This window comes from Tepidibacillus decaturensis (assembly GCF_001561915.1).
GTDB lineage: Bacteria > Bacillota > Bacilli > Tepidibacillales > Tepidibacillaceae > Tepidibacillus_B > Tepidibacillus_B infernus.
Genome location: NZ_LSKU01000001.1, coordinates 697,601 through 744,422 on the forward strand (window position 1 = coordinate 697,601; position 46,822 = coordinate 744,422).

General features: G+C 35.7%; 46 protein-coding genes, 1 other RNA gene and 5 pseudogenes (1 of these 52 only partly in view). 50 read left to right on the forward strand and 2 right to left on the reverse strand.

Annotated elements, in window-relative coordinates:
* From spoIIP to deoC, 15 genes and pseudogenes are all read left to right on the forward strand, one after another.
* On the forward strand, window positions 1-50 hold the final stretch of the coding sequence (gene spoIIP / locus U473_RS03310; protein WP_068723315.1) for a stage II sporulation protein P. The gene continues 1,096 nt to the left of window position 1, outside the view; only the last 50 of its 1,146 coding nucleotides appear in the window; its start codon lies beyond the left edge, outside the window; its stop codon occupies window positions 48-50.
* A 5-nt stretch (window positions 51-55) separates the two neighbouring features.
* Window positions 56-436 carry a DUF3679 domain-containing protein gene (locus U473_RS03315; RefSeq protein WP_068723318.1) on the forward strand — a complete coding sequence of 127 codons (381 nt, stop codon included), beginning with the start codon at window positions 56-58 and terminating at the stop codon, window positions 434-436.
* 108 nt (window positions 437-544) lie between these two features.
* On the forward strand, window positions 545-2,356 hold the full coding sequence (gene lepA / locus U473_RS03320; RefSeq protein WP_068723320.1) for a translation elongation factor 4: 1,812 nt from the start codon (window positions 545-547) through the stop codon (window positions 2,354-2,356).
* Window positions 2,357-2,471: 115 nt separating this feature from the next.
* Window positions 2,472-3,613, forward strand: a pseudogene (gene hemW, locus U473_RS03325) (radical SAM family heme chaperone HemW).
* A gap of 88 nt (window positions 3,614-3,701) precedes the next feature.
* Window positions 3,702-4,745, forward strand: coding sequence for a heat-inducible transcriptional repressor HrcA (hrcA, locus tag U473_RS03330; RefSeq protein ID WP_068727432.1), 1,044 nt, complete (start codon window positions 3,702-3,704; stop codon window positions 4,743-4,745).
* Between the two features lie 186 nt (window positions 4,746-4,931).
* Window positions 4,932-6,476: a TCP-1/cpn60 chaperonin family protein gene (locus U473_RS03335; RefSeq protein WP_068723321.1), complete on the forward strand. Its 1,545-nt coding sequence runs from the start codon at window positions 4,932-4,934 to the stop codon at window positions 6,474-6,476.
* A gap of 11 nt (window positions 6,477-6,487) precedes the next feature.
* Window positions 6,488-7,066: a nucleotide exchange factor GrpE gene (gene grpE / locus U473_RS03340; protein ID WP_235589058.1), complete on the forward strand. Its 579-nt coding sequence runs from the start codon at window positions 6,488-6,490 to the stop codon at window positions 7,064-7,066.
* A 55-nt stretch (window positions 7,067-7,121) separates the two neighbouring features.
* Window positions 7,122-8,954 (forward strand): molecular chaperone DnaK, encoded by a 1,833-nt coding sequence (dnaK, locus tag U473_RS03345; protein ID WP_068723328.1) that lies wholly within the window; start codon window positions 7,122-7,124, stop codon window positions 8,952-8,954.
* A 160-nt stretch (window positions 8,955-9,114) separates the two neighbouring features.
* Window positions 9,115-10,239 carry a molecular chaperone DnaJ gene (gene dnaJ, locus U473_RS03350; RefSeq protein WP_068723339.1) on the forward strand — a complete coding sequence of 375 codons (1,125 nt, stop codon included), beginning with the start codon at window positions 9,115-9,117 and terminating at the stop codon, window positions 10,237-10,239.
* Window positions 10,240-10,391: 152 nt separating this feature from the next.
* Window positions 10,392-11,327: a 50S ribosomal protein L11 methyltransferase gene (gene prmA / locus U473_RS03355; RefSeq protein WP_068723341.1), complete on the forward strand. Its 936-nt coding sequence runs from the start codon at window positions 10,392-10,394 to the stop codon at window positions 11,325-11,327.
* Between the two features lie 17 nt (window positions 11,328-11,344).
* A complete protein-coding gene (locus U473_RS15465; RefSeq protein WP_321164140.1) occupies window positions 11,345-11,776 on the forward strand; it encodes an RsmE family RNA methyltransferase in 432 nt (143 codons plus the stop codon).
* Window positions 11,719-12,078, forward strand: coding sequence for an RsmE family RNA methyltransferase (locus tag U473_RS15470; protein ID WP_321164141.1), 360 nt, complete (start codon window positions 11,719-11,721; stop codon window positions 12,076-12,078). Before U473_RS15465 ends, U473_RS15470 begins: the two co-directional genes overlap by 58 nt.
* A gap of 3 nt (window positions 12,079-12,081) precedes the next feature.
* Complete coding sequence (gene mtaB / locus U473_RS03365) at window positions 12,082-13,416, forward strand: tRNA (N(6)-L-threonylcarbamoyladenosine(37)-C(2))-methylthiotransferase MtaB (RefSeq protein ID WP_068723344.1); 1,335 nt, start codon at window positions 12,082-12,084, stop codon at window positions 13,414-13,416.
* A 108-nt stretch (window positions 13,417-13,524) separates the two neighbouring features.
* The gene (locus tag U473_RS03370) at window positions 13,525-13,965 is read left to right on the forward strand and encodes an NUDIX hydrolase (protein ID WP_068723346.1); all 441 of its coding nucleotides are present in this window, start codon (window positions 13,525-13,527) and stop codon (window positions 13,963-13,965) included.
* A 4-nt stretch (window positions 13,966-13,969) separates the two neighbouring features.
* Window positions 13,970-14,644 (forward strand): deoxyribose-phosphate aldolase, encoded by a 675-nt coding sequence (gene deoC, locus U473_RS03375; RefSeq protein WP_068723349.1) that lies wholly within the window; start codon window positions 13,970-13,972, stop codon window positions 14,642-14,644.
* A 110-nt stretch (window positions 14,645-14,754) separates the two neighbouring features.
* On the opposite strand, the gene U473_RS03380 is transcribed toward deoC, so the two are convergent.
* The gene (locus U473_RS03380) at window positions 14,755-15,696 is read right to left on the reverse strand and encodes a Na/Pi cotransporter family protein (RefSeq protein ID WP_068723350.1); all 942 of its coding nucleotides are present in this window, start codon (window positions 15,694-15,696) and stop codon (window positions 14,755-14,757) included.
* An 85-nt stretch (window positions 15,697-15,781) separates the two neighbouring features.
* On the reverse strand, window positions 15,782-17,005 hold the full coding sequence (locus U473_RS03385; RefSeq protein WP_068723351.1) for an MFS transporter: 1,224 nt from the start codon (window positions 17,003-17,005) through the stop codon (window positions 15,782-15,784).
* A 227-nt stretch (window positions 17,006-17,232) separates the two neighbouring features.
* Here U473_RS03385 and U473_RS03390 point away from each other — a divergent pair, with 227 nt between their 5' ends.
* The 35 genes and pseudogenes from U473_RS03390 (at window position 17,233) to U473_RS15610 (ending at window position 46,722) form a co-directional block, all read left to right on the forward strand.
* Window positions 17,233-17,871 (forward strand): hypothetical protein, encoded by a 639-nt coding sequence (locus tag U473_RS03390; RefSeq protein WP_068723352.1) that lies wholly within the window; start codon window positions 17,233-17,235, stop codon window positions 17,869-17,871.
* 229 nt (window positions 17,872-18,100) lie between these two features.
* Entirely contained in the window at window positions 18,101-19,381 is a 1,281-nt protein-coding gene (locus tag U473_RS03395; RefSeq protein ID WP_068723353.1) for an HD-GYP domain-containing protein, read from the forward strand.
* A gap of 73 nt (window positions 19,382-19,454) precedes the next feature.
* Window positions 19,455-19,790, forward strand: coding sequence for a histidine triad nucleotide-binding protein (locus U473_RS03400; RefSeq protein WP_068723354.1), 336 nt, complete (start codon window positions 19,455-19,457; stop codon window positions 19,788-19,790).
* Window positions 19,791-19,895: 105 nt separating this feature from the next.
* Window positions 19,896-20,069, forward strand: coding sequence for a 30S ribosomal protein S21 (gene rpsU / locus U473_RS03405; RefSeq protein ID WP_068723355.1), 174 nt, complete (start codon window positions 19,896-19,898; stop codon window positions 20,067-20,069).
* A gap of 17 nt (window positions 20,070-20,086) precedes the next feature.
* A complete protein-coding gene (locus U473_RS03410; protein WP_068723364.1) occupies window positions 20,087-20,530 on the forward strand; it encodes a GatB/YqeY domain-containing protein in 444 nt (147 codons plus the stop codon).
* A gap of 122 nt (window positions 20,531-20,652) precedes the next feature.
* Window positions 20,653-21,975 carry an NfeD family protein gene (locus U473_RS03415; RefSeq protein ID WP_161937275.1) on the forward strand — a complete coding sequence of 441 codons (1,323 nt, stop codon included), beginning with the start codon at window positions 20,653-20,655 and terminating at the stop codon, window positions 21,973-21,975.
* 18 nt (window positions 21,976-21,993) lie between these two features.
* Window positions 21,994-22,992, forward strand: a complete 999-nt coding sequence (gene floA, locus U473_RS03420; protein ID WP_068723375.1) for a flotillin-like protein FloA — start codon at window positions 21,994-21,996, stop codon at window positions 22,990-22,992.
* Between the two features lie 9 nt (window positions 22,993-23,001).
* Window positions 23,002-23,214 carry a hypothetical protein gene (locus U473_RS03425; protein ID WP_068723378.1) on the forward strand — a complete coding sequence of 71 codons (213 nt, stop codon included), beginning with the start codon at window positions 23,002-23,004 and terminating at the stop codon, window positions 23,212-23,214.
* 241 nt (window positions 23,215-23,455) lie between these two features.
* A complete protein-coding gene (gene yqfC / locus U473_RS03430; protein WP_068723380.1) occupies window positions 23,456-23,734 on the forward strand; it encodes a sporulation protein YqfC in 279 nt (92 codons plus the stop codon).
* Window positions 23,735-23,745: 11 nt separating this feature from the next.
* The gene (gene yqfD, locus U473_RS03435) at window positions 23,746-24,942 is read left to right on the forward strand and encodes a sporulation protein YqfD (protein ID WP_068723381.1); all 1,197 of its coding nucleotides are present in this window, start codon (window positions 23,746-23,748) and stop codon (window positions 24,940-24,942) included.
* A 48-nt stretch (window positions 24,943-24,990) separates the two neighbouring features.
* Window positions 24,991-25,919, forward strand: a pseudogene (locus U473_RS03440) (PhoH family protein).
* Between the two features lie 17 nt (window positions 25,920-25,936).
* Window positions 25,937-28,087, forward strand: a complete 2,151-nt coding sequence (locus tag U473_RS03445) for an HD family phosphohydrolase (RefSeq protein WP_068723384.1) — start codon at window positions 25,937-25,939, stop codon at window positions 28,085-28,087.
* On the forward strand, window positions 28,087-28,566 hold the full coding sequence (ybeY, locus tag U473_RS03450; RefSeq protein ID WP_068723386.1) for an rRNA maturation RNase YbeY: 480 nt from the start codon (window positions 28,087-28,089) through the stop codon (window positions 28,564-28,566). Before U473_RS03445 ends, ybeY begins: the two co-directional genes overlap by 1 nt.
* Before the next feature lie 8 nt (window positions 28,567-28,574).
* Window positions 28,575-29,261, forward strand: coding sequence for a diacylglycerol kinase family protein (locus U473_RS15605; RefSeq protein ID WP_153011986.1), 687 nt, complete (start codon window positions 28,575-28,577; stop codon window positions 29,259-29,261).
* Window positions 29,262-29,300: 39 nt separating this feature from the next.
* Window positions 29,301-29,708 (forward strand): cytidine deaminase, encoded by a 408-nt coding sequence (locus tag U473_RS03460; protein WP_068723391.1) that lies wholly within the window; start codon window positions 29,301-29,303, stop codon window positions 29,706-29,708.
* A complete protein-coding gene (gene era / locus U473_RS03465; protein ID WP_068723393.1) occupies window positions 29,692-30,612 on the forward strand; it encodes a GTPase Era in 921 nt (306 codons plus the stop codon). Before U473_RS03460 ends, era begins: the two co-directional genes overlap by 17 nt.
* Before the next feature lie 97 nt (window positions 30,613-30,709).
* Window positions 30,710-30,847, forward strand: a complete 138-nt coding sequence (locus tag U473_RS14135) for a YqzL family protein (RefSeq protein ID WP_082732348.1) — start codon at window positions 30,710-30,712, stop codon at window positions 30,845-30,847.
* 98 nt (window positions 30,848-30,945) lie between these two features.
* Window positions 30,946-31,628: pseudogene (recO, locus tag U473_RS03470) on the forward strand (DNA repair protein RecO).
* 10 nt (window positions 31,629-31,638) lie between these two features.
* Window positions 31,639-32,031: a DUF4342 domain-containing protein gene (locus U473_RS03475; protein WP_068723395.1), complete on the forward strand. Its 393-nt coding sequence runs from the start codon at window positions 31,639-31,641 to the stop codon at window positions 32,029-32,031.
* Between the two features lie 202 nt (window positions 32,032-32,233).
* Window positions 32,234-32,887: a helix-turn-helix transcriptional regulator gene (locus U473_RS03480; RefSeq protein WP_321164142.1), complete on the forward strand. Its 654-nt coding sequence runs from the start codon at window positions 32,234-32,236 to the stop codon at window positions 32,885-32,887.
* Window positions 32,888-32,901: 14 nt separating this feature from the next.
* The gene (locus tag U473_RS03485) at window positions 32,902-33,726 is read left to right on the forward strand and encodes a pyruvate, water dikinase regulatory protein (protein ID WP_068723398.1); all 825 of its coding nucleotides are present in this window, start codon (window positions 32,902-32,904) and stop codon (window positions 33,724-33,726) included.
* 1 nt (window position 33,727) lies between these two features.
* Window positions 33,728-36,378, forward strand: a pseudogene (ppdK, locus tag U473_RS03490) (pyruvate, phosphate dikinase).
* A gap of 207 nt (window positions 36,379-36,585) precedes the next feature.
* A complete protein-coding gene (locus tag U473_RS03495) occupies window positions 36,586-36,792 on the forward strand; it encodes a hypothetical protein (protein ID WP_235589059.1) in 207 nt (68 codons plus the stop codon).
* Window positions 36,793-36,854: 62 nt separating this feature from the next.
* Window positions 36,855-38,687, forward strand: coding sequence for a DNA primase (gene dnaG / locus U473_RS03500; RefSeq protein WP_068723400.1), 1,833 nt, complete (start codon window positions 36,855-36,857; stop codon window positions 38,685-38,687).
* A gap of 30 nt (window positions 38,688-38,717) precedes the next feature.
* Window positions 38,718-39,869 (forward strand): RNA polymerase sigma factor RpoD, encoded by a 1,152-nt coding sequence (gene rpoD, locus U473_RS03505; protein ID WP_068723401.1) that lies wholly within the window; start codon window positions 38,718-38,720, stop codon window positions 39,867-39,869.
* A gap of 190 nt (window positions 39,870-40,059) precedes the next feature.
* Window positions 40,060-41,097 (forward strand): gluzincin family metallopeptidase, encoded by a 1,038-nt coding sequence (locus tag U473_RS03510; protein ID WP_068723402.1) that lies wholly within the window; start codon window positions 40,060-40,062, stop codon window positions 41,095-41,097.
* The gene (locus tag U473_RS03515) at window positions 41,082-41,525 is read left to right on the forward strand and encodes a M1 family aminopeptidase (protein ID WP_068723403.1); all 444 of its coding nucleotides are present in this window, start codon (window positions 41,082-41,084) and stop codon (window positions 41,523-41,525) included. Before U473_RS03510 ends, U473_RS03515 begins: the two co-directional genes overlap by 16 nt.
* A gap of 117 nt (window positions 41,526-41,642) precedes the next feature.
* Window positions 41,643-42,395 (forward strand): tRNA (adenine(22)-N(1))-methyltransferase, encoded by a 753-nt coding sequence (locus U473_RS03520; RefSeq protein WP_068723404.1) that lies wholly within the window; start codon window positions 41,643-41,645, stop codon window positions 42,393-42,395.
* A pseudogene (locus U473_RS03525) lies at window positions 42,362-43,173 on the forward strand (Nif3-like dinuclear metal center hexameric protein). The gene U473_RS03520 and the pseudogene U473_RS03525 overlap by 34 nt, the downstream one beginning before the upstream one ends.
* Before the next feature lie 23 nt (window positions 43,174-43,196).
* A complete protein-coding gene (locus tag U473_RS03530) occupies window positions 43,197-43,697 on the forward strand; it encodes a C4-type zinc ribbon domain-containing protein (protein ID WP_068723406.1) in 501 nt (166 codons plus the stop codon).
* 104 nt (window positions 43,698-43,801) lie between these two features.
* Window positions 43,802-44,200: RNase P RNA component class A (gene rnpB, locus U473_RS03535), an RNA gene on the forward strand.
* Between the two features lie 158 nt (window positions 44,201-44,358).
* On the forward strand, window positions 44,359-45,819 hold the full coding sequence (locus tag U473_RS03540) for a nicotinate phosphoribosyltransferase (RefSeq protein ID WP_068723408.1): 1,461 nt from the start codon (window positions 44,359-44,361) through the stop codon (window positions 45,817-45,819).
* A gap of 5 nt (window positions 45,820-45,824) precedes the next feature.
* Window positions 45,825-46,307: a divergent PAP2 family protein gene (locus U473_RS03545; protein ID WP_068723410.1), complete on the forward strand. Its 483-nt coding sequence runs from the start codon at window positions 45,825-45,827 to the stop codon at window positions 46,305-46,307.
* Between the two features lie 32 nt (window positions 46,308-46,339).
* Window positions 46,340-46,546 (forward strand): hypothetical protein, encoded by a 207-nt coding sequence (locus U473_RS14915; RefSeq protein WP_068723412.1) that lies wholly within the window; start codon window positions 46,340-46,342, stop codon window positions 46,544-46,546.
* Window positions 46,447-46,722, forward strand: coding sequence for a zinc-binding metallopeptidase family protein (locus U473_RS15610; RefSeq protein ID WP_201024202.1), 276 nt, complete (start codon window positions 46,447-46,449; stop codon window positions 46,720-46,722). The genes U473_RS14915 and U473_RS15610 overlap by 100 nt, the downstream gene beginning before the upstream one ends.
* Window positions 46,723-46,822: the final 100 nt, after the last annotated feature.

Genomic DNA, 46,822 nt, shown 5'->3' on the forward strand with positions numbered 1-46,822 from the left:
AAGCTGAACAAGTGGATGCAAAACCACAAAGCAATTCAAGTAAGGAGTGAATCCATTGGTTAGATTTACGATTCGTTTTATCTCTATCGTTGTGATCTTAATGTTTGGAATATTGATCGGCATGAATATGGCTGAGAAGGGGATATACCGAGTTGCTGGTAATCCTAATCTTCCGACAGATAGTTTAAATATTGCTCAAAAAAATCAACAGGTAGAAGTAAAAGTTTTAGGAAAAACGTATACAACAACGATCCCAAAAACAACGAAAACAGAAAAAGATACTTCCCCGAAAGAAAAAGAAGAATCTACGCAAAAGGTGCCTTCCTCTAATCAAATGAGTTTATTAAGCAAGGTAGGAAATGCTTTAAGTATAACCCTGCAAAAAGGAGCAGAGAAAGGATTGGAAATATTAGCCAATTTCATTCACAATTCTTAAGAGAGCTATAATGGCTCTTTTCTTTTTTGATTCCTGATTGTTTCTATATTGGATAATTGTTATAATATTATGCAGTGTATTTGTCTACGGTTGTAGGAGGAATTTATCATGAGCGATCTTGACAGACAAAAAAGGATTCGAAACTTTTCCATTATCGCCCATATCGATCATGGAAAATCTACATTAGCTGATCGAATATTAGAATATACAGGTGCTTTAACAAAGAGGGAAATGGAAGATCAAGTTTTAGATCAAATGGAACTTGAACGGGAACGTGGAATTACCATTAAACTTCAAGCTGTACGTCTAAATTATAAAGCAAAAGATGGGGAAGAATATCTTTTGAATTTAATCGATACCCCAGGACATGTAGACTTTACTTATGAAGTTTCTAGGTCTCTAGCAGCTTGTGAAGGGGCTATCCTTGTCGTGGATGCAGCTCAAGGAATTGAAGCTCAAACATTAGCAAACGTTTATCTTGCTTTAGAAAACGATTTAGAAATTATCCCAGTGGTTAATAAAATTGATTTACCAAGTGCTGAACCGGAACGAGTAAAACAGGAGATCGAGGATGTTATTGGTTTAGATGCATCAGATGCAGTACTAGCTTCGGCAAAGGCTGGGATTGGGATTGAGGAAATTTTAGAGCAGGTCGTTCAAAAGGTTCCTGCACCTATTGGCTCGAAAGATGAGCCGTTACAAGCCCTGATCTTCGACTCTCACTATGACCCATATAAAGGAGTGATCACTTATATCCGTGTAGTCAATGGAACGATTAAACCGGGTATGAAAATAAAGATGATGGCCACAGGTAAGTCCTTTGAGGTAACAGAAGTGGGTGTCTTTAAACCAAAAATGACACAAGTTGATGAATTAACAGTTGGCGACGTAGGCTTTGTCGTTGCAGCAATCAAAAATGTAAAAGATACCCGTGTGGGAGATACGATTACAGATGCCAAAAGACCTGCAGCAGAACCATTGCCAGGTTATCGTAAAGTCAATCCAATGGTATTCTGTGGATTGTACCCTGTTGAAACACAGGATTATAATGATTTAAGAGATGCATTAGAGAAGCTTGAATTAAATGATGCAGCCTTAAAATATGAACCTGAAACGTCAACAGCATTAGGTTTTGGTTTCCGTTGTGGATTTTTAGGATTACTCCATATGGAAATCATTCAAGAACGACTTGAACGTGAATTTGGAATCAATTTAATCACAACAGCTCCAAGTGTGGTTTATCATGTAACAAAAACCAATGGAGAAAAATTGGTCATAGATAACCCATCTAATTTGCCTGAGCCAGTTCATATTGAATATATTGAAGAACCATATGTAAAAGCAGGGATCATGGTTCCAAATGACTATGTCGGAGCAGTGATGGAACTTTGTCAGGGAAAACGGGGAGAATTTGTCGATATGCAATATTTAGATACCAATCGTGTTACCTTGACATATAATATGCCTTTATCTGAAATTGTCTATGATTTCTTTGATCAATTAAAATCGGGAACCAAAGGGTACGCTTCCTTTGATTACGAGCTAATTGGATATAAAGCCTCTAACTTAGTAAGAGTAGATATTTTACTCAATGGAGAAAAAGTAGACGCACTCTCGTTTATCGTTCATAAAGACAGAGCATATCACAAAGGAAAGCAGATTGCAGAAAAACTAAAACAATTAATTCCTAGACAAATGTTCGAAGTTCCAATTCAAGCTGCCATTGGCAATAAAATTATTGCTAGAGAAACGATTAGTGCGATGAGAAAAAATGTATTAGCAAAATGTTATGGTGGAGATATTTCGAGAAAAAGAAAGCTTTTAGAAAAGCAAAAAGAGGGTAAAAAACGAATGAAGGCCGTAGGAACTGTTGAAGTTCCCCAAGAAGCCTTTATGGCTGTTCTAAAAATGGACGAATGATGAATGAATAGGAAAAATAAAAAGAATATCGAAACCTGCACTGAGGTGTAGGTTTTCCTTGTTTTTAACAGATGGAAATAGGCACTTTTGCGGGGGAATGAAGGAGGGATAAAGCGTGGCAAATGCAGTCTATATTCATATACCGTTTTGCACGAATAAATGTCATTATTGTGATTTCAACTCATATGTTGTAAGTGGTCAACCTGTCATGGAATATTTAAAAGCCCTCGACTTAGAAATGGAAAAAACGGTTGAGCTATTTCCAACTGGAGAAATCAAAACGATTTTTGTTGGCGGTGGAACGCCAACGGTTTTAACTCCAAAAGAAATGGAGGTTTTTTTGACTTCTGTTCGCAAGCATTTCCCTCATTGGAACGAGGAGATTGAATTTACGATGGAAGCTAATCCAGGAACTGTGGAATTAGATAAATTAAAAATGATGAAGGAATTCGGAGTCAATCGGATTAGTATGGGTGTTCAAGCCTTTCAAGATGATTTATTATCATTTATTGGACGAATACATTCTGAAAAAGAAGTTTATCAGAGTATAGAGAATGCTCATCACTTAGGGTTTAAAAACCTTAGCATCGATTTAATGATCGGTTTACCAAATCAAACGATTGAGATGGTTAGAGAGAGTCTGAAAAAGGCAATTCAACTTCAATTACCTCACTTCTCTGTATATAGCTTAAAAGTAGAACAAAATACATTATTTCATACATTTTATCAAAAAATAGATTACCCTTACCTCCTGAAGAAGATGAATTAAATATGTATTTAATCACCATGGAGGAAATGGAAAAACACGGATACCATCAATACGAAATTAGTAATTTTGCAAAACCAGGGTATGAAAGTAAACATAATATCACCTATTGGAAAAACGAAGATTATTTCGGATTGGGTGCTGGCGCTCATGGGTATATTCAAGGCAGAAGACATGCGAATATCAAAGGGATACGACCCTATATTGATCATCTATTAATGGAAAATCAATTACCAAGATTCGAAGAATTTGAGGTCTCACTGCAGGAGAAAAAAGAAGATATGCTGATGTTAGGTCTACGAATGCTTGAAGGGGTCAAATTTAGCGACTACGAAAAAGAGTTTAATGAAGAGATGTTGAGCCGATTTAGAGCGCAAATTGAGAAATTAGTAAATCTTGGGCTATTGATGAAGGAAAAAGACCGAATCAAACTCTCTCAAAAAGGACTGATTTATGGTAATGAAGTCTTTGCGGAATTTATTTCCGTATAGGAATTGACAAGACAGGGTAGGATTTGATATCTTTTAAATAGATTTTAGCACTCGTCAAAGGTGAGTGCTAATAATGGAGGTGGATGGTTTGCTGACAGAAAGACAGAAAAAGATATTAAAAGCTATCGTCACTCATTATATTGAATCTGCTGAGCCGGTTGGTTCTCGGTCAATTTCTAAGCGGCAAGATATTGGTTTTAGTTCTGCAACCATCCGTAATGAAATGGCTGATTTGGAAGAAATGGGTTATTTAGAACAACCACATACTTCAGCTGGTCGGGTTCCATCAAATAGAGGATATCGTTATTATGTCGATCATTTAATGAACCCAGAAGATTCGATTATTTCAAAAGATATTTTGACGAATATTAGCAAAGTATTTACAGATCAATTTAATGAATTTGAACAATTGATCGAACAAACTGCGATCATTTTGTCGCAAATTACAAATTACACAAGTATTATTTTGGGTCCAGAGATTTATCATACTAAACTGAAGAATATTCAAATCGTGCCGATTACAGATGAAAGTTTAGTTGTGATACTGGTAACCAATACAGGTAAAGTAGAACATAAGATGTTAACTATACCACAAGGGGTTTCCATCAATGAGATTGAAAAAATGGTTCGTTTTTTGAATCATAAATTATCGGGAATACCGTTGTATCAATTGAAATCAAAAATATTTATGGAAATAAACAAGGAATTTCAACGCAATTCTTATGAATTTGAGCAATCGATGAAGATGATTGATCAGATCCTTTTAAACCTTGATGAAACCACTTTAGATAATAAAATCTATATGGGTGGCACAACGAATATCCTTAATCAACCTGAATTTAGCGATATCAATACTATTAAAGATCTTCTCACTTTGTTTGAAAAAACAGATACCATTAGACAGTTAGTGAGCTCTAATCATAAAGGAATTGAAGTGAAGATCGGAACTGAAAATGAGATTGAGATTGCAAGTAACTGTAGTATTATTACTGCCACCTATGAATTCGAAGGTAAACCTTTGGGAACAATCGGTATCTTTGGTCCTACCCGTATGGATTATGGGCGTGTGATTCGTATCTTAGAATTTTTAACAAAAGATTTATCGGAATTTATTTCCCGCTTATATAAATAAAATGTTTTTTGGATAGCCACCACTTTAACAGTGGGGCTTACGCTTTTTGAATATTAAAGAAGATATAACTTTCTTTTCATTATTATAATGAGATCCCGCAAAAGTAACCGGAAATATCTTTTCAAGGAAGGCGGCACTTTTGTGGACTTTCTTAAATTGTACTTTGTGTTGAAAGGATGCTGAATGATGAATCATCACAGCAATCAATCCCATCAAGAAACCGATGATCGACTAACTGCACTACATAGTAATACAAATGCCATTAGGGCTATTGCTTCAGCAGTGGAAGGTACTTTGGGTCCTAAAGGTTTAGATACGATGTTGGTCGATACTACAGGCGAAGTTGTGATTACCAACGATGGGGTAACCATTTTAAATAAAATGGAAGTAAATCACCCTGCAGCAAAAATGCTTATACAAGTGGCTCGTTCCCAACAAAATGAGATTGGTGATGGAACAACGACAGCCACGATTCTATCAAGTGAATTATTGTCTTTAGCAGTTAACCAAGTAGATAGAGGCGTTCCCATTCCTAAGGTGATAATGGGTTTAAAACAGGGAATTCGACTTGCAATCCAATTTTTGAAACAACATGTAAGGCCTGTAGAAGATTTAAATAAGGATTGGATTCATCAAATTGCTTTAATTGCGGGTCGAGAGCATGAAGATGTTGCTGAGCTTATTGTAGAAGCTGCCAAATTAGTGGGGAAGGAAAAGTTATTAGATTCCCAGTTCAAATTTGCAGATACGATTTTGGCATATGAAGGTTCAGAAAATGAATTAGTCTCAGGCCTCATTTTGAAAAAGAAGAAAATGAATCCTGATATGCCTCAAAAGATAGAAAACGTGAAGCTACTAGTCATACAGGATGCTTTTGAACCTGAAGAGATTGATGATGAAGCATTAGGAACGGAAATAGGGTTTAGCAAGTACCTAGAATATAAAGAGATCTTTAAGCAAAATCTAGATAAAGTAGAACAATTAGGAATTAATCTGATCGCGGTTCATCGTGGGATCGATCCTATGGCAGAAGAATTTTGTGTCGACCATGGAATTATGATGATTCAGCGTCTTTCTAGTGAAGATATGAAGCTTTTAGCTGAACATACTGGTGCCAAAATGATGAAACGTTCAGGTTTAAATAAAGAGCTTGAAGAGTTAAAATCCTATTTGGGATATGCTCAACTTGTCTATGAAGATGAAAAACTTGAAAAAGTAAGAGTAGTTGGAGGAAAAGGTAAACCGACGGCTACGATTCTAGTAGGTGCATCTACTGGCGAAATTGTAGAAGAAAGAGAGAGAATTGCAAAGGATGCTGCCTCGTCAGTTCAAGCTGCCATTCGTTCAGGTTATGTACCTGGAGGAGGGGCAGTTGAAATGGCCATTTCCAAGGAAATCGAAAGAATACGGGAACAGACTCGTGGTATGGAAGGCTTTGGACTTGAAGCTGTTGCTCAAGCTTTAACAAAGCCAATGGCCCAAATCGTATTAAATGCTGGATTTAACCCATTAGAAAAATTAGATGAGGTAAAAGTGGCCCAAATCGAACAGCAAAGTGATGCCATTGGTATTAATACAGACACTGGACAATTGATGGATATGGAGCAAAATGGCATTCTTGATCCTGCCTTGGTAAAAATTCATGCATTAAAAGCTGCGGGGGAAATTTGTGAAGCGATTTTGCGTATTCATACCATTATTCGTATGAAAAAAGATGAAGACCAAGATTAGGAGGTGAATCAATGACAGATCAAATGAAGGAAAAAGAAACCACTGTCATGGAAGAAGAAAATGAGAATGTAGCAGAACAAGAAGTTTCAGCTGAAATGAACAATGAAAAGGATTCAAATGAGGTTGGGGTGCAAGAAGAACAGGATGAAGTGTCACAATTAAAGCAAACGATTGAAGAGTTACAAAATCGTCTATTACGCACCCAAGCAGATTTTGAAAACTTTAGGAAAAGAACAAGAGTTGAAAAAGAAGAATTAGCAAAATATGCAACAGCAAAGCTTGTTGAATCCCTTCTTCCTGCAATAGATAATTTTGAACGAGCTATTGACTCAAGCAAAGATTCACAAAACCTTGATTTATTTTTACAAGGGGTAGAAATGGTTTATCGTCAAATTGAACAAGTATTGACGCAAGAGGGATTAGAAAAGATCGAAGCTGTTGGACAGCCTTTTAATCCTGAAATTCATCAAGCAGTGATGCAAGTAGAAACAGATGAATTTGATTCAGGAATCGTTGTGGAAGAATTACAAAAAGGATACAAGCTAAAAGAAAAAGTAATTCGTCCTTCAATGGTTAAGGTAAATGCATAAACAAAGTGTATAAGAAATTAAAATTTAAGATAAATTTGTTGGAGGTAATGTTTTTATGGGAAAAGTTATTGGAATTGACTTAGGAACAACAAACTCTTGTGTTGCTGTATTAGAAGGTGGCGAACCTGTTGTAATACCTAATCCAGAAGGAAACCGTACAACACCATCTGTTGTTGCTTTTACAAAGGATGGAGAACGTTTGGTAGGTGAAGTTGCAAAACGTCAAGCAATTACAAATCCAAACACTGTCATCTCGATTAAACGTCATATGGGTACAAATTACAAAGTGAATATTGATGGGAAAGAATACACACCACAAGAAATCTCAGCCATTATCCTACAAAAATTAAAAGCTGATGCAGAAGCTTATCTTGGCGAACCTGTTACTCAAGCAGTTATCACTGTTCCAGCCTATTTTAACGATAGCCAACGTCAGGCTACAAAAGATGCAGGTAAAATTGCTGGTTTAGAAGTACTACGTATTGTAAACGAACCAACTGCTGCTTCTTTAGCTTATGGATTAGAAAAAGAAGAAGATCAAACAATCCTCGTTTATGACCTTGGAGGCGGTACTTTCGACGTATCCATTCTTGAATTAGGTGACGGATTTTTTGAAGTAAAAGCGACTAGTGGAGATAATAAACTTGGTGGTGACGATTTTGACCAAGTGATTATAGACTATTTAGTCGATATCTTTAAAAAAGAAAATGGAATTGATTTAAGTAAAGATAAAATGGCTTTACAACGTCTTAAAGATGCAGCTGAAAAAGCAAAAAAAGATCTATCTGGTGTTCTAACCACTACGATTTCTCTACCATTTATCACGGCAGATGCGACAGGGCCTAAGCACTTAGAAGTTACTTTAACTCGGGCAAAATTTGAAGAATTGACTGCTCATTTAGTAGAAAGAACAATGGGTCCAACTCGTCAAGCTTTAAAAGATGCTGGATTAAGCCCAAATGAGATTGATAAAGTCGTTCTTGTTGGTGGTTCTACTCGTATTCCAGCAGTGCAAGAAGCGATTAAGAAATTTATAGGGAAAGAACCTCATAAAGGAGTAAACCCTGATGAAGTGGTGGCTCTTGGGGCAGCTATTCAAGCTGGTGTGTTAACTGGTGATGTAAAAGATGTCGTATTACTTGACGTTACACCATTATCACTAGGGATTGAAACATTAGGTGGCGTATTTACAAAATTGATTGATCGCAATACTACCATTCCTACAAGTAAATCCCAAGTCTTCTCTACCGCAGCTGATAACCAAACTGCTGTTGACATTCATGTGCTTCAAGGGGAAAGAGAAATGGCCGCATATAATAAAACATTAGGCCGTTTCCAATTAACGGATATTCCACCTGCACCACGTGGTATTCCGCAAATTGAAGTAACTTTTGATATCGACGCTAACGGTATAGTAAATGTTTCTGCGAAGGATTTGGGTACAGGAAAAAGCCAAAAAATCACCATTACTTCTTCAAGCGGTTTAAGTGATGAAGAAGTTGAGAAAATGATCAAAGAAGCAGAAGCAAATGCTGAGGCAGACAAAAAACGTCGTGAAGAAATCGAAATTCGCAACCAAGCAGACTCCATGATTTATACAACAGAAAAAACATTAAAAGAGCTTGAAGGAAAAGTAGATCAAGCTGAAGTTGATAAAGCAAATCAAGCAAAAGAAGCATTGAAAAAAGCCTTAGAAGGCAACAATATTGAGGAAATTAAGTCTGCGAATGAAAAACTCACAGAAGTTGTTCAACAACTATCTGTCAAACTTTACGAACAAGCACAGGCACAAGCAGGTGCACAAGCTGAAGCAGGAGAACAAACCAATAAAAAAGAGAACGTGGTAGACGCAGATTATGAAGTTGTCGATGATGACAACAACAAATAATCTAGAGTATGTATATTACATGAGCTTCGTCATCGATGCCTTTCTACTTATTCATTGTTTAATGAAAAGAGAGATATACTTTTTTTTCCATTTAATTAAAGTCAAAGTCGATCTTCTTGGCTTTGACTTTTGCATGTTTTCTAAAGAACGGGGGGATTGAATGAGTAAACGGGATTATTATGAGGTACTTGGCGTCAGTAAAAATGCCTCAAATGAAGAAATAAAAAAAGCTTATCGGAAACTTGCTCGTCAATATCATCCTGATGTCAATAAATCACCAGATGCTGAAACCAAATTTAAAGAAGTGAAAGAAGCCTATGATGTATTAAGCGATGCACAAAAACGTTCTCGTTATGATCAGTTTGGACATGAAGATCCTACTGCAGGTTTTGGAGGATCAGGTTTTGGTGGAGCAGATTTTGGTGACTTTGGTGACATCTTTGATATGTTTTTTGGAGGCGGAGGAAGAAGAACCCGAAATCCAAATGCCCCAAGAAGAGGAGCAGACCTTCAATATAGTATGACCTTAGAATTTAAAGAGGCCGTATTCGGTAAGGAAACAGATATTACGATTCCTAGAGAGGAACAGTGCGATACCTGTCATGGAACAGGCGCAAAACCAGGTACTAAAATCGAGACTTGTTCGGTATGTAAGGGAACTGGCCAGCAAGAAGTGGTACAGAATACCCCGTTTGGTCGTATTGTCAATCGTAGGGTATGTAATGCTTGTCATGGGCAAGGTAAAATCATTACTGAGAAATGTACAGATTGCCATGGTAGTGGACGAGTGAAGAAACGAAAAACGATTCATGTCAAAGTCCCAGCAGGTGTTGATGATGGTTCTCAACTAAGGGTAAGTGGTGAAGGGGAGCCAGGAGTCAACGGTGGACCTTCAGGAGATTTGTTTATTGTTTTACATGTTAAAGCTCACGACTTTTTTGAACGTGATGGTGATGATATCTATTGTGAGGTTCCTATCACTTTTACCCAAGCAGCCTTAGGGGATGAGATTGAAGTTCCTACTTTAGATGGAAGAGTCAAGTTAAAGATTCCTGAGGGAACACAGACAGGTACAAACTTCAGATTAAGAGGAAAAGGTGTGCCTCGCTTACGTTATAGTGGTAGAGGTGACCAGCATGTGAAAGTGGTTGTTGTTACACCAACCAAATTGACCACTGAACAAAAAGATCTATTACGACAATTGGGGAATTTAAGCGGAGAGGAAACACATGAGCAACAAAAGTCATTTTTTGAAAGAATGAAAAAAGCTTTTATGGGGGAATAGGGTGTTCCCCCTTTTTATCGAAAAAGAAAGCATAACTTTCTTTTCATTATATTAAAATGAGTCCCCACAAAAGTAATCGGAATATGGTTCGAAGGAGGTCGTTACTTTTGTGGGCTATCTTGTCTTCTAATAATTTCAGGAGGAATTATAATATGAAATGGTCAGAAATTACGATTCATACAACTCAAGAGGCAATTGAGGCAGTGGCGAATATTTTACATGAATCTGGTGCAGGTGGGGTAATCATTGAGGATCCAGAAGTACTAAATCGGGAATGGGAAACTCCATATGGCGAAGTCTATCAACTTTCTCCTGAAGATTATCCTGAAGAAGGTGTATATGTAAAAGCTTATTTGCCTTTAAATAGTTATTTAATGGAAACGGTTGAACAAATTAAACAACTTATCAATAATTTGCTAACCTACAATATTAATATTGGTACGGGAAAAGTATCTATTTCAGAGGTAAATGAAGAAGATTGGGCATCTGGATGGAAAAAGTATTATAAGCCAGTTAAAGTATCTAATCGAATCCTCATCACTCCTACATGGGAGGAAGTAGAAGAAACAAATGACCAATTAATCATTGAATTAGACCCGGGAATGGCCTTTGGTACAGGCACTCACCCTACAACAGTCATGTGTATTCAAGCTTTAGAGAAAGTAATTAAAGGTAACGAAGAAATGATTGATGTAGGATGTGGAACAGGCGTATTGAGTATCGCTGCTGCAAAACTAGGTGCAAAGCACATACTTGCTCTTGATTTAGACGAAGTAGCTGTTAAAAGTGCAAAGTTAAATACAAAAATCAATCATGTAGATGACAGGGTTGAGGTGAAACAAAATAATCTACTGGATCATATTGATCAACAAGTAGATATAGTTGTCGCTAATATCCTAGCAGAAGTGATTCTAAGGTTTACCGGTGATGTAGCAAGGATACTTAAGCCAAAGGGAATCTATATTACTTCAGGTATTATTCAAAATAAGAGTGATTTGGTAAAAGAAGCCCTTAAAAGGGAAGGTTTGGTTATAGAGGAAACACTTCAACAAGAGGATTGGGTAGCGTTTATTGCAAAAAAAGTTTAGAATAGTAGGGATATCATATGCAAAGATACTTTGTTCCAAAAGAACAGTTTAACGAAGATAGAGTGACTATTTTGGGCGATGATGCTCATCATTTGATCAAAGTATTACGTTCTGAACCAGGAGATCAAATCATTTGCTCAAATGGAGGAGGATTAGATGTTTTAGCAGAAATCACTTCAATTGAAGCGAAACAAGTGGATTGTCGCATTCTTTCTAAACTTGAGGGAACCCGTGAACCAAAAGTTGAAATCATTCTTGCTCAAGGGCTACCAAAAGCTGATAAAATGGATTTGATTATCCAAAAGGGAACTGAAATTGGAGTAAAAAGTTTTATTCCCTTTACCTCTGAGAGAACGATTGTTCAATTAAATGATAAAAAAGAAAAAAAAGATTGGAACGATGGGAAAAAATTGCAAAGGAAGCTGCTGAACAAGCACAACGAAGTGTAATTCCTAACATTTTACCAGTGCATAGTTGGAAAGAATTATTACAGATTATAAAAAATGAATGGTCTCTTATTGCTTTTGAGCAAGAAAGCACGAAGACATTATACCAAGTTCTTTCAAACAATCTGGAAGTAAAACGGGTTTTACTCATCATTGGTCCTGAAGGTGGTTTTTCCAATCAGGAAGTCATCGAAGCAGAAAATCAGGGTTCTATCTCGATTTCTCTTGGTAATAGAATTCTCAGAACAGAAACAGCTGGTCTTGTCGGTGTAGCAAATATCTTATATCATCTAGAAAGGGGATAAACGTTGTCTACCGTAGCATTTCATACTTTAGGCTGTAAAGTAAATCATTATGAAACAGAAGCGATCTGGCAACTGTTTAAAAATAGTGGGTACGAACGCGTCGATTTTGAAAGAAAAGCTGACGTTTATATCATAAATACTTGCACAGTGACTAATACTGGGGATAAAAAGAGCAGACAAGTAATTAGAAGAGCGATCAAGAAAAATCCTGAAGCAGTGATCGCAGTAACAGGTTGTTATGCTCAAACCTCACCTGCAGAAATTTTGGATATTCCTGGGGTTGATATTATCGTCGGAAACCAAGGCAGGGAAAAGATTGTTGACTATGTAGAAGAATATCGCAAAACAAGAGAACCGATTAATGCGGTAAAGAATATTATGAAGACCAAGGAATTTGAAGAATTAGATGTGCCTGAGTTTTCCGATCGAACAAGGGCGTCATTAAAGATTCAAGAAGGGTGCAATAACTTCTGTACTTTCTGTATAATTCCTTGGGCAAGAGGATTGTTACGCAGCCGTAAGCCTGAGAATGTAATTAAGCAAGCAAGACAATTAGTCGCTGCTGGCTACAATGAAATTGTTCTAACAGGGATTCATACAGGAGGGTACGGAGAAGATCTAGAAGATTATAGTTTAGCCAAATTATTATGGGATCTAGATGCTGTGAAAGGTTTAAAACGAATCCGTATCAGCTCTATTGAGGCTAGCCAAATTACGGATGAAGTATTAGAGGTTTTAAATAAGTCTAATAAAGTGGTTCGTCATCTTCATATTCCATTGCAAGCAGGAGATGATGAAGTATTAAAACGAATGAAACGGAAATATACCGTTGAAGAATACAGGAATAAAATATTACAAATTAGAGAAGCTTTACCTGACGTAGCCATTACGACCGATGTCATTGTAGGATTTCCTGGAGAGACAGAAGAACAATTTATGAATGGCTATCATCTAATGGAGGAGCTGGAATTTGCTGAAATGCATGTTTTCCCTTATTCTAAACGAAGTGGAACTCCAGCAGCCAAAATGGATCATCAAGTTCCTGAAGAGGTAAAACATGAGCGTGTACAAAAATTAATTGAATTATCCACTCGTCTATTGATGAAATATGCAACCAAATTCATAGGACAGGTGCTGGAAGTCATTCCAGAGCGCTCTTACAAAGAAGATCCTGACAGTGGATTTTATACAGGTTATTCAGATAACTACCTTCAAATCGTATTTGAGGGAAATGAAGAAATGATTGGTAAAATCTGTAGAGTAAGACTAGATGGTGTAGGACCTGAATATTGTCAGGGTACCCTAATCGACATAGAAGAAAAGACAGCAGCAGTATAGCACTCTATGGTGATCAACTTTTGATCACCTTTTTTGTTTAAAAACCAGTAAAATGACAATCCTTAAAGTAGTAGATTTTAATTTAGATGAAGAAGGAGGAGATTAAACTTGAAGGAAGTATCAGCTGGTGGAGTCGTTTTTTTTGAGGCAGATCACCATATTGAATTACTTTTGATTCAAGACCGTTGTCAAAGATGGACACTCCCTAAAGGGAAACAAGAAGAAGGGGAAACTTTCGCTGAAACCGCATTAAGAGAAATAGCTGAAGAGACTGGAATTGAAGGAACCATTGTCAAACCTTTAGATAAAGTTTATTATGAGTATTATCACCCTAGCAATGGAAAGATAGAGAAGGAAGTTCACTATTATTTAGTAAAAACCACATCTAAAGAGTTGAAGGTTCAAGTTAGTGAAATCAATGCGGCGGAATGGTTTAGTTTAGAAGAGGCCTGGGAAAGACAAAAAATATCAGGTTATGACAACAACCTGCTTGTTATAAAAATGGCATTAGAAGAGCTGGGGTTTAATCAATTTAGCCAGGAGGAATAAAGAAATGGATAAAAGAAAATTAGCCAAAATGATCGATCATACGTTATTAAAACCTGAAGCCACAGAAGAGATGATTGATAAACTCTGTTTAGAAGCAAAAGAAAATGAATTTGTTTCCGTCTGTGTGAACCCTTTTTGGGTAAAACGTTCCTTTCAACAATTAAAAGATACGAATGTCAAAGTGTGTACTGTCATTGGTTTTCCTTTAGGGGCAACAACCAAAGAAGTAAAAGTCTTTGAAACAAAGAAAGCAATTGAAGATGGTGCTACAGAAGTAGATATGGTCATTAATATCGGCGCACTAAAATCAAAACAGTACGATATTGTTGAAGAAGATATAAAGGCGGTTGTTGAGGCTGCTAAAGGCAAAGCATTAGTAAAAGTTATCCTAGAAACAGGTTTGCTTACAAATGAAGAAAAAGTAAAAGTATGTGAAATCAGTAAGAAAGCCGGAGCCGATTTTGTTAAAACATCTACTGGTTTTGGCCATGGTGGAGCCACTTATGAAGACATCAAATTGATGAGGCAAACAGTTGGTCGTGAAATGGGAGTAAAAGCTTCAGGTGGGGTTAGAGATTTTGAAGGTGCCATGAAAATGATTGAAGCAGGAGCAACTAGAATTGGGGCAAGTTCAGGAATTGCCATTATCAATGGTTTAACAAGTGAGAATGATTATTAAAAATACATATTAAAGGTAAAAGGCTTGTATTTAGCAATGAAGCTAGAGCAAGCCTTTTATTATTCGTAGGACCCTGCAAAAGTTATCGGAATAAACTTCAAAGGTCGACGTTACTTTTGTGGGCTTCCCCCCTTCGGCGAGAGAAGTAATGTTAGATCGGCAAAGGGTTTAGCAAAGGGTAAAACAACTAATGAACTGATTAAATTAAAGATCAACTGAAAATGAGCAATTTGTACCGCTGGATAAGGGGTCAATACACGGACGATTTCTGAAAATTGGGGGATGAAAGGGTAAAATAGAATCACACCAAGTAGATTTAATAAAACATGAGCTATTGCTACTTGTTTTCCTTCTATACTACCTCCCATACTTGCAAGCACAGCCGTAAAGCATGTACCGATATTGGCTCCTAAAACAATAGCAAGTCCAAAATCTAACGGAATTCCATTATGATAGATCATCCCCATCGTCATGGCAATCGTCGCACTACTTGATTGAATCAAAGCCGTCATCAGAGTCCCTACTAAGATCCCGATCATGGTTTGATATTCTTGTAAAGAAACGATTGATTGTAGCCAAGATGATCGTAGAATTGGAACTGAAATCATCTGTAAGGCATCCATTCCAAGAAAAATAATAGAAAAACCACCAATAAATAAACCGGTTGCTCTTACTTTATGATTTGAAAATAGAATAAGCATTGCACCAACCAATAATGCGGGTACTGCCCATTTGCCGATATTGAAGGCGATTAACTGAACCGTGACCACCGTACCAACATTCGTCCCCAAAATAATGCCAATCGTTTGAAAAAAATCAATCAATCCTGCATTGATCAAGCCAATGGTGATTACAGTAACAGCACTACTACTTTGCAATAATAATGTGGCTATCGTTCCACTAAAAAAACCATGATAGGGTGTTTTAGTAAAACGGTACAAAAATTGTTGAAGATATTGACTAGAGATTCTTTCCAAACCCAATCTCATCATTTTCATACCAAATAAAAAAAGGGTCATTCCAGTAGCTAATGGAATAATGATTTCTCGCATAAAAATTCAACTCCTATGGTTGTCCTATATAATCCTTATGAAGTCAAGAGTTAAAATAGAACAAACCTAGGAGTTCAGAGTCAAACTATTCAATCTGTCTCATTTTACTAAACCAAGCATAAAGAACATTGCAAAAGATAATCACTGCAGCAATTTCAAAAACAAGCTGTGTACTATATTTTGAGGCTAGATATCCAGCCGCTATCATAGAAATAGGTGAAAAGACATTAACAAGCACACGACTAGAAGTCATCACTCTTCCGAACAGGTGGTCAGGGATAATTTCTTGGCGATAAGCCATCATGTTGACATTCACGATAATTCCAATCATCAACAATAGAGTATAGGATACTGTAAAAGTAACTAAGGATTCATTCAACACTAAAATGAAAATGGAAAAGAAAACGCCAATACTCCCAAAACGTACGATTTTTCCTTTGGTTGCAATTTTTTTTAATGGTTTAAGTAGGAGTGTCGTTATAGAAGCCACGATTCCACTAACCCAAAAAATAATAGAGGTCTCTTCTGGGCCATAGCCTAGGATTTCTTTACTACCATAGATAAGAAGTGCTTGAACTAAAAAAATTCCCATATTCATAAACGTACTAAAAAGTGCAATAGGAAAAAGGATTTCATGCTTCGTTAAGTATTGGAATCCTTCACTTATATCTTCAAGGATCTTATTGACTTTTTTGTTCCCACTGTTTTCGGCATCGTCCTTATTTAAAAAGCTTAAAACCATTCCAGAAAGGATGAAGGAAATGGCATTGATACCAATTGTCCCTGCCGCTCCAATCCATGCAATCAAGATTCCTGCTAGTGCAGGGCCAATCAATCTCATCAAGGTATTGATAAAGGTCAAATTAGCATTGGCCTCAACTAGATAACTTTTGGCTACAACCTTAGGAATATATCCCTCTGAAGCAGAATCAAATAATAATGTAAAGGTTGCTAATAAAAAAGCGGAGAGATAAATATGAATCATCTGAATATTTCCCAAATAGGCGAGTATGGTAATAACACCAACAATGATTCCACGTACCCAATCAGAAAAGACCATTAAGAGTTTTCTTGATTTCCGATCGACAAAGACGCCGATAAAAGGTGCCAATAAAACTTGGGGTATGATTTCCAAAGCAAAAGTAATTGAGCTAGACAAAGCAGAATGGGTTAATTCTAATACAAGCCAAGGTAGGGCAAGCAAATATAACTTATCTCCTAATTGTGAAATGAACCTTCCCACCATGAGTAATCCAAAAGATCGATTCATCCATTCTTTTTTTACAGGTAACCCTCTCATCAATTCCATAGCTATTCTCCTCTAACCATCTTGAATGACAAAGACATACATATTTAATCACATTTCTCTATTCCTAGTTAAAATTCCTGTTGATGATAAAACTTTTGAACATTTCTATATTAAAATTTTTAGTAGAAAAAAAGAAGGAAATGATCGAATAATGGAGAATATTATCTAATGGTAAATTATGCTTTTCTTTTTTAATCATGATTATTATTTAAGAAGGAAGATTATCTATGAATATAAAAGAAGTATCTATGGAATTAGAGAGACAATTTCGTGCCATCAAAAATGTAACAGGTGCACATGTAGATTTTGATGAGCAGGGAGAGGTTCATGCGATTGGGGTCTTTAGTGATGGGTTACGTCATCCAAAGGATATCAAGCGTGACGTAGAAGAAACCTTTCGCAATGTGGCTGGATATCGCGTTAACCATAATAAGATTAGTATCGTAGAACAGCAATTTGTAGAAACCCCGATAGAGGGTAATCGCATTCGTTTTTTGACCGCTTATCAGGTTCAAAAGACAAATGGTCTTATCGAAGGGACGGTTCAATTAGAATATAACGATCAAATTATAGTTGAGAATGTTACTGCCCATCATTTTGAGATGGAGTTAGAATATATTATCGCAAATGCAGCTGCCTCTGCGTTGATGAGGGTGGCGACGGATTATAGTATACGGATTGATCAGGTTCGTGAAGTTGCTATGGGCCAAGTCGATGTCATAGTTGTCACACTTACTGTGATTCATCGCCCATCTGGAGCAGGGAATTTATTTGTAGGTTCTGTCGTAAAAACCAAAGATTTATTATCTTCGGTTGCTAAGGCAACCTTAGATGCATTAAATCGAAGAATCTACCATATGATTTAGTTTTTCAGTTTGCATAGCATAACGAGAGCAGAGCAGAACAACGAGATGAGCCGAACTTGAAATGGGAAAAAATCTATTTTAAGGGAGGTCATCGCCATGTTAAAAGTGATCAAAAAGATCGTTAAATCCAACAATGATACTAAAGTATCTGTTGGAGACTGGATGGCTTGGGCTTAAATATTAAAATTATTATGTTATGCTATGCATTTCAATAAATTGAGGTGTATTTATGAAATTAAACTTAAAATTATATTTAGCTGGAATTTATAGTCTGTTTCTTTCTATGTTGTTTCTTATATGGAATGGGATAGATATAAAACAAATCGTTGAAATGATAGGTTTTGTATTTTTAATGGTTTTATTTAATTCGGAGATCGTTAGAGATTTGCAAAGTAATGTTTATTTTTTAATTGTATTACCATTTTTTATGCCAGCTATTGTCTATTTAGATCCTTTTTACGCCATGGTTTTTATGTCTGTTTCGGCGATAATTATTTTTCACAAACTTATATGGTATAAAAAATTATTTAATATTTCAATATTTGGAATTGGAATACTTGTATCTTCACTAATTTTTCAATATTTATACCCAGATATAAATGGCAACGTACCTATTTTTAATTCTGGATTTTTTTTAGCAATAGTATTGCTTGCCTATTTAAATACTTTATTAAATAATGTTTTTATCTTTATTGTTGTATCACTTGAAAAGGGAAAATTTGATGTTAATAATTTTATTAGCTTAATTTCTTCTACAAAATCTGCTTTTATCACTGTTTTTCTAGGTCTTATTAACGTTATTTTATTCTATTATTTAAATCTTATAGGCGTCGCTATCTTTACCTTTCTCGTCTATTTTATAAAACCAGCACTTCAATACCGGCAAATCTTTGATAACGAGCTTTCTACTTATACTAATTTTGTATTACATGTACTTAAACAGATGGATCCGATCACCCACACCCATTCAGAACGTGTAAAATTCTGGACAGTATTATTAGCGACCAAAATGGAGTTACCTCAATCAGAGATACGTCAGCTTTCTCAGGCTGCATCTTGGCATGATATTGGTAAAATTGAAGTTCCTATAGAAATTATAGATAAACCATGGAAATTGACACAGGAGGAATATGAAATTATTAAGAGTCATCCAGAAAGAGGATATCAATTAGTGAAAGATATGCACTTTTTTAAAAAGTTCTTACCTGTCATCCGCCACCATCATGAAAAATATGATGGGACAGGCTATCCTTTGGGATTAAAAGGAGAACAGATTCCATTGCATGCTAGAATCATGGCAATCACGGATGCCTTTGATGCGATGACAGCTGATCGATCCTATCGTATGGGTATGTCGATGAAAGATGCGGTTGATGAATTGCTTCGATATTCTGGAACCCAATTTGATGCCAAAATCGTTAGTATTTTTGTAGAGGCGTTACAAGACGAATACGGTGAAAACTATGAGAAATTTGACAAAAAAATCTTGATGAACCTGAACGTCTCATGACAGGCGTTCTTTTTTATTTTTTAAACTTTTGTGGTAAAATATGCATAATATAAAGAATAAGGGAGCTGTAAAAATGAACGATTGTATTTTTTGTAAAATTGTAGATGGTCAAATTCCAGCAAACAAAGTATATGAAGATGAGAACTTTGTCGCATTCCATGATATTCATCCAAAGGCAAAGGTCCATGTGTTGGTGATTCCCAAAAAACACATTCCAACATTTATGGATGTTCAGGAGGAGGATCTTCCTTTAATTGGCCAATTGCACCAGACCATTCAAAAAATAGCGAATCAACTTAGAATTGCAGAGAACGGTTTTCGAGTGGTAAATAATTGTAGAGATCATGGAGGCCAAGAGGTATTCCATATTCATTATCATGTTTTGGGTGGAGAGAAATTGCCTGTCTGATGATGAAAGGTTGACACTACTAAATTTACTATAATATAATTAAATTTGTTAGACTTTGCGAAAACAAGGTCTGTTGCATGGTAATTGTGGAGGGAGGGAAAGTGAATGTCAGAAATTCGCGTTAGAAAAAACGAATCATTAGATAGTGCTCTTCGTCGTTTTAAACGTACAATTTCAAAAGATGGCGTATTGGCAGAAGTTAAAAAACGTAAACACTATGAAAAGCCAAGCGTAAAGCGTAAGAAAAAGTCTGAGGCTGCGCGCAAACGTAAGTATTAAGGAGGGCTAATCATAACATGTCGTTAATGGATCGTATAAGTGAAGATATGAAACAAGCGATGAAGAACAAAGATAAATTAAAACTATCTGTCATCCGTATGATTCGTTCTGCTATCAAGTATACCGAAATTGAAAAGCAAACAACGCTATCTGATGAACAAATACTTGACGTTCTGACTCGTGAAGTAAAGCAAAGACGCGATTCCCTCCAAGAGTTTGAAAAAGCAGGTCGACAAGATCTGGTTGAAAATGTGCAAGCAGAACTTGAAATTCTAAAACAATATCTTCCTCAACAGCTATCTGAACAAGAACTTCGAAACATCATCCAAAGTGTAATCGAAGAAATTGGAGCAAAAGGGAAATCAGATATGGGAAAAGTAATGAGTGCAGTGATGCCTAAAGTAAAAGGTCGTGCTGATGGGAAACTCATTAATCAGCTTGTACAGGAATATTTATCATAAAGAATAGAAAAAATGACGACTAGAACTCTCTAGTCGTTTTTTATTTCCCTTATTTTGTTGGGAAAGTGAAACCTAATTGAAAACCAAACGTATGTAAATTCATCAAGGAAAGGGGGATGTTTTTGAAACGAAACTTAAGTCTTTTTTTATCTATTATTTTTTTAGCTACTGTTTTAACATTTATTCCTAAATCATCAATCATTTCTGCAGAAGAAAAACAACTCGTTTATGTCATTCCTGTTGAGCAAGGGATTGAAAGAGGATTAGAGCGTTTTTTAGAACGTGCCTTTTCTGAAGCAGAAAATGCTTTTGCAGATGCCATTATTTTAGAAATCAATACATTAGGCGGAAGTGTGGATGCGGCGATAGGAATAGGTAAATTGATTCAAAAAGAACAGATCCCTGTATATGCTTATATTAAAGGAGAAGCCATTTCAGCGGGCTCTTATATATCTTTAAATGCCGACAAAATTTATATGGAACCTAATAGCCATATTGGTGCTGCAGCAGTGAGAACCATTTCCGGGCAACAAGTAGACCCTAAGATCACTTCTTGGTGGGCTAGTCATATGATTGATGCAGCTAAACAGAATAATAAAAATGAAGAAATTGCAAGGGGAATGGTAGATCCTGCTGTTGAGATCCCAGGTCTGTCTAAAAAAGGCCAATTGATCACATTAGATTCAGACCTAGCACTAAAATATGGAATTGCCGACGGGATCGTTCAAAGTCGAAAACAGCTTTTAAATACCATTGGTTTGGGGTCGGCAGATACTTATGAGGTTGGTTTAACACCTGCTGAAAGATTAGCTCGGTTTTCTACGAACCCCTATGTGATCCCTATTTTATTGATCATTGGATTAGCAGGGATTTTAATTGAACTATTCATTCCTGGATTTGGTATCGCTGGGTTAATCGGAATATCCGCATTTAGCCTCTACTTTTTTGGGCATTATTTTGCTGGTTTTGCTGGCTGGGAAGATATCATTTTCTTTATCGTTGGATTTATTTTAATGGTGGTTGAGCTATTTGTTCCAGGCTTTGGCATTTTTGGCGCGCTAGGCGTGATTTCTCTTTTTGCAGGCATTATTTTTGCTGCTTATGAGACTTCTTATGGTTTAATAAGCTTAGTTATAGCTGTTGTAGTTAATTCCATCCTCTTCTTTATTCTATTTAAATACTTTAAACACCGAGGATTATGGAATCGATTTATTTTAAAAGATGAACAGAAAAAAGAAGGAGGTTATATTTCTCATACAAAGGATAAAACAATAGTTGGTCATAAAGGAAGAACATTAACTAAATTAAGGCCATCTGGGGTAGCATTGATTGATAATAAAAGATATGATGTGGTTAGTGAAGGGGTTTGGATTGAAGCGAACCAAGAGATTGAAGTGATTTTTGTTGAAGGAACTAGAATCATTGTTAGAGAAGTAAAAAAATAGTTTTAGGAGGTTTGTCGAATGGGTTTTGGTCCAGAAATTACATTACTCGTATTTGTTGCCTTTGGGATTATTATCTTATCTGTATTTTTCACCTTTGTTCCAGTGATGTTATGGATTTCTGCTCTAGCTTCAGGGGTTCATGTAGGAATCTTTACACTAGTAGGAATGAGACTGCGTAGAGTAATTCCCTCAAGAATTGTAAATCCCCTCATTAAGGCGAGAAAAGCAGGGCTAGTGTTAGGAACAAATCAATTAGAAGGACATTATCTTGCTGGGGGAAACGTGGATAGGGTCGTGAATGCTTTAATTGCTGCTGAAAGAGCAGATATAAGTTTAAGCTTTGAACGAGCAGCGGCCATTGATTTGGCTGGTAGGGATGTATTAGAGGCTGTTCAGATGAGTGTTAACCCTAAAGTGATCGAAACACCAATTGTGGCAGCTATGGCTAAAGATGGAATTGAAGTAAAAGCAAAAGCGAAAGTAACAGTTCGGGCAAATATTGATCGCTTAGTGGGTGGAGCTGGTGAAGAAACCATTATCGCTAGAGTTGGCGAAGGAATCGTCACAACAATTGGTTCCTCTGAAACTCATAAACACGTCTTAGAAAATCCAGATGCAATCTCTCATACAGTTCTTCAAAAAGGACTTGATGCTGGAACAGCTTTTGAAATCCTATCCATCGATATCGCTGACGTGGATGTAGGCAAAAATATCGGTGCTCAATTACAAACAGACCAAGCTGAAGCAGATAAACGTATCGCACAAGCCAAAGCAGAGGAAAGACGGGCGATGGCAGTTGCTTCAGAACAAGAAATGAAGGCAAAGGTACAAGAAATGAAGGCAAAAGTAGTTGAAGCTGAAGCACAAGTTCCATTAGCCATGGCAGAAGCCTTACGCAATGGCAAACTTGGTGTAATGGACTATATGAATATGCAGAATATTAACGCAGATACTGAGATGAGGGAAGCATTTAGTAAGTTAAATGACCCAAATCAAACGCCTCCCAGTGGGAAATAGGTGATCAAAATGGATCAATTTGTGAAGGACAAAATGTTGAAGAAGCAATGGACTGAGAGGGAAATTGAAAAAGAAATTGAAAGTGAAAAAGAAAATTTAAAGAAGACTACTGAATACCCAACCTATACTCATCCTGTTATTCAAGGAATCATTTGGTCAGAAATATTGAACCCACCACGGGCAATTAGACCCTATTCACCCCTACACCGTACAAGATCATAGATTGAATTTAAGAAGCTGTTGAGAAATCAACAGCTTTTTTAAATATTATAAAAAGTATAACTTTGTTCCCCTTATCATTTGAATTTGTATATTCCATAAGCAGCGACCTTTGGGAGTATGTTTTCTTACAAATTAATCGGAATAAGCTTCAAAGGAAATCTTCGCTTTTGTGGGATTGTTATATTCATAAATTCCAAAAAAAAAGCATATGGGTGTAACAAGGAAGAGAGGGGGCAAAGCATTGAGAAAGTTAAGACAAAAAATTAAACAATTGACTGCAAATCAATTGGAACTTCCAAAAGATGTTATATTTGATTTGCCTCGCATCACCATGATTGGTTCCTATCAAATCTATATTGAAAATCATAGAGGAGTTATTCAATTTACTGATCAATTTTTACATCTACGCTTAAGTAAAGGTGAATTAAGATTAGTTGGAAAACAACTTGTGATCCGAACCATATTACCTGAAGAGGTACTAGTAGAAGGTATTATAAATGAAATTCACTATATTGATTAGGAGGAGTCTTTTTGAATGTTCGTGGATTAAAATGGACTAGAGGTTACGTCGTATGCTCACTCAAAGGAAAACATATTGAATTATTTATTAACATGACAATCAAAAAACAATTAAAGATTTGGAACATAAAAATCGTAAATGATTCACAGGCCGTATTCTCGATTAGCCTTGAGGACTTTTTTAAATTAAAACCGATATTGCAAAAAACCTATACTCGAATCCATATTCTGCGTAAGGTAGGGTTACCTTTCCAACTAGCCAAGTTAAACAAAAGAAAGGGAATCGCTACCGGCTTTTTATTATTTTTTGTGATGATTTATCTTTTATCTTCTATGGTTTGGACGATCGAAATAGAAGGCAATCAAACTATGACAGATGAAGAAATATTTCAAGCGATTGAAAAGCTAGGGATACATAGAGGAATGTTTAAATTTCAACTCCCAGAAGATACAGTGATTCAAGAACAACTAGGTTCAAATTTAGAACAAGCCTCATGGATTGGGGTAAAATTAAAAGGAACTCATTTATTGATCACCATAATGGAGAAGGTGAAACCAGATGAAAAGCCATTAGTTGGCCCAAGGCATATTATATCTAGCAAAAACGCAGTTATTTATCGCATTTTAGCTGAAAAAGGAATCCCACAGGTAAAAGTGAATGATCGCGTAAAAAAGGGTGATCTTTTAATCTCTGGAATTGTGGGAAATGTTGAAAACCAAGAGGCTCAAGAACTAGTAGCAGCAGAAGGGGAAGTCTTAGGAGTGGTTTGGTATGAATCCACCGTTACGATTCCATTAAAGCAGGAGTGGAAGGAATATACGGGTAATCGGGTTGAACGGAAGTATCTTATGCTTGGGAATCGAGTATTAAGAGTAAAGGGAGCGAAGGAAATTCCTTTTTCACAATCTCAAAAACAGTATGATTTAAAACAGATATCATGGAAAAACTATGTTTTACCAATCGGTTTTCTTGATGAGACCATTTTAGAATACCATAATCAACAACGAGTTTTATCTGTCTCTGAAGCGATCAAATTAGCTAAAAATCAAGCAAGACAGGATTTACGAACGAAAATTGATGAAGACAGCAATTTTAAAAGTGAAAAAGTTTTGCACCAAAGCACAGAGAATGGTAAAGTAACAGTAAAGATACTTTTTGAGGTGTTAGAAAATATCGCAACAACACAACCAATAGTTCAAGGAGAATGAGGGCATTTGCAAGTAGACGTATATACAAATCGAATTGCGCTAGGAGATATGGAAGAACGACAAAATTTATTTGGGCCACAAGATCAATGGTTAAAAATTATTGAAAAAGAAACAAATGTTCATATCTTAACTCGGCATGAGAATCTCGTGCTTCAAGGGGATCAAAAAGAAGTAGACCGTTTGACAAAGTTATTTGAAGTTCTGGTCGTTTTAGTAAGAAAAGGATACCGACTCTCTGAAAGAGATATTTATTATGCATTAGAACTCGCAAAAGATGATTTATCAAACGAATTATTAGACCTTTATGATGAAAAAATCATGGTAACCTATAAAGGAAAAGAGATTCGAGTAAAATCTTTGGGACAGAAGCATTATGTTTCAACGATTCAAAAAAAGATATTGTCTTTGGAATAGGTCCAGCAGGTACTGGGAAAACGTACTTAGCAGTTGTCATGGCGGTGTCGGCATTAAAAAAGGGTGAAATACGGAAGATTGTTTTAACTCGCCCAGCCGTTGAAGCTGGGGAAAACTTAGGCTTTCTTCCTGGTGATTTACAGGAAAAGGTGGACCCTTATTTAAGGCCAATTTATGATGCGTTATATGATTTACTAGGTGTAGAACAAGTAAATAAACTGTTGGAGCGAGGAATGATTGAAATTGCCCCTTTAGCATATATGAGAGGTAGAACATTAGAAGATTCATTTATTATTCTAGATGAAGCGCAAAATACTACACCTGAACAAATGAAAATGTTTTTAACACGTTTAGGGATAGGTTCTAAAATGGTAGTAACCGGAGATATTACACAAGTCGATTTACCAAGTAAAACGAAATCAGGTTTACGTGAAGCGGAAAGAATTCTTAAATCTATAGACGACATTGGTTTTATTTATTTAACTGAACATGATGTGGTTCGTCATCATCTCGTTCAAAAGATAATTCTTGCTTATGAAAGAGATACACAAAGTCCTTCCTAAAAAGGGGCGAAAACGAAATGGGAAAAAAGCAAAAAGTGAAATGGAATATGGTTAAAATGATGGAAGGTTGGGGGAATCATCCTTCCATTCGTTTCTTCATGTATATTGGGTTAGGAATCATTATGTATTTGTTACTAATTGGACAAGTTATACCTGAAACCTATGAACTAAAAGAGGGGCAGATTAGTCAGGTTACTTTAACTTCACCGATTCGTGTAGAAAATCAGTGGGCGACTGAACTTGCAAAGGATAAAGCAGCAAAATCAGTTCCTGATCAATATACAAAGGACGAAAATATTGTTAATGACCAAATTAGCCGATTGGAGCAAATGTTTACAGACATTTTAACGATAGCAGAAAATAAAGATCTATCTAAAGAAGAGAAGGAAGCTGCTTTAAGAGACCTAACTAGCTTATCTTTTTTAGACGACGCTTTATTCAAAGAACTATCTAGTTTAAATGTTGAAAAGATAAAAAATATTCAATATATCTCTAAATCTACGTTGGATATTGTGATGAATGATGGAGTGAACATTAAAAAATTAAATGAAGCTTTTGAAGAAGCGGCTCAAATCATTCAAAACAATCCGTTTGATAATGAAGATAAAATCAAACATTTGGCCAATGAAATGACAAAATATTTTATTAAACCGAATGTATTTTATAATTCGGATCAAACTTCCCTTTTACGAGAAAAAGCAAAAAGTGAAGTCGAACCTGTTATCATTAAAAAAGATGAATTGATCGTAAAACAGGGCCAATATATTGATAAAGAAATTTATGAAAAATTAAAAGCAGCAGGACTATTAAAGGATACTTCAACATTATGGCCCTATTTTGGGTTATTGATGTTCATTTTACTCATTTTATTGCTTCTTTTCTTTAGTATTGAACGGATGAACCCTTTCTTACATCAAGATAACCGTGCACTTCTCTTATTATTTACGATCTTTATTTTAACATTTTCAAGTATTAGTATTTTGGGATTGATTGGTTTAGGTAAAGACCTTCTAACCTCCCCTAAGGGTTATTTAGCACCAGTCGCTTTTGGTGTGATGTTAATTACCTTACTCATTAATATGAAGATGGCGATTCTGAGTGGTGTTATTTTTAGTATTTTTACTAGCATGATCTTTAGTACGGATCAAAGCTTCATTTTTGATTTTAGATATGGATTTGTTGCCTTGATCGGTAGTGCTGCTGGTGCATTTGCGATTGGAAGAATTAAGCAACGTTCCGCCATATTAAAAGCTGGATTAGTGGTTTCGTTGTTTAATGTAATTGGAATTGCCGTGATCGTGATGTTGACGAGCCAAAGTTATTCATTGAGACAAATGTTTGCAACCCTTTCATATGGTGCAATAGGAGGATTCTTTTCTTCCGTGCTTACGATTGGTTTCTTACCATTTTTTGAAGCTGTTTTTGGGATTCTATCTCCTACTAGATTAATTGAATTATCGAACCCAAATCATCCTCTTTTACGGAAATTGTTAATTGAAACGCCAGGGACTTATCACCATAGTGTGATTGTAGGAAATCTGGCAGAGGCAGCAGCTGAAGCAATTAATGCAAACGGATTATTGGCTAGAGTAGGTGCCTATTATCATGATTTAGGAAAAACAAAACGGCCTAGTTTTTTTATTGAGAATCAATTAAATATGGAAAATCCTCATGATAAAATTTCACCAAGTTTGAGTAAAAATATTATCTTGGCTCATCCAAAAGATGGGGTAGAGATGTTAAAGGCTTATAAAATCCCTAATGCCATTCAGGATATTGCTGAGCAACATCATGGAACTTCTTTACTTAAATATTTTTATCATAAGGTTTCTAAAGATTCTGAACAACCTATTCCAGAGGTTGAATATCGTTACCCTGGGCCAAAACCACAATTTAAAGAGGCAGCGATTGTAGGAATCGCAGACAGTGTTGAAGCGGCTGTAAGATCAATTAAACATCCTACCAATGAAATCATTGAAGAAATGGTTAGAAAAATTATTAAATCCAAATTGGATGATGGTCAGTTAAATGAGTGTGACTTAACATTAAAAGAATTAGAAATTATTGCAATTTCGATGTTGGAAACCTTGAAAGGTATTTTTCATTCGCGAATTGAGTATCCTGATGATAAGGATTTAGAAGAAACAAAAGGGGCGAGATCTAGCTAATGATAGATGTTGATGTCTTAGATGAGCAAGAAGAAAGGGAAATCCTAGAGAAAGAAATTGAATTAGTCAATCAAGTAATTCAAACTGCTGCAGAATTAGAAGGGATCACTGAAGGAGAAGTGGTTGTTACACTGGTTGATAACAAGCGAATCCATGAACTAAATCGAGACTATCGTGGAATCGATCGACCTACAGATGTATTATCCTTTGCATTAAATGAACCGGGAGAAGATGATCTAGATATTGTTTATGATGAAGAGATGGATATGCCGACTATGCTTGGAGATATAGTGATTTCAATTCCAAAGGTGATCCAGCAAGCAGCTGATTATGGCCATTCCTTTGAACGGGAGTTAGGGTTTTTAACAGCTCATGGTTTCTTGCATTTATTAGGTTATGATCATGAGACAAAAGAAGATGAAAAAGTAATGTTTACAAAACAAGAGTTGATTTTGGAGAAAATGAAACTATCAAGGTGATGATGAATGTGATCTGGGGGAAATTCCTTCGAAGTTTTGTCTATGCAAGTGAGGGAATTACATATTCCTTGGCAAGCCAAAGAAATATGAAAGTTCACTTCACGATTGCTTTCATCGTTCTTTTGTTGGGAATGTGGTTTCACTTTAATACGATGGATACCCTTATTATTCTTTTTGCCATTGGACTGGTGATTGGTTTTGAAATGGTAAATACGGCAATTGAAGCGACGATAGATTTAGTAACGCAAGAATTTCATCCCTTAGCAAAGATTGCAAAGGATGTAGCCGCTGGAGCTATTTTAATGGTTACTTTTACAGTTGTTTTTGTTGGATTGGTTGTGCTATTTCCCTATTTAACATTGATCTATCAAGAGGGATGGAAAGGTAGGTTGCCATCCCAACCCTCTTTCTTTATTTTACAGGGATTCTTTCTGTTATTATTTACCTATGTTGTAAAAGCATATTGGTATAAAAAGCAATCCAATTACGAGCCTAACGTATTAGTAGGTATTTTGTTTTATTTATTTGTTCTTTTCTATTTTATAAATGTTTTATTTTCTTTACTTGTTTTTTTTCTTTTAACCAACTATTTAATCATGATTTTATTTAAGAAGAAGTTTACCTGGGTTGGATTTGTGCAAAATGGACTGATCTCAATCGGGGGTTTTTTTCTCTTATACTATCTTTTTTACTGATAACCTTTTTCTATATTCATAAATGGAGGAGAATAAGAAATGAAAAAAGAGGAATTAATTGAGTTAGCAAAGGAAGCAAGAAAAAATGCTTATGTTCCTTATTCAAAATTTGAAGTTGGCGCTGCGATTTTAACTAAAAGTGGGAAAATATATAAAGGGGCAAATATTGAAAATGCCTCATATGGCTTAACCAACTGTGCGGAAAGAACAGCGATCTTCAAAGCAATCTCAGAAGGGGATCATGACTTAGACGAAATTGCTGTTATTGCTGATACAGAAGATCCTGTAGCACCGTGTGGTGCTTGTCGCCAGGTCATGGTTGAGTTTTTCAATCCTAAAGCAAAAGTATATTTGGCTAATTTAAAAGGGGATGTATTGGAAACAACCGTAGAGGGGTTACTTCCAGGGGCATTTACACAGGAGGATTTAGATGAATCAGGAAAGTAAGCAAATAAAATCTGGCTTTGTTGCCATTATTGGTAGACCAAATGTAGGGAAATCCACATTACTTAATGAAGTGATTGGTCAAAAAGTGGCAATCATGTCCGACAAACCGCAAACGACCCGAAATAAGATTCGTGCTGTTTTTACCAATGAGCAAGGACAAATTGTTTTTATTGACACACCAGGTGTACATAAACCAAAAACGAAATTGGGTCAGTATATGATGAATATTACTTTGACCTCATTACAAGAAGTAGATCTCATTTTATATCTCATTGATGTGACTAATAAATTTGGTCTAGGGGAGCAGTTCATCTTAGAACAATTAAAGGAAGTACGTTCTACCCCTGTATTCCTTATCTTAAATAAAATTGACTTAGTGACTCCAGAGCAATTATTACCGATTATTGAACAATATCGATCATTATTTGATTTTAAAGAAGTGATTCCTATTTCTGCGTTAAAAGGGAATAACGTGAAAACTTTACTAAGTGAGATTTTTGAAGAGCTACCAGAGGGGCCTTACTATTTCCCACCAGATCAAGTTGTAGAATCACCTGAAAGGTTTATCGTTGCTGAATTAATTCGGGAAAAAATTTTGCATCTAACAAGGGAAGAAGTTCCACATTCTATTGCGGTTGTGGTTGAATCGATGAAGCCAGGTGAAGAAAATCCCAATACCGTCGTGATCCAAGCCGTAATCTATACTGAGAGACCCTCTCAAAAGGCAATTATTATTGGCAAAAGTGGCAGCATGTTAAAGGAAATTGGGAAAAAGGCACGGGAGGATATTGAAAGATTATTGGGAACCAAAACTTTTATAGAATTATGGGTGAAAGTGAAAGAAGACTGGAAAAATCGCGATTACTTATTAAAGGATTTTGGTTATTTTGAAGAAAATGATTAGATTATTCCTGAAATTTTTTTCCTCGGATAGAAAAGAAGTAGTTAGCTTATCCTAATAGATATAAATACTTCAATCTGTGAGGAAAGGGTGAAAAGCCATGAAAAACTTTTCATGGAACTATTTTTGCATTACAGGACAGATTGACGCTTATCTTTTATACAAGGATTGTGAAAAAGCAAATCAAGTAGAGGATGACTCTGCAATAAAAGAGCGAAAGGCATTAGAACAGACCTAAAGGATAAATAAGTGAATGGGAGAAACTGGAGCATAAAAATGTTAGTAAGAACTGAAGGTATCGTGATCAGAACCGTAGATTACGGAGAGACAAATAAAATTATTACCTTATATACAAGAACACATGGAAAAGTATCGCTTATGGCTAGAGGCGCAAAGAAAACAAAAAGTCGTTTTAGTTCCATGTCACAGGTTTTTAGTTATGGAGAATATATATTTTTTTGGGAAAAGAGATGGGATCTTTAAATCAAGCTGAACATATTCGTATGTTCCCCACCTTTCATACTGATATTGAAAAGACTGCATATGCAGCATACCTTATTGAACTTATTGATAAAATGACAGAATCAAATGATCCAAATCCATTTTTATTTCAACAATTATTAGCTGGCCTTGAATTAATTGATGAGGGAAAAGATGAAGAAGTGATTGCCAGAATTTTTGAAATGAAAATACTATACATTTCTGGTTATCGCCCTCATCTACACTCATGTGCAATTTGCGGTAGTGAGGAGGCACTTAGTGGTTTTGACATTAGACATGGTGGTCTTGTTTGTTCTAAACATTTTGACCAGTATCGAACGATTGCTTTACAACCAATTACCATTAAATTATTACAAATGTTTGAAATGATTGATATGAAACGAATTGGTCAGGTCAATATCAAAGATTCAACAAAAATTCAACTTTCACATGTGATGAAGTCATTTTTTGATCAATATATAGGTATAACTTTAAAATCTAGACAATTTCTAGATCAATTGCACAAGTACAAAGAATAGGAGGGATACCATGGAGCCCAAAAAGGAAGATGTGCTAATAGAAATTATCCAACATCGAGTACATTGTAGTCGCGAAGAAGCACGTAATTTTCTAAAAAAACACCATTATGATTTGGTATCCGCTATGAATGAAATCAACGGAATAAAAGATGGGCCAAAAGAACATGTTATCGAAGAAGTTTTTCATGTCTCTGGAGAGAAATTATTAAAAATGTTAAGGAGTCTTCTAAAACAAACGAATTTGGTCCATTTAACTCTACAAAAAGACCAGAAAGTTCTCTTATCTATTCCCATAGCTTTTGGGGTGTTCATGTTTTGGTTATATCCTTTCATTTCTACATTAACAACTCTTTACTTAATAAAAAGTAATTACACGATTAAGATATTGAAAAGAATCGCATAATGATTTCATAGGTTCCCACAAAGGTAGTTGGAATAGCTTTTAAGGAAGTCTTTACTTTTGTGGGTTTTTTTAGCTCTCATGTATCCCATTTAGGAATAGAGGGCTTTTTCTTTTAAACCTTTAATTAGTTCTTGCAGAAGTTGGAATAACAATATAGTATATACTATATAAAGAAAAAATATAAAAAGTATAACACAATTACTTGAAGGTGGTGATAACGATAGAACTAACAAATCGACAAGAATTGATTTTAAAAATTGTAAAAGATGAAGGACCAATTACTGGAGAACAGATCGCTGAAAGATTAAACCTTACACGTGCCACTTTACGCCCTGATTTGGCGATCCTCACCATGTCAGGTTTTTTGGATGCTAGGCCAAGGGTTGGTTATTATTATACAGGAAAAAAGGGTAACCAACTGATCAGTGAAACACTTAACAAAATACTTGTAAAGGATTACAAGGCAGTTCCTGTTGTCATTAAAGAAGAAGCTTCTGTTTATGATGCGATTGTGATGATGTTTTTAGAGGATGTTGGAACATTGGCAGTGATCAAGAATAAGGGGATATTAGCAGGAATCGTATCCAGAAAAGATTTGTTAAAAGCTGCAATAGGGAAACAAAATTTACAGGAAATCCCTATCTCCATTATTATGACAAGAATGCCGAATATCATTACTTGTCAATTGGATGACCCACTGGTAAATGTAGCAAACAAATTAATTCATTATCAAATTGATTCGATTCCGGTTGTGCGTCCATTTGATGGGCTTGATGGCCTTGAGGTAGTGGGTCGGATAACAAAAACGACGATAACAAAGGCATTTGTTGAACTGGTCAATGAAAAAGATATTTAGAGGAGGGAATAACCATAAGTAGCCAAAACGAAAAACCAATTATCTATGTTATTTCTGATTCAATTGGAGAAACTGCTGAATATGTGGTAAGAGCTGCTGCAAGTCAATTTAATGGGGGAACAGCTGAAATTCGAAGAATTTCTTATATTGACGACCATGAATCAATTGACGAGGTTGTTCAATCAGCGAAAGAAGTCAATGGATTAATTGCTTTTACCATTGTTGTAGCTGAATTGAAGGAATATCTTCTGAAGATTGCAGAAAAGAAGCAAGTCAAAACAGTAGATATTATGGGTCCAATGATCGATGCTTTACAGGGAATTTATAAAATGCCTCCAAAAATGAAGCCAGGATTGGTTAGGAAATTAGATGATGAGTATTTTAGAAAAGTTGAAGCGATTGAGTTTGCAGTTAAATATGACGATGGAAGGGACCCAAGAGGTATCTTAAAAGCAGATGTTATTTTGGTTGGTGTATCAAGAACCTCTAAAACCCCATTATCCATGTATTTGGCTCATAAACGTTTAAAGGTAGCAAACGTACCACTCGTTCCAGAAGTACAACCGCCAGATGAACTTTTTGAGGTTTCTAGTAAAAAAGTAATTGGTCTAAAAATAAATCCTGACCAATTAAACAGTATACGTAAAGAAAGATTAAAAGCATTAGGGTTAACCGCTCAAGCTAACTATGCCAATTATAAAAGAATTTTAGAGGAATTAGAATATTCAGAAAGAGTCATGAAAAAGATAGGTTGTCCCGTGATTGATGTATCTAGTAAAGCAGTGGAGGAGACTGCCAATATTATTTTAGATATGTTTCGTAAAGGTGGGGAAAGATAAAATGGCCGAAAAATATGTCTATCTATTCCATGAGGGGCATGCAGGAATGAAAGAACTGTTAGGTGGAAAAGGAGCCAATCTGGCGGAAATGACCCGTGTCGGGCTACCTGTTCCTCCTGGATTTACGGTTACAACACAAGCGTGTAATCAATATTATGAAAATAGTAAAGAATTATCAAATGAAATCAAAGACCAGATTGTAAAAGCTCTATATGTTCTGGAAGAGAATACAGAGAAAAGACTTGGGGGGTTGGAAAATCCTTTATTAGTATCTGTAAGATCTGGTTCAGTCATTTCGATGCCCGGAATGATGGACACTGTACTTAACTTAGGTCTAAATGATGAAACAGTTCAAGTGCTTGCTAATTTAACGGGAAATCCTCGTTTTGCTTATGATAGTTATCGCCGTTTTATTCAAATGTTTTCAGATGTTGTATTGGGAATTGAGCATTACCTATTCGAACAAGTAATTGAAGAAGTAAAAGAAAAAAAAGGATTAAAGGAAGATCCTGAATTAAGTGCATTAGATTGGCAAGAAGTCATTGCTGGTTATAAAAAAATCGTCCTCCAAAAAACAAAAGATCCATTTCCACAAGAACCTATGGTTCAATTAGAAATGGCAATCCGTGCTGTTTTTGATTCTTGGAATAATCAAAGGGCAATTGTCTATCGTAAAATCAACAAAATCCCTGATGATTTGGGTACTGCTGTCAATGTACAAATGATGGTTTTTGGAAACATGGGCGAAGATTCTGGAACAGGGGTAGCCTTTACGAGAAACCCATCTACAGGAGAACGGACTTTGTATGGAGAATTTTTAATGAATGCTCAAGGAGAAGATGTTGTAGCAGGCATTAGAACACCTAAGTCCATTCATACATTAGCAGAAATAAATGCTGAAGTATATGAATCTTTTAGTCGTATTGCAGAACGATTAGAACGGCATTACAAAGATATGCAGGATATTGAATTTACGATTGAAAAAGGAAAACTTTATTTATTACAAACCAGAAATGGAAAGAGAACTGCCCAATCAGCAGTAAAGATCGCTGTTGATATGGTAAAGGAAGAAATTATTGATAAAGAGACAGCTATATTAAGAGTGGACCCTGATCAACTAAATCAATTACTACATCGTCAAATTGACTTATCTGCGAAGTTTGATCAGATCGCAAAAGGTTTGCCAGCATCTCCAGGGGCTGCAACCGGAAAAATAGTATTTGATGCGGATATTGCGGAAAAGTTGGGAATGGCAGGTGAAAAAGTGATTTTGGTTCGTCCAGAAACCACCCCAGAAGATATTCATGGGATTGTTGCAGCCCAAGGGATACTGACAAGTCGTGGTGGTATGACAAGCCACGCAGCAGTTGTTGCTAGAGGAATGGGGAAACCTTGTATTACAGGCTGTGAAGAATTAAAAATAGATTTAAGAAAGAAAGAAATCGTCTTAAGTAACGGTCAAGTTCTTAAAGAAAAAGAGGTCATTTCTATTGATGGAAGTACAGGTAGAGTCATCGCTGGGGAAGTTAAATTGATTGACCCTCAGTTATCTAAAGAACTAATTGAATTGTTAGAGTGGTCTGATCGGATCAGGAAAATTGATGTTAGAGCAAATGCAGATAACCCGGAAGATGCGATGAAATCAAGAGAATTTGGTGCAACAGGAATTGGCCTTTGCCGAACAGAGCATATGTTTATGGAGGCTACGAGGATTCCAATTGTACAAGAAATGATCCTCTCAGAAACGGTGAAAGAACGGGAGGCAGCTCTAGCCAAACTTCTCCCAATGCAAAAATCTGATTTTAAAGGAATTTTGAAAGCGATGGCTGGTTTGCCAGTAACAATACGATTACTAGATCCACCTCTTCATGAATTTTTACCTAATGTTGAAGAATTAGTGGTAGAAATTACAAAATTAAAAATGGTGGATGAAGATTCTAAACAGTTAAGGGAAAAGGAACGACTTATGCGGAAGATTCGTCATTTGTCAGAATTTAATCCAATGCTTGGTCATAGGGGATGTCGTTTAGGCATTACCTTCCCAGAGATTTACCAAATGCAAGCAAAGGCCATTTTTCAAGCAACGATTGAATTAGCAGAAGAAGGGATCGAAGTAAAACCAGAAATTATGATTCCGCTTGTAGGACATGTGAACGAATTAAAATTGCTGAAAGAATTAGTCATAGAAACAGCGGAACAGATAAAAAGAGAAACAGGAAAATCCTTTAATTATACAATCGGTACAATGATTGAAATCCCAAGGGCAGCCTTAACTGCAGATGAAATCGCTGAACACGCAGAATTTTTCTCATTTGGAACCAATGACTTAACCCAAACTACATTTGGATTTAGTAGGGATGATGCAGAAGGTAAATTCTTGCACTATTATGTTGATCATAAAATTCTACCTGATAATCCCTTTGTCACCATCGACCAAGATGGGGTAGGAAAATTGATTCAAATGGGAACAAAATTAGGCCGTAACACAAAACCTACTTTAAAAGTAGGTATCTGTGGTGAACATGGTGGAGAAAAAAATCAATTGAATTTTGTTATCAAACAGGGCTAAACTATGTGAGTTGTTCCCCATATCGCGTTCCTTTAGCGAGATTAGCGGCAGCTCAAGCAACGATTAAACAGAAGAGAGCATAAAAGTGAATAGGTAGTTGGTAGTCAAAAATACACCAATTTATTCATTCGGTGTATTTTTTTTGCGAAAAAATAAATTTGCTACTTATTTTTTCTTGTATTTTTGTTATAATATAGATCGTTTATTCGACAAAATTCTCCTTTTATTTAAAAACTTTGTCGAGAAGGATTTTTTGTGTTTTTGTAGAATAAGTTAGATAGGAAATGAAAATGATTAAAAGATTAATTGTTGATGCAGATTCCTGTCCTGTAAAGGATGAAATCGTACAAGTAGCTAAAGAATATGTGATCTCAGTCATCTTTGTGGCATCCTTTGCTCATTTTATGAGTCGAATAGAGGGTGCCCAGATTATTTATGTTAGGCTTATACCATGCAAGATAGGGAAAATTTTGTCGAAACACTACGAAAAATTTTAAATTCTTAGCAGGAAATTTTAAACCGATGAAGAATGTAATGTGATGGAATTGAGGGTGCTTCTATGTCATCTAAGTTGATACCAGATGAAATTCTACATAATATTAGACGCCATTTTGATATAGTTGATGTGATTAGCCAATATGTTCAATTAAAAAAGAGTGGGAGGAACTTTGTTGGGCTTTGCCCTTTCCATTCTGAGAAAACACCATCTTTTTCTGTTTCTCCTGAAAAACAAATTTATCATTGTTTTGGCTGTGGTGCTGGCGGTGATGTGCTTCGTTTTATAATGGAGATCGAAAACTTTAGCTTCAGAGAAGCTGCTCTGCATTTAGGTCAACAAGCAGGTATTACGATTCCTTTGGAGCATGAGCAAACCTATTATGATCCTTTGGAACAACAAAAACAACAAATGATCCAAGTCCATGAATTAGCTAGTAAGTTTTATCATTATCTTCTGCTTGAGACAGAACATGGGCAGGAATCTTTACGTTATTTAATAGATAGAGGGTTTACAAGGGAGTTGATTGAGACTTTTTATATTGGATATGCACCCTCAGCTTGGGACACATTAAAAAACTTTTTAGTAAAAAGGGGTTTTGCTATAGAGATATTGGAGAAGGCGGGGTTAATTATTCAATCCGATGAAGGGAACTACTATGATCGGTTTAGAAATCGTGTGATGTTTCCTATTTTTGATGCTCATGGAAGAGTGATTGCCTTTGGTGGAAGGGTTTTAGATCAAAGTTTACCTAAATATTTAAATAGTCCTGAGACCCTTATTTTTAACAAAAGTAAAACACTATATAATTTACATTTAGCAAAAAAACAGATTCGAAAAAAAAGGCAAGCTATTTTATTAGAAGGTTATGTAGATACCATTGCTGTTTGGAATGCAGGCGTTGAGCAAGGGATTGCTACACTTGGTACTTCATTAACAGAAGAACATGCAAAAATCCTGCGAAGAGATGCGGATGAGGTGGTCATTAGTTATGATTCTGATTCAGCAGGACAATTGGCCATATTTCGTGCTATAGACACACTTCAAGAAGTTGGGTGTCAAATCAAGATAGTTCAAATGCCAAAGGGACTTGATCCTGACGATTATATTCGTAAATTTGGGGCTGAATCATTTAAACAAGAGATTCTTGGGAATACTGTAACTGCAACAGCTTTTAAAATCCAATATATTCGAAAAGACTATAACTTAAATGTTGAATCTGATCGAATGAAATATCTTACTCATGCGATAGATATTATAGCTGACTTAACACATGCGATTGAGCGTGAACATTATTTGAAGGGACTGGCAGATGAATTTCAGCTATCATTTGATTCCTTAAAAAATGACCTCCAGCTCATTTATTATGAAAAACGGAAAAAAAAGGAGAAAACAAGGGATAATCTGGCAGTCAAGTGGAATAATAATATAAATAATGGCAATCATCTGGGTAGATCTAAAACTTTATATCCAGCTTACTATAATGCTGAAAAATATTTAATCTATTTCATGATGAAAGATCGCCAAATTGCTGAGAAAATCCAACAGGAGATTGGAAGTGGATTTCATGTGGAGGATTTTGCAGTATTAGCGGCGTATATATATTCATATTATGGTGAAGGAAATCCAGCAGATATTAGTCGGTTTCTTTCCACCCTTCAAGACCAACATGATATTCAACTTGCAACAGAAATGGCTATGCTTGATGTGAATGAAGAGATCACAGAGGATGAGTTAAATGATTATATTATGCAAGTTAAAAAATATAATATAGAGATTATGATTAAGCAAAAAAGGGAAGAACAGCTGAAGGCAGAGCGTTCAAACGATTTTGTTAAAGCAGCCCAAATTGGACAGGAGATCATCCAATTACGTAATAAATTGAAATGGGGATAATCAGGAAATTCAGGGAAGGAGGGAATTATTATGGCGAAAGATAAGAATCTGAATGTGGAAAATAATCATGTTGATCCTGAACTTACATTGGATCAAGTAAAAGACCAGATTGTTGAAGCTGGTAAAAAACGAGGATCCGTTTCGTACAAAGAAATGATAGCTAAATTATCCACATATGACCAGGACTCCGATCAAATTGATGAATTCTTTGAATATTTAACAGATCAAGGAATTGAAATAGTCAATGATTCAGATGATGATGACCATGATAATACATTAATAATAGAGGATGATAGGGATGAAGATCTAGATGATGAGTTTGATCTAGAAGATTTAACTATTCCCTCTGGTATAAAAATTAATGACCCCGTAAGAATGTATCTTAAAGAAATTGGGCGTGTTCCGTTATTATCTGCGGAAGAAGAAATTGAATTGGCCAAACGAATTGAAAAAGGTGATGAAGAAGCGAAACGTCGCCTTGCTGAGGCTAATTTAAGATTAGTTGTAAGTATTGCTAAACGTTATGTTGGCCGTGGCATGTTATTTTTGGATTTAATCCAAGAAGGAAATATGGGATTAATTAAAGCAGTTGAAAAATTTGATTACCGAAAAGGATACAAATTTAGTACCTATGCAACTTGGTGGATTCGCCAGGCAATTACAAGAGCGATTGCAGACCAGGCAAGAACGATTCGCATCCCAGTCCATATGGTTGAAACGATCAATAAATTGATTCGAGTTTCAAGACAATTACTTCAAGATTTAGGACGTGAACCTTCTCCAGAGGAAATTGCCAAAGAAATGGATCTAAGTACTGAAAAAGTACGTGAAATTATGAAAATTGCGCAAGAGCCAGTTTCTTTAGAAACTCCTATTGGAGAAGAAGATGATTCCCATCTAGGTGATTTCATTGAAGATCAAGATGCTCTAGCTCCATCCGATGCAGCCGCATATGAATTATTAAAAGAACAATTAGAAGATGTTCTAGATACGTTAACAGAACGAGAAGAAAATGTACTCCGTTTACGCTTTGGACTTGATGATGGTCGTACAAGAACATTGGAAGAAGTTGGTAAAGTTTTTGGTGTAACAAGGGAAAGGATTCGCCAGATTGAGGCAAAAGCCTTACGAAAACTTCGTCATCCAAGCCGCAGCAAACGGTTAAAAGATTTTCTAGAATAATTCTTAAGTATTTGTTTTTCGGACCCGCAAAGCTAATTTGTGGGTCTTTTTCTTTCAATAAATATAACTAACTTCTTGTTGTTTTCAATTTTACATTTTTTAATAACCTAATGCAAATTTCCAAATAAAACTTTTTTTGGATGAATGCCTCCTTATTTGCGTATTCTATGTAAATGAGGAGTGATATCTTATGTTCCAAAAAGGTAAGCTATGGGTGATTAGTCTTTTGACCCTAGCAATATTAGGTACTGTAATTAATCTTCAAGGAATGAGTTCAAAAAGTACACCAACTTTACGTTCTTTTGCACCTTATATTACTATAAAAAGAGACCAAATTCCCAGTTATCTAATCGATATGATTTATCATGAAAATACGAAAAAAGTGACGGGAAACATGAAAGTGATGGTTCCTAATCGCACAACTAAACCATTAGATGAGCTTTATTTTCATCTATATCCAAACGCTTTTGCTAATTGGAAATGGGAAGAAGTGACCAAGCCCAAAACGAACGGTTATTTAAAAGTGATTAAAGCTTCAATCAACCAGATAGAAGCTTTTCCTCATCAGAAAGATACATTGCTAAAACTTAATTTACCTATTCCTTTACAACCGAATAAAGCAGCAATGGTGGAAATCACTTTTGAATTAAAGCTGCCAACAAGAGGGTTACGTTTAAATCAAACACCCTATTCTGCCTATTTAGCCCAATGGTATCCAATGCTAGCAGTGGTGGATAATCAGGGATGGCATATTGACCCCTATACGACAACAGGTGATCCGTTTTTTTCTGAAATTGCAGATTTTAAAGTACATGTTCAAGTACCAGAAGGATATACTGTTATTTCCTCTGCAAACGATCCACATCATGAAGTTGCAAATGAGAAACAAGTCACTTTGTCTCAACAAAAAATTAGAGATTTTGCCATGGTTATCACAAAGGAATACGAATCGATTTCTGGGATAACAAAAGATGGGGTAAAAACAAACCTTTGGTACCTATCAGATCAACAGGCGGTGGCTCCATTACTCTTAGGTGCTGCTACCGATGCAATGCAATTTTTTAATGAATCGTTTGGATCCTATCCGATGAAAGAAATAGATATTGTGCTAGCTAACTCAGGATATGGAATAGCTGGTATGGAATATCCGGGACTGGTTACATCTGATGCCTACATTGAGGAAGGGAAAAAAAGTGGCCTGCTTATCACGTTGTGGCCCATGAATTAGCTCATCAATGGTGGTATAGTACGGTAGGAAATAATCAAATTGAAGAACCATGGTTAGACGAAGGGTTAACTTCTTTTTCCGAATATCTTTATACCGAACAGGTCTTAAAGCGAAAAAATATCGATGTTTTAATGAAAAAAATCAAACAAACGACAGATCAACTTTCAGCTGAGCAAAATGTGAGTGTACTACAATCGATTTATTCTTATGGTGATTTATATGGACTATTTATTTATGCTAGACCAGCAGCTATGTTATGGGAATTAAAGGAAGAGTTTGGGGATCAGAAAGTTAAAGAATTATTACAAACCTATTATAAAAATTACCGATTCAAAATCGCTTCAACAGAGGATTTTATCCAAACGGCAAATACAGTATTCAATAAGGATATGAGCCCTTTTTTTAATCAGTGGCTCATTACTCGTTAAGAAAAATCCACAAAAGTGATAACTTACCTATGTTATTAGCATAGGTTTCTTTTTGCCTATGTATGGGTTGGAATGTATAATGGTTATGTACATAGTTTGATAAGAAAAGGTGAAATCATGGAATCAATCCAGTTATCTGAGCGTTTATTAATGATTGCACAAAATATCCCTGTAGGAAAAAGAGTAGCAGATATTGGTTCAGATCATGCCCTCTTGCCAAGTTATCTTATCCTTAATGAAATCTCTCCATTCGTCATTGCTGGTGAAGTAAATGAAGGACCTTACCAAGCTGCGAAAAGGCAAATTGAAAGTTTAGGGCTTGAAGATAAGGTTTCAGTCAGAAAAGGAAATGGTCTACAAGTGATAGAACCAAACGAAGTTCAAGTGGTTACAATTGCTGGAATGGGAGGATCATTGATTTCTCAAATTTTAGAACAGGGAAAAGAAAAAATAGATCAACTTGAACGGTTCATTTTACAGCCTAATGTTGGTGTAGATCAGGTTAGAAGATGGCTGGATCAGCATAATTGGGACTTGATAGCCGAAGAAATTTTAGAAGAGGGCGAAAAAATATATGAGATTATTGTGGCGGAAAAAAGAAGGGGAATGGAAGATCCGGTATATCGGTCAGAAAAATGGAGCAAAGACGAATTATATCGTTTAGGACCGATTTTAGTGAAAAAGCAGTCTGAGGTTTTAATTAAAAAGTGGATGATTGAATTAACAAAAGTAGAATATATCCTTGAACAGATTAAAAATTCAAAGAATGAACAAGAAAAATCTATAAAAGAAATGCAATTAAACCATGAGCAAAAATGGCTGAAGGGGGTTATCCAATGTTTGCAAAAGGACAAACCATTATTCAGTTAATGGAACAGTTTGCACCTAAACATTTTGCCATAGAAGATGATAAAATTGGTCTACAAGTAGGCACTTTAAACAAAGAAGTAAAAAAGGTAATGTTCACGTTAGATGTTTTAGAAAATGTGGTGGATGAGGCGATAGAGCATCAAGTTGATCTAATTATCTCTCATCATGCCGTTATTTTTAGACCGCTAAAAAACTTAAGAACAGATTTGCCTCAAGGACGCTTGTATGATAAATTGCTAAAAAATGATATAGCCGTTTATGTGGCTCATACTAACTTAGATTCAGTAAAAGGTGGAGTGAATGATGTTTTAGCTGAACGGCTAGAACTTCAAGAGGTAGAATTATTGGAGTCTTTCAATTCTTTAGAGTTATCAGAAAAAGCATATGGTATTGGAAGAATAGGTAAGCTTAAAGAAGTAATGTTACTTCAAGATTTCGCATTATTTGTAAAACAACAATTTCAATTGGATGGTGTAAGGATTGTTGGCGATTTAAAACGTTCTGTTAAAAAAGTAGCGATTGTTGGTGGAGATGGAAACAGTTTTGTTAGTAAAGCAGCATTTCGTGGTGCAGATGTTTTAGTAACAGGGGATATTTACTACCATGTTGCACATGATGCAATGGCTCAAAATTTAGCGATCATAGATGCTGGACATAATATTGAAAAATATGTGTTAGATCACGTAAAAGCTTATGTTGAAGAGGAATTTAAAAAAAGGAAATATCAACTAAATTATTGGTTGCAAAAATAAATACGAACCCATTTCAATTTATGTAAACACGATTTCAGGGGAGAGGAACATGTTAATCGGGAGAAAGTTTTTCGAATATGAACAAGCAAATAGAAGAATACATGAAATAGAACAAAAAGAAGTAGAATATATGATACAAAAAGAAAAATACTTAAATGAACAAGAAATTGAAAAAAGCAATATCGCTCAATTACAAGCTCAACCAATCAATGATGACATCAGAATAGAGCTTGCCCTTTGTAAGCAAAGGATTTTCTTACTACAAAAGGATTTAGATCGTTTAGAAGAAAAATGGCGTGAGGAAAGCCTTATTTTCATGCAAGAAAAATATGATTTAGAGCAAAAGATCAATGAGTTTAAAACGATCATTCCAAATCAACATTGGAAAATATATCAACGTATAAAAGAAACAAAGGAAAATCCAGTTGTTGAAGTAAAGCACCAAATGTGTACAGGCTGTTTTATGCCATTATCCCAAACTAACCTTAATCAATGGCGTCGTGGGAAAGATTTAGTTTTATGTGAAGTATGTGATCGTATCTTGGCATAATATGGTAATACAACCATCTAAACACCATTGAACTGACCGCTAATTTTTGATATAGTATTAGTTGTCGTTATTCAAGGTAACGTTTATTGTATAAGTGAAAATGGAAAGTAAGTTGGGTAATCGCTGGTGAATGATCGCAAGGTCTCACGAGAGGAAAGTCCGAGCTCCATAGGGCAGGGTGCTGGATAACGTCCAGTCAGAGTGATCTGAAGGATAGTGCCACAGAAATGGACCGCCTATGTATCATCATGTATGATGCAGGTAAGGGTGCAACCGTGGTGTAAGAGACCACGAGGAGATATGGTGACATATTTCCTGGTAAACCCCACTTGGAGCAAGACCTGATAGGAATGCACATGGAGTTGCCCGCTCCGCATTCGGGTTGGTCGCTTGAGCTGTATAGTAATATACAGCCTAGATAGATGATTACCACTTCAATGGTGGGAGCTAGAAGCGTTTTACCACTAGAAGAACAGAACTCGGCTTACAGACTTACTTTCCAAACGAAAATAAAGCGAAATATAAAGATATTTTGTTAAACAAAGTATCTTACTATATCTCGCTTTTTTCTATTTTATTTTGGCAATAATATTGCAAAACCTTAACAAATTAAATAAAATGTGTGGGAAATCAACTATTATGATATAAAGAAGGGAAACCCATGACTCCAAATCAATCCTATACTAGAAACCTGACCTTACTCACTGACTATTATCAAATTAGTATGATGTATTCACATTTTAGAAACAAGCTATTTCATAAAGAAGTTGTTTTTGACGTTTATTTTAGAAAAAATCCATGTGGGACAGGCTATAGTTTGTTTGCAGGTTTAGAGCAAGTGATCGAATACATACAAAATCTCCGTTTTACAGAAGAAGATATTGAATTTCTAGCTAAGACTTATAAATATGACAAAGAATTTTTAGATTATTTATCCGACTTTAGATTTACTGGTAACATTTGGTCTGTAAGTGAAGGAACTGTTGTTTTTCCTAATGAACCGATTGTGAGGATTCAAACGAATATCTTGGAAGGCCATTTGGTTGAAACGGCGATCTTAAATTTGATCAATCACCAAACTCTTATCGCTACGAAGGCATCTCGAGTTGTTTTTGCCGCGAATGGCGATCCAGTATTAGAATTTGGATTAAGAAGAGCTCAAGGCCCGGATGCAGGTGTATATGGTGCTCGTGCGGCCTATATTGCTGGAGTAGTAGGTACTTCTAATGTTCTAGCAGGAAAATTATATTCGATTCCTGTAAAAGGAACCCATGCTCATGCTTATATTCAAAGCTATTCTTCTGAATTAGAGGCTTTCCTTAATTTTGCTGAAGCATTTCCTAATAATCTCATTTTATTAGTTGATACATATGATACATTGGGAAGTGGAGTACCTAATGCGATTAAAACGTTTCAAATCATGAAGGAAAAATTAGGTGATCAATTTAAGAATTATGGGATTCGCCTTGATTCTGGTGATTTGGCCTATCTATCTAAGGTTGCAAGAAAAATGCTAGATGAAGCTGGATTTAATGATGCTCAAATTGTAGCGTCAAATGATTTGGATGAGAACCTGATTAGAGATTTAAAATTACAGGGGGCTAAAATTGATGTTTGGGGGGTAGGCACGAATTTGATTACTTCAAGTGATTGTCCTTCTTTAGGTGGTGTTTATAAATTAGTTGCCGAAAAAGAAGAAGATCAATTCATACCAAAAATCAAAATCAGTGAAAATCCTGAAAAGATTACCACCCCTGGATGTAAAAAAGTAGTCCGTTTTTATAATAAATACACGAAGATGGCAATATTGGACTTAGTAATGTTACAAGAGGAAGAAATACCAACCTATGATTTTATTGCCTTTGATCCGATCAATATTTGGAAAAAGAAAAGGGTTAAGGATTTTGTGGCAAAGGAAATTTTAATTCCTATCTTCGAAAATGGGGAGTTAATCTATACATTACCATCTATTGAGGAAATTAGGGCACATGCAAAAAGTGAATTAAGTACTATTGATGATGAAATGAAACGTCTTAGTAATCCTCATATTTATCACGTTGACTTGTCAAGGAAACTATGGGATTTAAAATATGATCTGATCAACAAAGAGAGGAAAAGATAACCATCATGATACTTACTGCGTTAATTCACAATTATCCCCTGATAACTGCATTTGTGTCGATGTTAATAGCTCAAATCATTAAATTTCCTCTCCTCTACATCATGGAGAAAAAACTGGAGCCAATGATTATGTTTAGTAATGGGGGAATGCCTAGTTCTCATTCTGCATTTGTTACTTCCTTGACCACAGCACTTGGCATCAAGTATGGAGTTGAATCACCTTATTTTGCAATTGCTACAGTATTTGCCCTGATTACCATGTGGGATGCGGCTGGTGTTCGTTATCAGGCGTCTGAACATGCTAGAATCCTGAATATTCTTGTACAGGATTTTCAGAATTTAGTCGAACATGTTAAATACAAAACAAAAAGAACTAGAAATCAAGTTCCATTAAAAGAGCTTTTAGGCCATAAACCATTTGAGGTTTTGGTTGGTTCGTTTCTAGGGTTTCTTATCGCTTTTATCATAAAATACTGGGTTTATCAGTGACGTCAAAAGAATCCCACAAAGGTGCAGTTAATATGTCTAAAGCAGATATAGTAAACCAATTTTTTTTTGCCAATATTTTGGAACGAATTGTTTTATCTTTAGGAAAAGGGAGAGAGGATTATTTCCGTGCTCTTTCTAAATCTTCAATGCAAATCAAAGTTATACTACAGATAGTGATTCAAATTCAGTTTATGAACAACTTTGTAAGGAAAATGGAATCCCTGTTCAAAAATTTGTAAATCGATCTGATGAAAGAGGAGGTTCAACCATAGGACCCATTTCATCTACTCAAGTGGATATTCGTTCGATCGATATAGGTAATCCAATGCTTGCCATGTATTCAATTAGAGAACTGGCAGGGGTAAAAGACCATGATTATGTGATTCAGTCTTTTAAAGCATTTTATAAATTATAAGAATAACTTCATAAGTTATTTAAAACTTTTCAAGCCTAGACCATATTTAAACATGGTAGAGGCTTTTTTTATGCCTTTACAAAATTATTCATGTTAGAAA

Bases quoted from the DNA above. Each gene is read 5' to 3' on its own strand.
- U473_RS03410 (WP_068723364.1), top strand. From the start codon at position 20,087: ATGTCGTTAATGGATCGTATAAGTGAAGATATGAAACAAGCGATGAAG.
- prmA (WP_068723341.1), top strand. From the start codon at position 10,392: ATGAAATGGTCAGAAATTACGATTCATACAACTCAAGAGGCAATTGAG.
- U473_RS03335 (WP_068723321.1), top strand. From the start codon at position 4,932: ATGAATCATCACAGCAATCAATCCCATCAAGAAACCGATGATCGACTA.
- U473_RS03460 (WP_068723391.1), top strand. From the start codon at position 29,301: ATGAAAAAAGAGGAATTAATTGAGTTAGCAAAGGAAGCAAGAAAAAAT.
- U473_RS14135 (WP_082732348.1), top strand. From the start codon at position 30,710: ATGAAAAACTTTTCATGGAACTATTTTTGCATTACAGGACAGATTGAC.
- grpE (WP_235589058.1), top strand. From the start codon at position 6,488: ATGACAGATCAAATGAAGGAAAAAGAAACCACTGTCATGGAAGAAGAA.
- U473_RS03530 (WP_068723406.1), top strand. From the start codon at position 43,197: ATGTTAATCGGGAGAAAGTTTTTCGAATATGAACAAGCAAATAGAAGA.
- U473_RS03545 (WP_068723410.1), top strand. From the start codon at position 45,825: ATGATACTTACTGCGTTAATTCACAATTATCCCCTGATAACTGCATTT.
- U473_RS03380 (WP_068723350.1), bottom strand. From the start codon at position 15,696: ATGCGAGAAATCATTATTCCATTAGCTACTGGAATGACCCTTTTTTTA.
- rpoD (WP_068723401.1), top strand. From the start codon at position 38,718: ATGGCGAAAGATAAGAATCTGAATGTGGAAAATAATCATGTTGATCCT.
- U473_RS03385 (WP_068723351.1), bottom strand. From the start codon at position 17,005: ATGGAATTGATGAGAGGGTTACCTGTAAAAAAAGAATGGATGAATCGA.
- lepA (WP_068723320.1), top strand. From the start codon at position 545: ATGAGCGATCTTGACAGACAAAAAAGGATTCGAAACTTTTCCATTATC.
- U473_RS03425 (WP_068723378.1), top strand. From the start codon at position 23,002: ATGGATCAATTTGTGAAGGACAAAATGTTGAAGAAGCAATGGACTGAG.
- deoC (WP_068723349.1), top strand. From the start codon at position 13,970: ATGGATAAAAGAAAATTAGCCAAAATGATCGATCATACGTTATTAAAA.
- dnaG (WP_068723400.1), top strand. From the start codon at position 36,855: ATGTCATCTAAGTTGATACCAGATGAAATTCTACATAATATTAGACGC.
- era (WP_068723393.1), top strand. From the start codon at position 29,692: ATGAATCAGGAAAGTAAGCAAATAAAATCTGGCTTTGTTGCCATTATT.
- floA (WP_068723375.1), top strand. From the start codon at position 21,994: ATGGGTTTTGGTCCAGAAATTACATTACTCGTATTTGTTGCCTTTGGG.
- U473_RS03395 (WP_068723353.1), top strand. From the start codon at position 18,101: ATGAAATTAAACTTAAAATTATATTTAGCTGGAATTTATAGTCTGTTT.
- U473_RS03445 (WP_068723384.1), top strand. From the start codon at position 25,937: ATGGGAAAAAAGCAAAAAGTGAAATGGAATATGGTTAAAATGATGGAA.
- U473_RS03520 (WP_068723404.1), top strand. From the start codon at position 41,643: ATGGAATCAATCCAGTTATCTGAGCGTTTATTAATGATTGCACAAAAT.
- U473_RS03540 (WP_068723408.1), top strand. From the start codon at position 44,359: ATGACTCCAAATCAATCCTATACTAGAAACCTGACCTTACTCACTGAC.
- ybeY (WP_068723386.1), top strand. From the start codon at position 28,087: ATGATAGATGTTGATGTCTTAGATGAGCAAGAAGAAAGGGAAATCCTA.
- U473_RS14915 (WP_068723412.1), top strand. From the start codon at position 46,340: ATGTCTAAAGCAGATATAGTAAACCAATTTTTTTTTGCCAATATTTTG.
- dnaK (WP_068723328.1), top strand. From the start codon at position 7,122: ATGGGAAAAGTTATTGGAATTGACTTAGGAACAACAAACTCTTGTGTT.
- U473_RS03475 (WP_068723395.1), top strand. From the start codon at position 31,639: ATGGAGCCCAAAAAGGAAGATGTGCTAATAGAAATTATCCAACATCGA.
- U473_RS15465 (WP_321164140.1), top strand. From the start codon at position 11,345: ATGCAAAGATACTTTGTTCCAAAAGAACAGTTTAACGAAGATAGAGTG.
- rpsU (WP_068723355.1), top strand. From the start codon at position 19,896: ATGTCAGAAATTCGCGTTAGAAAAAACGAATCATTAGATAGTGCTCTT.
- U473_RS03400 (WP_068723354.1), top strand. From the start codon at position 19,455: ATGAACGATTGTATTTTTTGTAAAATTGTAGATGGTCAAATTCCAGCA.
- U473_RS03495 (WP_235589059.1), top strand. From the start codon at position 36,586: ATGATTAAAAGATTAATTGTTGATGCAGATTCCTGTCCTGTAAAGGAT.
- U473_RS03390 (WP_068723352.1), top strand. From the start codon at position 17,233: ATGAATATAAAAGAAGTATCTATGGAATTAGAGAGACAATTTCGTGCC.
- dnaJ (WP_068723339.1), top strand. From the start codon at position 9,115: ATGAGTAAACGGGATTATTATGAGGTACTTGGCGTCAGTAAAAATGCC.
- U473_RS03510 (WP_068723402.1), top strand. From the start codon at position 40,060: ATGTTCCAAAAAGGTAAGCTATGGGTGATTAGTCTTTTGACCCTAGCA.